Annotated in this window: 55 protein-coding genes (1 of these 55 running past the window's edge); 17 read left to right on the forward strand and 38 right to left on the reverse strand. The window is 60.3% G+C overall.

The window, feature by feature from the left end:
- Positions 1-541, reverse strand: a 541-nt coding sequence (locus tag ACR0LX_RS18710) for a PLP-dependent aminotransferase family protein (protein WP_480785022.1), incomplete at its 3' end; no start/stop codon positions are given.
- A 168-nt stretch (positions 542-709) separates the two neighbouring features.
- Between ACR0LX_RS18710 and ACR0LX_RS18715 the strand changes: the two genes are divergently transcribed.
- Complete coding sequence (locus tag ACR0LX_RS18715) at positions 710-1,471, forward strand: NAD kinase (protein WP_480785023.1); 762 nt, start codon at positions 710-712, stop codon at positions 1,469-1,471.
- 268 nt (positions 1,472-1,739) lie between these two features.
- Here ACR0LX_RS18715 and ACR0LX_RS18720 read toward each other — a convergent pair whose 3' ends face one another.
- The 4 genes from ACR0LX_RS18720 to ACR0LX_RS18735 form a co-directional block, all read right to left on the reverse strand.
- A complete protein-coding gene (locus tag ACR0LX_RS18720) occupies positions 1,740-3,179 on the reverse strand; it encodes an amidase family protein (RefSeq protein ID WP_480785024.1) in 1,440 nt (479 codons plus the stop codon).
- Positions 3,180-3,274: 95 nt separating this feature from the next.
- Positions 3,275-5,164 (reverse strand): propionate-CoA ligase PrpE, encoded by a 1,890-nt coding sequence (gene prpE, locus ACR0LX_RS18725; protein ID WP_480785025.1) that lies wholly within the window; start codon positions 5,162-5,164, stop codon positions 3,275-3,277.
- A gap of 231 nt (positions 5,165-5,395) precedes the next feature.
- The gene (locus ACR0LX_RS18730; RefSeq protein WP_480785026.1) at positions 5,396-5,812 is read right to left on the reverse strand and encodes a GFA family protein; all 417 of its coding nucleotides are present in this window, start codon (positions 5,810-5,812) and stop codon (positions 5,396-5,398) included.
- A gap of 17 nt (positions 5,813-5,829) precedes the next feature.
- Positions 5,830-8,103 (reverse strand): NADP-dependent malic enzyme, encoded by a 2,274-nt coding sequence (locus ACR0LX_RS18735; RefSeq protein ID WP_480785027.1) that lies wholly within the window; start codon positions 8,101-8,103, stop codon positions 5,830-5,832.
- A 178-nt stretch (positions 8,104-8,281) separates the two neighbouring features.
- Between ACR0LX_RS18735 and ACR0LX_RS18740 the strand changes: the two genes are divergently transcribed.
- The 7 genes from ACR0LX_RS18740 (at position 8,282) to upp (ending at position 14,671) form a co-directional block, all read left to right on the forward strand.
- Positions 8,282-8,977 carry a hypothetical protein gene (locus ACR0LX_RS18740; RefSeq protein WP_480785028.1) on the forward strand — a complete coding sequence of 232 codons (696 nt, stop codon included), beginning with the start codon at positions 8,282-8,284 and terminating at the stop codon, positions 8,975-8,977.
- Entirely contained in the window at positions 8,940-10,043 is a 1,104-nt protein-coding gene (locus ACR0LX_RS18745; protein WP_480785029.1) for a cupin domain-containing protein, read from the forward strand. Before ACR0LX_RS18740 ends, ACR0LX_RS18745 begins: the two co-directional genes overlap by 38 nt.
- A gap of 79 nt (positions 10,044-10,122) precedes the next feature.
- On the forward strand, positions 10,123-10,539 hold the full coding sequence (locus ACR0LX_RS18750) for a cytidine deaminase (protein ID WP_480785030.1): 417 nt from the start codon (positions 10,123-10,125) through the stop codon (positions 10,537-10,539).
- A gap of 4 nt (positions 10,540-10,543) precedes the next feature.
- Positions 10,544-11,851 carry a thymidine phosphorylase gene (locus ACR0LX_RS18755; RefSeq protein WP_480785031.1) on the forward strand — a complete coding sequence of 436 codons (1,308 nt, stop codon included), beginning with the start codon at positions 10,544-10,546 and terminating at the stop codon, positions 11,849-11,851.
- The gene (locus tag ACR0LX_RS18760) at positions 11,848-13,059 is read left to right on the forward strand and encodes a phosphopentomutase (RefSeq protein WP_480785032.1); all 1,212 of its coding nucleotides are present in this window, start codon (positions 11,848-11,850) and stop codon (positions 13,057-13,059) included. The genes ACR0LX_RS18755 and ACR0LX_RS18760 overlap by 4 nt, the downstream gene beginning before the upstream one ends.
- Entirely contained in the window at positions 13,056-14,042 is a 987-nt protein-coding gene (locus ACR0LX_RS18765; protein WP_480785033.1) for an adenosine deaminase, read from the forward strand. The genes ACR0LX_RS18760 and ACR0LX_RS18765 overlap by 4 nt, the downstream gene beginning before the upstream one ends.
- On the forward strand, positions 14,039-14,671 hold the full coding sequence (upp, locus tag ACR0LX_RS18770) for a uracil phosphoribosyltransferase (protein ID WP_480785034.1): 633 nt from the start codon (positions 14,039-14,041) through the stop codon (positions 14,669-14,671). Before ACR0LX_RS18765 ends, upp begins: the two co-directional genes overlap by 4 nt.
- A 2-nt stretch (positions 14,672-14,673) precedes the next feature.
- On the opposite strand, the gene ACR0LX_RS18775 is transcribed toward upp, so the two are convergent.
- Complete coding sequence (locus ACR0LX_RS18775; protein ID WP_480785035.1) at positions 14,674-15,687, reverse strand: hypothetical protein; 1,014 nt, start codon at positions 15,685-15,687, stop codon at positions 14,674-14,676.
- Positions 15,688-16,079: 392 nt separating this feature from the next.
- Here ACR0LX_RS18775 and ACR0LX_RS18780 point away from each other — a divergent pair, with 392 nt between their 5' ends.
- A complete protein-coding gene (locus ACR0LX_RS18780; RefSeq protein WP_480785036.1) occupies positions 16,080-16,868 on the forward strand; it encodes a Hint domain-containing protein in 789 nt (262 codons plus the stop codon).
- Positions 16,869-16,928: 60 nt separating this feature from the next.
- Here the strand turns inward: ACR0LX_RS18780 and ACR0LX_RS18785 are convergent, their stop codons facing one another.
- From ACR0LX_RS18785 to ACR0LX_RS18820, 8 genes are all read right to left on the reverse strand, one after another.
- Entirely contained in the window at positions 16,929-19,130 is a 2,202-nt protein-coding gene (locus ACR0LX_RS18785; RefSeq protein WP_480785037.1) for a 3-hydroxyacyl-CoA dehydrogenase NAD-binding domain-containing protein, read from the reverse strand.
- Positions 19,123-19,611, reverse strand: coding sequence for a cupin domain-containing protein (locus ACR0LX_RS18790; RefSeq protein WP_480785038.1), 489 nt, complete (start codon positions 19,609-19,611; stop codon positions 19,123-19,125). Before ACR0LX_RS18790 ends, ACR0LX_RS18785 begins: the two co-directional genes overlap by 8 nt.
- Positions 19,611-20,822, reverse strand: a complete 1,212-nt coding sequence (locus tag ACR0LX_RS18795; protein ID WP_480785039.1) for an acetyl-CoA C-acetyltransferase — start codon at positions 20,820-20,822, stop codon at positions 19,611-19,613. The genes ACR0LX_RS18790 and ACR0LX_RS18795 overlap by 1 nt, the downstream gene beginning before the upstream one ends.
- Positions 20,823-20,833: 11 nt before the next feature.
- The gene (locus ACR0LX_RS18800) at positions 20,834-21,472 is read right to left on the reverse strand and encodes a glutathione S-transferase family protein (protein ID WP_480785040.1); all 639 of its coding nucleotides are present in this window, start codon (positions 21,470-21,472) and stop codon (positions 20,834-20,836) included.
- Positions 21,473-21,749: 277 nt separating this feature from the next.
- Entirely contained in the window at positions 21,750-21,962 is a 213-nt protein-coding gene (locus ACR0LX_RS18805; RefSeq protein ID WP_480785041.1) for a hypothetical protein, read from the reverse strand.
- 52 nt (positions 21,963-22,014) lie between these two features.
- Positions 22,015-23,796: an acyl-CoA dehydrogenase C-terminal domain-containing protein gene (locus tag ACR0LX_RS18810; RefSeq protein WP_480785042.1), complete on the reverse strand. Its 1,782-nt coding sequence runs from the start codon at positions 23,794-23,796 to the stop codon at positions 22,015-22,017.
- Between the two features lie 42 nt (positions 23,797-23,838).
- A complete protein-coding gene (locus tag ACR0LX_RS18815; RefSeq protein ID WP_170713493.1) occupies positions 23,839-24,240 on the reverse strand; it encodes a MerR family transcriptional regulator in 402 nt (133 codons plus the stop codon).
- A gap of 222 nt (positions 24,241-24,462) precedes the next feature.
- A complete protein-coding gene (locus tag ACR0LX_RS18820; RefSeq protein ID WP_480568215.1) occupies positions 24,463-24,831 on the reverse strand; it encodes a MerR family transcriptional regulator in 369 nt (122 codons plus the stop codon).
- Positions 24,832-24,947: 116 nt separating this feature from the next.
- Between ACR0LX_RS18820 and ACR0LX_RS18825 the strand changes: the two genes are divergently transcribed.
- The 3 genes from ACR0LX_RS18825 to ACR0LX_RS18835 are packed head-to-tail and all read left to right on the forward strand — an operon-like array spanning position 24,948 to position 27,199.
- Positions 24,948-25,367 (forward strand): PaaI family thioesterase, encoded by a 420-nt coding sequence (locus ACR0LX_RS18825; RefSeq protein ID WP_480568218.1) that lies wholly within the window; start codon positions 24,948-24,950, stop codon positions 25,365-25,367.
- A complete protein-coding gene (locus tag ACR0LX_RS18830; protein WP_480785043.1) occupies positions 25,368-25,880 on the forward strand; it encodes a PaaI family thioesterase in 513 nt (170 codons plus the stop codon). It begins immediately after the preceding gene.
- A complete protein-coding gene (locus tag ACR0LX_RS18835) occupies positions 25,880-27,199 on the forward strand; it encodes an MATE family efflux transporter (RefSeq protein ID WP_480785044.1) in 1,320 nt (439 codons plus the stop codon). Before ACR0LX_RS18830 ends, ACR0LX_RS18835 begins: the two co-directional genes overlap by 1 nt.
- On the opposite strand, the gene arsC is transcribed toward ACR0LX_RS18835, so the two are convergent.
- Genes arsC through ACR0LX_RS18855 form a run of 4 tightly spaced genes read right to left on the reverse strand, consistent with a single transcriptional unit; the run spans position 27,196 to position 29,355 of the window.
- The gene (arsC, locus tag ACR0LX_RS18840) at positions 27,196-27,537 is read right to left on the reverse strand and encodes an arsenate reductase (glutaredoxin) (RefSeq protein WP_480785045.1); all 342 of its coding nucleotides are present in this window, start codon (positions 27,535-27,537) and stop codon (positions 27,196-27,198) included. The genes ACR0LX_RS18835 and arsC overlap by 4 nt on opposite strands.
- Positions 27,534-28,592 carry a quinone-dependent dihydroorotate dehydrogenase gene (locus tag ACR0LX_RS18845; protein ID WP_480785046.1) on the reverse strand — a complete coding sequence of 353 codons (1,059 nt, stop codon included), beginning with the start codon at positions 28,590-28,592 and terminating at the stop codon, positions 27,534-27,536. Before ACR0LX_RS18845 ends, arsC begins: the two co-directional genes overlap by 4 nt.
- Positions 28,589-29,020, reverse strand: coding sequence for a DUF1330 domain-containing protein (locus tag ACR0LX_RS18850; protein ID WP_480785047.1), 432 nt, complete (start codon positions 29,018-29,020; stop codon positions 28,589-28,591). The genes ACR0LX_RS18845 and ACR0LX_RS18850 overlap by 4 nt, the downstream gene beginning before the upstream one ends.
- Positions 29,017-29,355 carry a DUF952 domain-containing protein gene (locus ACR0LX_RS18855; RefSeq protein WP_480785048.1) on the reverse strand — a complete coding sequence of 113 codons (339 nt, stop codon included), beginning with the start codon at positions 29,353-29,355 and terminating at the stop codon, positions 29,017-29,019. The genes ACR0LX_RS18850 and ACR0LX_RS18855 overlap by 4 nt, the downstream gene beginning before the upstream one ends.
- A gap of 111 nt (positions 29,356-29,466) precedes the next feature.
- Here ACR0LX_RS18855 and ACR0LX_RS18860 point away from each other — a divergent pair, with 111 nt between their 5' ends.
- From ACR0LX_RS18860 to mnmH, 3 genes are all read left to right on the forward strand, one after another.
- Positions 29,467-31,050 (forward strand): bifunctional metallophosphatase/5'-nucleotidase, encoded by a 1,584-nt coding sequence (locus tag ACR0LX_RS18860; protein WP_480785049.1) that lies wholly within the window; start codon positions 29,467-29,469, stop codon positions 31,048-31,050.
- A gap of 144 nt (positions 31,051-31,194) precedes the next feature.
- Entirely contained in the window at positions 31,195-31,863 is a 669-nt protein-coding gene (locus tag ACR0LX_RS18865) for an SOS response-associated peptidase (protein ID WP_480785050.1), read from the forward strand.
- 42 nt (positions 31,864-31,905) lie between these two features.
- Positions 31,906-32,958, forward strand: a complete 1,053-nt coding sequence (gene mnmH, locus ACR0LX_RS18870) for a tRNA 2-selenouridine(34) synthase MnmH (RefSeq protein WP_480785051.1) — start codon at positions 31,906-31,908, stop codon at positions 32,956-32,958.
- Here the strand turns inward: mnmH and selD are convergent.
- Genes selD through ACR0LX_RS18905 form a run of 7 tightly spaced genes read right to left on the reverse strand, consistent with a single transcriptional unit; the run spans position 32,949 to position 41,041 of the window.
- The gene (gene selD, locus ACR0LX_RS18875) at positions 32,949-35,108 is read right to left on the reverse strand and encodes a selenide, water dikinase SelD (protein ID WP_480785052.1); all 2,160 of its coding nucleotides are present in this window, start codon (positions 35,106-35,108) and stop codon (positions 32,949-32,951) included. The genes mnmH and selD overlap by 10 nt on opposite strands.
- 5 nt (positions 35,109-35,113) lie before the next feature.
- Positions 35,114-35,500, reverse strand: a complete 387-nt coding sequence (locus tag ACR0LX_RS18880) for a Na+/H+ antiporter subunit G (protein ID WP_480568251.1) — start codon at positions 35,498-35,500, stop codon at positions 35,114-35,116.
- A 7-nt stretch (positions 35,501-35,507) separates the two neighbouring features.
- Positions 35,508-35,777 (reverse strand): K+/H+ antiporter subunit F, encoded by a 270-nt coding sequence (locus tag ACR0LX_RS18885; RefSeq protein WP_480568255.1) that lies wholly within the window; start codon positions 35,775-35,777, stop codon positions 35,508-35,510.
- Positions 35,774-36,271, reverse strand: a complete 498-nt coding sequence (locus tag ACR0LX_RS18890; RefSeq protein ID WP_480568258.1) for a Na+/H+ antiporter subunit E — start codon at positions 36,269-36,271, stop codon at positions 35,774-35,776. The genes ACR0LX_RS18885 and ACR0LX_RS18890 overlap by 4 nt, the downstream gene beginning before the upstream one ends.
- The gene (locus ACR0LX_RS18895) at positions 36,271-37,815 is read right to left on the reverse strand and encodes a monovalent cation/H+ antiporter subunit D (protein WP_480785053.1); all 1,545 of its coding nucleotides are present in this window, start codon (positions 37,813-37,815) and stop codon (positions 36,271-36,273) included. The genes ACR0LX_RS18890 and ACR0LX_RS18895 overlap by 1 nt, the downstream gene beginning before the upstream one ends.
- Entirely contained in the window at positions 37,812-38,171 is a 360-nt protein-coding gene (locus tag ACR0LX_RS18900; protein ID WP_480568264.1) for a Na+/H+ antiporter subunit C, read from the reverse strand. The genes ACR0LX_RS18895 and ACR0LX_RS18900 overlap by 4 nt, the downstream gene beginning before the upstream one ends.
- A complete protein-coding gene (locus ACR0LX_RS18905; protein ID WP_480785054.1) occupies positions 38,171-41,041 on the reverse strand; it encodes a monovalent cation/H+ antiporter subunit A in 2,871 nt (956 codons plus the stop codon). Before ACR0LX_RS18905 ends, ACR0LX_RS18900 begins: the two co-directional genes overlap by 1 nt.
- A 223-nt stretch (positions 41,042-41,264) precedes the next feature.
- Between ACR0LX_RS18905 and ACR0LX_RS18910 the strand changes: the two genes are divergently transcribed.
- Together ACR0LX_RS18910 and ACR0LX_RS18915 are read left to right on the forward strand one after the other, a co-directional pair.
- Positions 41,265-41,735 (forward strand): rhodanese-like domain-containing protein, encoded by a 471-nt coding sequence (locus ACR0LX_RS18910; protein WP_480568269.1) that lies wholly within the window; start codon positions 41,265-41,267, stop codon positions 41,733-41,735.
- Positions 41,735-42,550 (forward strand): CE1 family esterase, encoded by an 816-nt coding sequence (locus tag ACR0LX_RS18915; RefSeq protein ID WP_480785055.1) that lies wholly within the window; start codon positions 41,735-41,737, stop codon positions 42,548-42,550. Before ACR0LX_RS18910 ends, ACR0LX_RS18915 begins: the two co-directional genes overlap by 1 nt.
- Here ACR0LX_RS18915 and mdoH read toward each other — a convergent pair whose 3' ends face one another.
- From mdoH to cbiE, 13 genes are all read right to left on the reverse strand, one after another.
- The gene (mdoH, locus tag ACR0LX_RS18920) at positions 42,551-44,422 is read right to left on the reverse strand and encodes a glucans biosynthesis glucosyltransferase MdoH (RefSeq protein ID WP_480785056.1); all 1,872 of its coding nucleotides are present in this window, start codon (positions 44,420-44,422) and stop codon (positions 42,551-42,553) included. It abuts the gene before it with no gap.
- Positions 44,419-45,918: an OpgD/OpgG family glucan biosynthesis protein gene (locus ACR0LX_RS18925; protein WP_480785057.1), complete on the reverse strand. Its 1,500-nt coding sequence runs from the start codon at positions 45,916-45,918 to the stop codon at positions 44,419-44,421. The genes mdoH and ACR0LX_RS18925 overlap by 4 nt, the downstream gene beginning before the upstream one ends.
- The gene (locus ACR0LX_RS18930) at positions 45,915-47,132 is read right to left on the reverse strand and encodes an OpgC family protein (protein WP_480785058.1); all 1,218 of its coding nucleotides are present in this window, start codon (positions 47,130-47,132) and stop codon (positions 45,915-45,917) included. The genes ACR0LX_RS18925 and ACR0LX_RS18930 overlap by 4 nt, the downstream gene beginning before the upstream one ends.
- Before the next feature lie 34 nt (positions 47,133-47,166).
- Positions 47,167-48,537 carry a tetratricopeptide repeat protein gene (locus tag ACR0LX_RS18935; RefSeq protein WP_480785059.1) on the reverse strand — a complete coding sequence of 457 codons (1,371 nt, stop codon included), beginning with the start codon at positions 48,535-48,537 and terminating at the stop codon, positions 47,167-47,169.
- Positions 48,538-48,717: 180 nt separating this feature from the next.
- On the reverse strand, positions 48,718-49,902 hold the full coding sequence (locus ACR0LX_RS18940) for a CaiB/BaiF CoA transferase family protein (protein WP_480785060.1): 1,185 nt from the start codon (positions 49,900-49,902) through the stop codon (positions 48,718-48,720).
- Positions 49,889-51,508 (reverse strand): thiamine pyrophosphate-binding protein, encoded by a 1,620-nt coding sequence (locus ACR0LX_RS18945; protein ID WP_480785061.1) that lies wholly within the window; start codon positions 51,506-51,508, stop codon positions 49,889-49,891. The genes ACR0LX_RS18940 and ACR0LX_RS18945 overlap by 14 nt, the downstream gene beginning before the upstream one ends.
- Positions 51,509-51,588: 80 nt before the next feature.
- Positions 51,589-52,053, reverse strand: coding sequence for a DUF302 domain-containing protein (locus tag ACR0LX_RS18950; protein WP_480785062.1), 465 nt, complete (start codon positions 52,051-52,053; stop codon positions 51,589-51,591).
- A gap of 91 nt (positions 52,054-52,144) precedes the next feature.
- The gene (gene cobF, locus ACR0LX_RS18955; protein WP_480785063.1) at positions 52,145-52,888 is read right to left on the reverse strand and encodes a precorrin-6A synthase (deacetylating); all 744 of its coding nucleotides are present in this window, start codon (positions 52,886-52,888) and stop codon (positions 52,145-52,147) included.
- Complete coding sequence (gene cobA, locus ACR0LX_RS18960) at positions 52,881-53,609, reverse strand: uroporphyrinogen-III C-methyltransferase (RefSeq protein WP_480785064.1); 729 nt, start codon at positions 53,607-53,609, stop codon at positions 52,881-52,883. Before cobA ends, cobF begins: the two co-directional genes overlap by 8 nt.
- Complete coding sequence (locus ACR0LX_RS18965; RefSeq protein ID WP_480785065.1) at positions 53,606-54,934, reverse strand: cobyrinic acid a,c-diamide synthase CobB; 1,329 nt, start codon at positions 54,932-54,934, stop codon at positions 53,606-53,608. Before ACR0LX_RS18965 ends, cobA begins: the two co-directional genes overlap by 4 nt.
- Positions 54,927-55,721, reverse strand: coding sequence for a precorrin-4 C(11)-methyltransferase (gene cobM / locus ACR0LX_RS18970; protein WP_480785066.1), 795 nt, complete (start codon positions 55,719-55,721; stop codon positions 54,927-54,929). The genes ACR0LX_RS18965 and cobM overlap by 8 nt, the downstream gene beginning before the upstream one ends.
- Complete coding sequence (locus tag ACR0LX_RS18975; protein WP_480785089.1) at positions 55,718-56,086, reverse strand: cobalamin biosynthesis protein; 369 nt, start codon at positions 56,084-56,086, stop codon at positions 55,718-55,720. Before ACR0LX_RS18975 ends, cobM begins: the two co-directional genes overlap by 4 nt.
- Positions 56,083-56,285: the end of a precorrin-6y C5,15-methyltransferase (decarboxylating) subunit CbiE gene (gene cbiE, locus ACR0LX_RS18980; protein WP_480785067.1), read on the reverse strand. Its footprint extends 997 nt past the window's final position; only the last 203 of its 1,200 coding nucleotides appear in the window; its start codon lies beyond the right edge, outside the window — the gene reads right to left on this strand; the stop codon is at positions 56,083-56,085. The genes ACR0LX_RS18975 and cbiE overlap by 4 nt, the downstream gene beginning before the upstream one ends.

Below are 56,285 nucleotides of genomic sequence, written 5' to 3' on the forward strand. Positions count from 1 at the left end.
CTGCGATGATCAGCTTGGGGTTATGCTCTTTCGCCAGCGCCTCGACCTGATCATAGTCCAGCATGTTGTCCTGCTGGCGCACGCCGTATTGAACGGCGTTGAACCACTTGCCCGACTGGTTCGGGCGCGCACCGTGGGTCAAGTGACCACCGGCGTCCAGGCTCATACCCAGAATGGTGTCGCCGGGCTGGATCAGCGCCTGAAACACGCCCTGGTTGGCTTGGCTCCCTGAGTTCGGCTGCACGTTGGCGAATTCGCAGCCAAACAGCTGCTTGGCACGGTCGATGGCCAGGTTTTCGGCGATATCGACGAACTGGCAGCCGCCATAATAGCGTCGACCGGGATAGCCTTCGGCGTATTTATTGGTCATCACCGAGCCTTGCGCCTCCATCACGGCGGCAGAGACGATGTTCTCGGATGCGATCAGCTCGATCTCGTCGCGCTGACGGCCCAGCTCGGATGTGATCGAGCCATAAAGCTCGGGGTCGCGATCCGAAAGGGATTGGGTGAAAAAACCGGTGTCACGAAGATTGGCGTTCATGGATGGCTCCGCATGGCTGGGGAAAAACTTGCGGATTTCCTATAGGAAACGTTGGCGCTGCAAAAGGCTTAAAGCGACGATTTGGCTCGCTGCGGCGTCAAGTCTGGCCTATCGGGGAAAGGTATGTTTGTTTCGGAACCAAATGTGCAACACCGGAAACCGGACCAGATGACCAAAAGAATCGCATTTCTAGCCAGCGACGCCCGCGTTGCGCAATCCGCGCGCGAGGCTTTGGTCGCGCGCTATGGGCACGTCGCTCCGCGGGATGCGGATGTTGTGGTGGCGCTGGGTGGTGACGGGTTCATGTTGCACACGCTGCACGGAATTCGGCATCTGAACACGCCTGTCTACGGCATGAATCGCGGCACCATCGGGTTTTTGATGAACGAATATGCGGAAGCGGATCTGATCAGCCGACTGGCCGAGGCCGAAGAAGAGGTGATCAACCCGCTGATCATGACCGCCGTGGACCAGTCGGGACAAAAACACGAGGCTTTGGCCATCAACGAAGTGTCCTTGCTGCGCGCCGGTCCTCAGGCAGCGCGGCTGCGGATCAGTGTCGATGGCCGTGTGCGCATGGCCGAGCTTGTTTGCGATGGAGCGCTTTTGTCGACGCCAGCCGGATCAACGGCCTATAACTATTCGGCGCATGGTCCGATTGTGCCAATCGGCGCGGATGTGCTGGCCTTGACGCCGATTGCCGCGTTCCGGCCCCGGCGCTGGCGCGGCGCTTTGCTGCCCAAACACGCTCAGGTCAGGTTCGATGTCATTGAGGCCGACAAACGCCCGGTTATCGTATCCGCCGATTCGGTCGCGTTCCCCGATATCGACTGGGTCGAGATTCGCTCGGAGCCAAAAGTCGAGCATCGCATCCTGTTCGATCCCGGTCATGGGCTTGAAGAACGGCTAATTTCTGAACAATTTACATAAATTTTGCCGAAATTCGGGAAATTCATCGGGCTTGTGTGAACAAGTTCACAGGACTGGACACAACCCTTTGGTAATCTGATCATGCCCGGAGAACACGCCGGGGTGGAAGTGAGTGGCCACCCACTGGTGTTGTCCAATGATTGCGCAGTTTTAGCGCTGGCGAGGGTAGGTGGTGCTACGCTTGTTACCAGAAATCCGGGCATATTTTAGTATGCGGACCCCGGGCACAATAACCCGGGGTCAATTTTTTGCGCTCAACGGTCAAAGCCTACGCGGTGTCCGCCATACGCTGCCAAAGAACCGGGGCCATTGGGCCAACACGTTCCTCGATCGCTGCTGCGGCATCAACCGCCAAGTCTTCGCGCCAGCGCCGGGCGGCGATCTGAACGTTAATCGGTTGTGGGCCCTTGGGCAGATCGGCCAGCCGTGCAGGCACGCTGGCGGCGGGCAGGCCCAGGAAATTCATCGCGTAGGAGTAGACAGCGCAGCCCAGAACCTCATGTACGCCGTCTGCCCCTTCGGTATCCCGATCCGGTTTGAAAAAGGGCTGCGGCAGGAACGGAGAAAGGACCAGAGGGTAATCTTCCAGAAACAAAGACCATTCGCGCGCGTAATGGCTGCGCTTGGCCATCGTCTGGATCAACTCGGTTTCAACGATGGGCGGAAACTCCTGAAAATAGACGCCAAAGATATCCCGGATCGTTTGCGAGCCGACCGCCTCGATATCGCCTTTCATCAGGGTCAGAACCTCGCCCATTAGTGCGCGGTACCCTGTGCGTCCGCAGTCGAAAACATCCGGCGGGTCGATTTCGTGCACCTGATAACCTGCATCCGTCAAAGCGTCGCGCGCGGTGTCCAATGCCTTTTCGACCTCGGGGTGCAGCGCATAGCCAAAAGTGTTCTTGGTAAAGGCTACCTTGATCGGACCGCCCAGAGGTGCGCCGCGCCAGGGTAGGGGGACGTGAAACGGGTCGCGCGCGTCGGGCGCAATCAGGCTGGGCATGGACAGGTTCAGATCGGCGGTCGAGCGTGCGATTAGCCCCTGCACCGACATGGATTGCGCCAGCAGACCACGCTCGGCCTTTTGGCTGGGGTTCCAGGCTGGTACGCGCCCGAGACCGGGTTTGACCGTCACCGCGCCATTGGCCGCTGCGGGAAAGCGCAGGCTGCCGCCAATGTCATTGCCATGCCCCAAAGCGCCGATCCCTGCCATGACCGCCGCCCCGGCACCGCCAGAGGATCCGCCGGCCGAGATATGCTGACCCCAAGGGTTGTGGGTCCGCCCATAAAGCAGATTGTCGGTGTCGGCTCGGAAAGAAAACTCGGGCGTATTGGTGCGCCCGATCACGACGGCACCTGCTTTTTGCAAGTTGGTCACAACCGGTGCGTCATCCGGCGCAATCAAGGCTTTCAGGGCTGCCACACCATTTGTCGTGGCGTGGCCTTTCTGATCGACATTCACCTTAATGGTGACGGGTACGCCTTGCAACGGGCCGGGTTCCGCCCCTTTGGCGCGGGCACGGTCAAGGTCCCGCGCGCGCTCCAATGCCTCGTTCCCAAGGTCTTCGACCACGGCATTCAGGGCAGGGTTCGCCCGATGCATCCGGTCAATCGCTGATTTGACGGCAGTTTCTGCGCTAAGGTCTCCGCTACGGGTCAGCGCGGTCAGTTCGGTGGCACTCAGCCGCCAGATGTCGGAATCTGTCATGGGTCCTCACTGTCTTGGGGTGACAGTAGGAGGCCCTGTTGAAGTTGCAAGCAAAAGAGGTCAGGCGGGTGCGCCGCGGCCACCCGCCTAACGGGTCATTGCGCGTAGCCGAGCGTTTGCAGGGCCGAAGTGATCTCGTCCAGAATGGCGGGATCGTCGATCGTTGCTGGCATCTTGTAGTCCTTACCGTCGGCAATCGACACCATCGTGCCGCGCAAAATCTTGCCCGAGCGGGTCTTGGGCAGACGATCGACAACAACCGCCTGTTTGAAGGCCGCGACGGGACCGATCTTTTCTCGCACCAGCTTGACGACATCCTGCACCACATCATCGTGGTTGCGGTCCGTACCCGCGTTCAGACACAGGAATCCGACCGGCATTTGACCTTTCAACTGATCCGAGACACCAATCACCGCGCATTCCGCAACATCAGGGTGCGAGGCCAGAACCTCCTCCATCCCGCCCGTGGACAGGCGATGCCCGGCGACGTTGATCACGTCATCCGTGCGCGCCATGATGTAGAGGTAACCGTCCTCGTCGATCATCCCAGCGTCGCCAGTTTCGTAGTAACCGGGGAAATGCTCCAGATAGGATTTCTTGAACCTTTCTTCGGCGTTCCACAGGGTCGGCAGGGTGCCGGGTGGCAGCGGAAGCTTGACCGCGATCGCGCCCAGTTCGCCCGGTTTCATCGGGTGTCCGCCCTCGTCCAGAATCTGCACGTCGTAGCCGGGCATTGGCTTGGCGGGCGAGCCAAGCTTGGTGGGCAATTCCTCGATCCCGAGCGGGTTGCCTGCGATGGTCCAACCGGTTTCCGTCTGCCACCAGTGATCAATAACCGGAACTCTCAGCGCCTCCTGCGCCCAGGTGATGGTATCGGGGTCGGCACGCTCACCGGCAAGGAACAGCGCCCCGAGGCCAGAAAGGTCGTAGTTTGCCATCAATTCGGCCTGTGGGTCCTCGCGCTTGACGGCGCGAATGGCGGTGGGTGCGGTAAAGAAGCTTTTGACCTTGTGTTCCGCGATGACGCGCCAGAATGTTCCTGCATCCGGTGTGCCGACGGGTTTGCCCTCGAACACAATTGTGGTGTTGCCGTGGATCAGCGGCGCATAGCAGATATACGAGTGTCCGACGACCCAGCCCACATCCGAGGCTGCCCAGAAGACATCACCGGGATCGACATTGTAGATGTTCTTCATTGACCAGTTCAGCGCCACCAGATGCCCGGCAGTGGGACGCACCACGCCTTTCGGCGCGCCTGTGGTCCCCGAAGTGTACAGGATATAGGCCGGATCGTTGCCTGCCACGGGCACGCATTCGGCCGGTTCCACCCCGTATTGAAACCCGTGCCAGTTATGATCGCGTCCTTCGATCAGCTGTGCCACTTCCTGTTCGCGCTGGAAAATAACGCAGAAATCGGGCTTGTGGCTGGCCATCTCTATGGCGCCGTCCAGCAGGGGTTTATAGTGAACCACGCGTCCGGGTTCCATCCCGCACGAGGCCGCGATGATGGCTTTGGGCTTGGCATCGTCGATCCGCACCGCCAGTTCGTTGCTGGCAAAACCGCCAAACACGACCGAGTGTACCGCGCCCAAACGTGCGCAGGCCAGCATCGCCTCCAGCGCCTCGGGGATCATCGGCATGTAGATGATGACCCGATCCCCTTTTTCGATACCCTTGGCCCGCAACGCACCAGCCAGCGTCGCCACACGGTTGCGCAGCTCGACATACGAGATCTCGCGCTTGGTATGGGTGATCGGGCTGTCATAGATGATGGCAGTCTGCTCGCCCCGGCCGTTTTCAACGTGCCGGTCGACTGCGTTCCAGCAGGTGTTGACCTGTGCGTCACTGAACCATTCGTAAAGCGGTGCATTGTCGGCAAACAGGGCTTTGCTGGGAGGGCGAACCCAATCGATCCCGGTTGCAGCGTCCATCCAGAACGCCTCTGGGTCGGATTTCCAGCTCTCGTAAATCTCCTGATATGCCACGTCGTCATCCTCCTCAAATTCCTTGCTTGTGTGTTAGGCATCCGTCGCCTTTCGGACAAGCGGCTGGACTGGCAGCGCGTCAGTTTATCGCGAAATATTTGCAGATATCGCGCTCTTGGGCTGCAAAGTTTTGCAAACCTGTTTGCCAGCAGAGCAAAATTGAAAGCAGATTAACTTTTTTGCAAACTTGCAAACTTTTCGGCTGCAAAGAGAGATGGAATCACGCAGCGCTCAGGTTTTGGATTTGGCGTGGCGCGGCAGACTGTCCTGAGTTGCCAGCCAAGACAGGCGGTCTGAATCGAATACGTGAAACCGGGGAGGAACCGCTTCGGGGTCTTCCAGCGTCGCGGTATAGAGGTGGATGTTCACCGTGTCCCGGGCATTGCGATACGCCATCTGTGTTCCACAGGCCGCGCAAAACAACCGTTCGACATCCGGTGACGAACGGTAAACGGCAGGGTCCCGGCCTGTCCAAATCACCGCTTCATGAGGCAGGCCAAAAAATGCGGTAACGGGTGCCGCGCAGTTGCGGCGGCAGTCGGCGCAATGGCAATAGCAGCTCCACGCGACATCACCATCGCTTTCCCAACGGACGGCCCCGCAGTGACAATGCCCTTTCAATTCGCCTCTCCTGCTATTGGCGGCCAATTGTCAGGTCCACCGGATCAACCGTAATGCGCGACCGGAGTTCCGGCAATGGCTGCCATGTTCAGAAGTCCGCGCGCCGTGATGGACGGGGTGACGATATGCGCCTTGTTGCCCATTCCCATCAGGATCGGGCCAACCTCAAGCCCATCGGCTTTCATCTTGAGGATGTTGCGAACACCGCTGGCCGCATCTGCATGCGCAAAGATCAGCACGTTCGCTGCCCCTGTCAGACGCGAGTTCGGGAAGATGCGGCTGCGCAACTCCGGATCCAACGCCAGATCAAGGTTCATCTCACCCTCGTAGACAAAATCGCGGGGTTCGGAATCGAGAATATCCAATGCGGCGCGCAGGCGTTTGCCGGATCCCTCCGCCTGATTGCCGAACTGTGACTGCGAACAGAACGCGATTTTCGGTTCGATTCCGAACCGTCTGACATGGCGCGCTGCGCCGATAGTGCTTTCGGCCAGTTCCTCTGGGTTTGGCAATTGCCGCACATGTGTGTCTGCGATGAACAGCGGGCCATCCTCGAGGATCATCAGCGACATCGCTCCATGCGGATGCAGGTTCCCGTCGTCGAAAATCTGCTGCACATAGTTCAGGTGCCAGCGGTATTCGCCGAAAGTGCCGCAGATCATGCTGTCTGCCTCGCCCCGATGCACCATGATCGCACCAATGGCGGTCGTGTTTGTGCGCATGATTGCTTTGGCCAGATCAGGCGTGACGCCCCGGCGTTGCATGATTTGGTGATAGGAATTCCAGTAATCATAGTACCGTGGGTCGTTTTCAGGGTTCACGATCTGAAAATCTTCGCCAGGTTTGACAGTCAGTCCCAGGCGCTGGCAGCGGGCGTCGATCACGTCCGGCCTTCCGATCAGAATGGGCGTTTCCGTCGTTTCTTCCAAAACGGCTTGTGCGGCGCGCAGGACGCGCTCGTCCTCGCCCTCGGCAAAAACGATGCGGCGCGATGCAACGGCTGCGGCCTCGAACACCGGGCGCATCAGCAGGGCCGACTTGAACACCGTCTGGTTGAGGCGTTCCTTATACGCCTCCAGATCCTCGATCGGACGCTTGGCGACACCGCTTTCCATCGCGGCACGTGCCACGGCGGAAGAGACAACCCCAACCAGGCGAGGGTCAAAAGGTTTCGGGATCAGATAGTCGGGGCCAAAGGTCAGCTGTTCGCCCTTGTAGGCCGCGGCCGCCTCGGCGCTGGTGGTGGCGCGGGCCATCTCGGCGATGCCGTCGACGCAGGCGATCTGCATCTCGTCATTGATCTCGGTTGCGCCCACATCCAGCGCGCCCCGGAAGATGAACGGAAAACACAGAACATTGTTGACCTGATTGGGAAAGTCGCTGCGACCCGTGGCGATGATGGCGTCTGGCGCGACCTCGCGCGCGGCTTGCGGCAGGATTTCCGGCGTCGGGTTCGCCAGGGCAAAGATGATCGGACCCTTGGCCATCCGCTCGACCATTTCGGGCTTCAACACGTTGGGACCGCTGAGGCCAAGAAACAGGTCAGCCCCGTCGATGACATCATCCAGCGTTCGCAGATCCGACTTTTGCGCAAACTGATCCTTATGCGGATTCATATCCTCGGCCCGGCCTTCGTAAACCAGACCGTGAATGTCGCAAAGCCAGATATTCTCGCGCTTGACACCCAGTTTCACCAACATACTCAGGCAGGCAATGCCCGCTGCGCCACCGCCTGTCGAAACCACCTTGATGTCCTCGAAAGACTTGCCCGTCACGTGCAGCGCGTTTTTAGCCGCCGCGCCCACGACGATGGCGGTGCCGTGCTGGTCGTCGTGAAAGACTGGGATGTTCATCCGTTCGCGGCAGAGCTTTTCAACGACAAAGCAATCGGGGGCCTTGATATCTTCGAGGTTGATGGCGCCGAAGGTCGGTTCAAGCGCGCAGACGATATCAGCCAGTTTTTCCGGATCGGGCTGATCGACTTCGATATCGAAACAATCGATGCCTGCGAATTTCTTGAACAGGACGGCCTTGCCCTCCATCACCGGTTTGGAGGCCAGCGCACCAATATTGCCCAAACCCAGAACCGCGGTGCCATTTGAAACAACGGCCACCAGATTGCCCCGGGCCGTGTACTTCTCGGCATTGGTCGGGTCGGCTTTGATTTCGGTGCTGGCCTCGGCCACCCCCGGCGAATAGGCCCGTGCCAGATCCCGACCGTTGGCCATGGGTTTCGTGGCCTTGATCTCAAGCTTACCGGGCTTGGGATAAGCGTGATAGTCAAGTGCGGCCTGCCGCAGGCTGGGTGTGTCAGACATCGGCGATTCAGCTCCCTAAACATTTTGATTTATGGCTAAACTATTTCGCTGGAAATGGCTATGTCGGCTCATTTGTAACAGTTTCGCTTTGATCGGTCCCCGGCGGGTTGAAAGGTTTCGCAAAAGTTTTACATTCGCACAACTCCGAAACGCAGACACCGAGCAGCCGAGACCTACAATGAGCTTCAAGGACGACTTCCTGGCGGTCGAGCCAAGGGCGGCTCGCTCTGGCTATGGTTACTATGCGGCCGTTCTGGCGGCGTTGGCGGTTTGCGTATTGCTAATTGCCGTTTGGCTGTGGCCAACCCAGGCGATAAGCCTCAATGATGAAGGCGGACTGTTCGAGACAATCTCGGCCGCGGCTTTGCTGGCAGCCGGTCTGGCGGCGCTTTGGCGCTATCCCGGTTTTAGCCGACTGTATATCGGTGTGGTGTGCCTGTTGCTGGCCGAGCGCGAGCTTGAGGCGGATATCTATCAGACAGGCAGTCTGCCCCACTGGATCCTGAACGGGCTGGATATAGCGCTGGACATGACCGTCGTTCGCGTGGTGCTGGCGGTGATCGTGATTGGCGGTCTGATCTGGCATGGGGTTCCGAACGCATGGCGTGCGCTTAAGATCAAGGCCCCGTTTTTTATGATCTTTTTCCTCTCTGGATGCGCCGCGGTTGTCGCGCAGGGGATGGAAGAATTGCCGGGGATGATCGATGCGGATCTGTCCGTGACGATGATGATGCGCTTGTTTGTTCTGGAAGAAACGCTCGAGATGGTCTTTTCAATTGGCATTTTGGCCGCCGTTCTGATCGGATGGCCAAAATCCGCGACTGAAGAGACATTGAATGACATCGACCGGGAAAAGCGCACAGACGCACGCTGAATTTCGCCTGCCGACACAGGAATTGCGCGACGACATTCCATTTTACACCAAGGTTTTGGGGATGCGGATGGATATGATCTATCCGGCAGACGACCCCAGCGTTGCGGTGTTTTCCGGGCACGGGCTGCGATTGCGCATCGAAAAGGATGCACCCGAGCAGCCGGGGACGCTGCGCATCCTTACCGAAAACCCTGACGCCTTTGCGGATGGCCAACGCGTTCTGGTCGCTCCGAATGGTACGCGTGTCGAAATCGAGGAACGCAATCCACCGCTTGTGATGCCGGAAACGGTGCATTCCTTTGTGGTGCGGCGGCTCAAGGATCAGGCGCCGTGGATCATCGGGCGGGCAGGGATGCATTACCGCGATCTGGTCCCCGACCGGCTGGGCGGGTCGATCATTGCCAGTCACATCCGCATTCCGGACGGCGGCCCGGTGCCCGACATGGTGCATTTCCACAAAGTCGGATTTCAGCTGATCTTTTGCATTCATGGCTGGGTCGATGTGGTTTACGAGGATCAGGGCGACCGGATGCGCCTGACAGCGGGCGATTGCTTTATCCAGCCACCTGAAATTCGCCATAGGGTTCTGGAAGCCTCGGACAACGTTCAGGTCATCGAAATTGGTGTGCCTGCTGAGCATGTGACTGAGATTGACCACGACATGACGCTCCCCACCCCGCACTACCGCCCGGATCGGGAATGGCAGGGGCAACGGTTCGTATACAATCAGGCCAAGGACGCGGTCTGGCAGCCCTTCCGCCTGCCAGGATATATCTGCCGTGACACAACGATTGCCGAGAATACCAAAGGTGTTGCCGGGGTGCAGGTCGTGCGCCGCGGGCAGGGCGAACCTGTCTGGTCAAGCCACGATACGGATATCCACTTTAGCTTTGTCATGGCCGGAGAAGTGACGCTTGAGGGCGAGGGCCGCGAACCCTTCCGGTTGGAGCAAGGGGACGCGTTTGTCATCCCGCCCGGAATGCTGACTCGGTTGGCCGATCCATCGAATGATGTCGAACTGCTTGAGGTCACATTGCCCGGAACGTTCAATACCACGCTGAAATAGGCGCGAATCTGTTAGGAAATGATAGGTGGGGGCTTTAACTCCCATAGTGTTTTCCACTAGGTTGGATTTTTCTGACCAGATGATCAAAAAACGGGGAATCGCCATGTCGCTTAAAGAGGCCGCCTTGTCCGTCCGCGAAAACGCTTATGCGCCGTATTCGAATTTCAAAGTCGGTGCGGCTGTTCGGTCTGCATCGGGCACGGTCTATTCCGGCTGCAATGTCGAAAACGTGGCCTATCCCGAAGGCACCTGCGCCGAGGCTGGTGCGATCGCAGCGATGGTCGCGGCGGGCGAGCAGCAACTGACCGAGGTGTATGTCGTCGCCTCTAGCCCGCAACCGGTGCCGCCCTGTGGTGGATGCCGCCAGAAACTGGCCGAGTTTGGTGCACGCGATGTCAAGGTGACGCTGGCGACTGCCAGCGGGGACGAGCTTGAGACCACCATCGGGCAACTTCTGCCGGGCGCGTTTGACGCATCGCATATGGAGGACAGCTGACCCGATGGATGCACGTTCGATCATCGCAAAACTGCGCCGGAATGAGATGCCCAGCGGCGCGGAACTGAACTGGTTCGCACAAGGTCTGGCCGATGGCGGCATCAGCGACGCGCAGGCCGGTGCTTTTGCCATGGCTGTCTGCATGGGGGGCCTGGGCGCGCAGGGCCGCGCGGATCTGACGGTCGCGATGCGCGACAGTGGCGAGGTTTTGAACTGGGATGTCGACGGCCCGGTGATCGACAAACACTCGACCGGTGGGGTTGGCGACAGTGTCAGTCTGGTCTTGGCCCCGGCGCTTGCCGAATGCGGGGCCTATGTACCGATGATCTCGGGCCGGGGACTGGGCCATACGGGCGGTACGCTGGACAAACTGGAGGCAATTCCCGGGGTCAGCACGCAGATCAGTCAGGATCGTCTGGCGCAGATTCTGCAAGAAACCGGGGCGGCCATTGTGGGCGCAACCGGTCAGATCGCTCCTGCCGACAAACGTCTTTATGCGGTGCGCGATGTGACGGCAACTGTCGAAAGCCTCGATCTGATCACCGCGTCGATCCTGTCCAAGAAGCTGGCCGCCAGCCCGGATGCGCTGGTTCTTGACGTTAAGATGGGCAGCGGCGCGTTCATGAAGACCATAGATCAGGCACGCGGTCTGGCGCAGGCGCTGACCGAGACCGCCAATGCGGCTGGTTGCCGGACATCAGCGGTCATCACCGACATGTCGCAACCGCTGGCCCCGGCCTTGGGAAACGCGCTGGAAGTTGCCGAAGTGATGAAGGTTCTAACCGGGGACTACAACTCGCCGCTGGCCGAGATCTCGGCCGAGTTGGGCGGTGTGCTGCTCGTCGATGCTGGCATCTGCGAAACGGTCGAGGCTGGCCGCAGCAAGATTGCCGAAATCATCCGCGATGGCCGTGCGGCCGACCGCTTTGGCCGGATGATGGCATCGGTTGGTGGACCCGTGCAATTCGTCGATACCTGGGCGCGGTTCCTGCCGGAAGCCAACGTTATTCAAGAGGTTCCCGCGCCGCAGGACGGCTATGTCACGGCGATTGATGGCGAGGCCCTGGGCCTCGCCGTGGTGGCGCTGGGCGGTGGGCGTCAGGTTGAAAACGACGAAATTGACCCCGCCGTCGGCATTTCCGGTATCGTGCGATTGGGTCAGCGCGTCAGCAAAGGTGAGCCGCTGGCAGTGGTTCACGCCGGGCGCGAAGATGCGGCGCAGCGTGCGGGCGCAAGCATTCTGTCGGCGGTGACGATTTCCGAAACGTCGTCAGAGGTTCCAAATTTGGTGCATGAAAGGATCACGGCATGAGCCGCGCTTTTCTGGTGGTGATGGATTCAGTCGGGATTGGCGGTGCCGGGGATGCCGACCGGTTTTTCAACGGGGACATACCGGACACCGGTGCGAATACCGTGGCGCATATCGCACAAGCCTGCGCCGAAGGCCGGGCCGAAGAGGGGCGCAGCGGACCGCTGCGCCTGCCCAATCTTGACGCGCTCGGCCTGGGTGCTGCGACCCGTCTGGCGTCGGGTGATCAAACGCCGGGGCTTGAGGCCGAACCTACGGGGCTCTGGGGCTGCGCAAGCGAGCATTCGCCCGGTAAAGACACGCCCTCGGGCCATTGGGAACTGGCGGGGGTGCCAGTGCCGTGGGATTGGCACTATTTCCCGAACGCCGTCCCGGCCTTTCCCGCTGATCTCACCCGCGCCGCAGCCGAGGCAGCGGGAACGGACGGCATTCTGGGCGATTGCCACGCCTCGGGCACCGCCATCATCGCCGAACTGGGTGCGGAACACATGCGGACGGGTTTGCCTATCTGCTACACCTCGGCTGACAGCGTGTTCCAGATTGCCGCGCATGAGGACAGCTTTGGCCTCGACCGATTGCTTGAGTTGTGCCGAACGCTGGCTCCGCGCCTGCATGACATGAAAATTGGCCGAGTCATCGCGCGACCCTTTGTCGGCACTCCGGAAACCGGGTTTACGCGCACGACCAACCGCAAGGACTTTGCCATTCTGCCCCCTGCGCCGGTTCTGACCAATTGGGTGCAGGACGCCGGACGCCATGTCTATGCGGTCGGCAAAATCGGCGACATCTTCTCGATGCAAGGGATCGACACGCTGCGTAAAGGCGCGGATGCGGAGCTGATGAAGCATCTGTCCGATCTGGTCGACGAGGCCGAGGAGGGCAGCCTGACCTTCGCCAATTTCGTCGAGTTCGACAGCCTTTACGGCCACCGTCGCGATATCAGCGGTTATGCCCGCGCGTTGGAATGGTTTGACCGGGAAATCGGCCTGATCCTGAACAAGCTGCGTCCGGGCGATCTGATGCTGTTGACCGCCGATCATGGCAACGACCCAAGCTGGCCCGGAACCGACCACACGCGCGAACAGGCGCCGGTGTTGATCGCGGGGCAGGGTGCTGGCCAGATCGGTCAGGTTGAGTTCGCCGACGTCGCTGCCAGTATCGCCCATCACCTGAACATACCGGCACAAGGGCCGGGAAGGACTTTTCTATGACCGTTGCGGACTTGCCCAAGATCGAATTGCACCTGCACCACGAAGGTGCAGCACCTCCAGCCTTTATCCGGCAATTGGCGCATGAAAAACGCGTGGACCTCAGCGGGATATTCAAACCGGACGGGTCTTATGACTTCCGTGACTTTGCGCATTTCCTCAGCGTTTATGAAGCCGCCTGCGAAGTGCTGAAATCGCCCGAGGATTTCCGGCGGCTTACATTGGCCATTCTGGAGGAAAGTGCCGAGAATGGCGTGGTCTACACCGAAAGCTTCCTGAGCCCCGATTTTTGCGGCGGCGGCGATCTGGATGCATGGAAAGACTATTTGAACGCCATTCGGGACGCTGCGGATGAGGCGGAAAAAAAATTCGGCATCACCTTGCGCGGCGTCGCCACCTGTGTGCGCCACTTTGGCCCCGAACAGGCCAAACGCAGCGCCTATTGCGCGGCTGAGACCGCCGGAGACTGGATCACCGGGTTCGGCATGGGGGGCAATGAATCAGTGGGCGCGCAGGCGGACTACAAATGGGCCTTCGATTGTGCGCGCGAGGCTGGCCTTTGTTTGACGACCCATGCAGGGGAGTTTGGTGGCCCTGACAGCGTTCGGGATGCGGTCCGGCATTTGGGGGTCGAGCGTATCGGCCACGGCGTTCGCGCCATCGAAGACCCCGACTTGGTCCACGAATTGATCGACCGGGGCACAACGCTTGAGGTCTGCCCCGGCTCGAATGTTGTACTGGGCCTGTTTCCGGGCTTTGATGCCCATCCGATTGCGCACCTGCGGGATGCGGGCGTAAAAGTCACGGTGTCGACCGATGATCCGCCGTTCTTCCACACCACGATGCGCCGCGAATACGAGATGCTGCACAAGGCGTTCGGCTGGGATGCCGAAGACTTTGCCGCGCTGAACAAAACCGCGCTGGACGCGGCCTTTTGCGATGAAGACACCCGCGCCCGGGTGCAAAAGAGACTGGAGAGACCATGAGCGAACACCTGACCGTCGTCGATCACCCGCTGGTGCAGCACAAGCTGACGCTCATGCGGGACAAGGGAACCTCGACCGCAGTGTTCCGCCAGTTGCTGCGCGAGATCACCCTGCTGCTGGCCTATGAGGTCACGCGTGAGATGCCGCTGACCACCCGCCACATCGAAACGCCGATGGAAGAGATGGACGCGCCTATCCTGGCGGGCAAGAAGCTGGCGCTGGTGTCGATCCTGCGCGCTGGAAACGGGATGCTGGACGGGGTGCTGGAATTGGTCCCCTCAGCCCGCGTCGGTTTTGTCGGTCTGTACCGAGACGAAGAGACGCTGAAGCCGGTGCAATACTATTTCAAAGCGCCGGAAGGGTTGAAAGACCGCCTGGTCATTGCCGTTGATCCGATGCTGGCCACCGGCAACAGTTCGGCCGCTGCGATTGATCTGCTGAAAGAGGCGGCCGCGACGGACATCCGGTTCCTATGCCTGCTGGCCGCCCCCGAGGGTGTCGCACGCATGAAAGAGGCGCATCCGGACGTCAAGATCGTCACCGCCTCGCTGGACCGAGAGCTCAACTCAAAAGGCTATATCATGCCGGGTCTCGGCGATGCCGGAGACCGGATGTTCGGTACCAAATAAGCCTATTGCCCGCAGATATTTTGTAGCTGGACCCAATCGCGGTCCGGCAGCACCTGTTCCAATGTGCGACCTGCCATCGGGTCCGCTTCGATCAGGCCCAGTACGGTTTCCCCGGTGATGTCGCGAGCATAGGCGTAGGGTGTCGAGGGCAGGGCGGCCTGAGCAAAAACGGACAGCAGATCGTCATCCGAAATCTCAGCGTGCGGCCCGGACAGAACCTGTTCGGTATATCTGTCGATGATATCCGGCGTCAGCCCGCCCGTTGTCAGCAGGCGGAACGCGGCGGTTGGCCCGGTGCGGTCAAGCAGATCGTCAAGCGGGTCTTGCACCTGCGCACGCGCACGCGCCGCAACCACGTATCCGGCGGCAACCGCGGGGTCTTCGTGATCCTCGACCAGCGCCCTGTTCAGCAAAACCGCCCCGCCCGGCAAGGTCAGGCTGTCGGGGACGCCAGCCGGCAGGATGACGATCTGGCGTACGCCGGTCCGGCGCGCCAGACGCTCCAGCGGTGCCTTTGTGTCGCGCGAGGTGCAGGCTTGCCCCGAGACCCTCTCGATCCGCTCCAGAATGGCGGCGCCGATCTCCTGCCGCTTGATCTCGGGCACGACTGAGACGACATGGCTTTGCAGCGCGCCGGGCAACCACAGCAACAATACAGCCAGGACCGCCAGCACAACGCCCGCAACCGAAGCCCAACGCAGTCGACCGGGATGCGGGCGGGACCGGTCTATGGCCTTTTGCAGACGGTCGATCGCTTCAAGCATCGTGGTCTCGGACTTTGCCAGTTCCAGCGTTTCATCCGGGTCACCATCCGGATTGAATACCGCAGGAAAGTCGCCCGGGTTCTGCCGAACCAACGCCGCCAGCGACCAATGAGTCAGGGCCCGGTCGTTGAAATCCGAGATGGTCAAGGTCGCCTCGCCGATCGACACGACGACCTCGCGTCGCTGTTCTTCGGGCGAGGGACGCCACAGACCGGTGGCTTCGATCCGCTGATACTGTTTCAGTGCGGTCATAAGGTAATGCTGCTCGGTAGTATTTTTTCCAATCCTAGCATGTTGAAAACCGGCCGTGCAAACGTGTTGAGACGGGGCTGGCCACAATCTTTGCCCAGTTTGAGCCTCGGAAGTGGTTTCTCGCGGGCTCGAGCGGTGGCGGTCCGAGCAAGGGATAAAGGCGCGGCGAAACGGGCCGCAGCAGAATCACTTGTTAAGAATCCCCTGTGGACCGTCAAAGTTTCCGCAATGGCTCCAATGCCAAAGGAAAACCTTTTGTTGTTTTGACTTTGGGTGCGGAAGTGCCTGAATTTGGTCCGAATTAGACCTAAATGTGTCAAAACTAAGTCCCCGGGTCGGCTTCCGTGCTAGCACTAATTTGTTTTTGTTTGGTGCCAAAGGGGGTTCGGCACGTGTTGAAAGTAGTGAGTGTTTCGGGGTTCTCAGATCAGTCTGACCATGTTCAGCCTCAGGTTGGGGCATATGGATCAGCGGCGCGACAGGGTGGGTTCGTGCATGGTACCAGGATTGCAACGCCAAGTGGCTGGAAGCCGGTCGAGCGTATTGTGGTGGGCGATCTTGTCCGCACGTTGGATAACGGGTTCAAAAAGGTCCGAAGGATCGCGGCGGATCTGATCACGATACGTGAGGACGAGAGCAGGCCAAATGTCCTGCCTGTTCAGGTTCCGGCGCATATGTCGCTGAACGGACGCGCGATCTGGTTGATGCCGAACCAGGGTATCGCGCTGGACAACAGCAAGCTTGATCCAACTGTCCGAGGGCGTTCGGTCATGCCAGCGCGGCTGTTGGGCGGGGCTGGGCGGCTTAGGTCACGTGCGCCAAGCGGACCGCTTGGGGTCAGTACGCTGTTTTTCGATCATGACGAAGTGATCTTTGTCGAAGGCGGCTTGCAAGCCTTCTGCCCGGGTGGTCGTGCCGGCTGGTCGGCCACGCCTGGTCACAGCCGCTATCGAATCCTCAGTGATGGGGATGCGGCGGAGTGGGTCGAAAAGATCGCAGACATGACAGACGTCTCGGCACTTGCCAATCCGCTTGGTGCCTTGCCTGCGTTGGTTCCGGACAAGCCGATCTTGCCAGCGAGACCGGCAAAGGGCCAGCGGCGTCCGGGACGGCCTGGACGGCCGGCAATGCCGACCCTGTTTCTGCGGCCCGAATGGATGATGATCCGACATCAGCCATAGGTATCGATTAGGTGGGGGAAGACGGGCAGGCGCATGGGGGCATGCGCCTGCCGCTTTTTGTCAGGCCGCTTTGGCCTCGGGATCGAAACGACCGTAGAAGCTCTGACCCTTTTCGGCCATCTCGCGCAACAGCGGCGGGCAGGTGAACCGTTCGCCATAAGCCTCGGTCAACTGGTCACACCGCTCGGCCGCGTATGGCGAACCGATAATGTCCAGCCAGCTGAGCGGGCCACCGGACCACGGCGCAAAGCCCCAGCCGAGGATGGCACCGACGTCGCCTTCGCGGATATCTTCCAGCACACCCTCTTCCAGCGCGCGGACCGCTTCGAGAACCTGAGCGAACATCAGGCGTTCCTGAACCTCGATCAGGTCGGGCTGATCTTCGGCCAGCGGGTATTTTTCCTGCAGGCCCTTCCAGTATTCGGTGCGTTTGCCCTTTTCGTCATAGTCGAAGAAGCCCGCGTTCGCCTTGCGACCCAGACGGCCCTGTTCTTCCATCCAGAAAATCAGATCGTCAGACGGGCTTTCCGGATAGGCGTCACCCATCGCAGCCCTGGTGGCTCGCGCGATCTTTGCACCCAGATCAATCGAGGTTTCGTCGGTCAGCTGGATCGGTCCGACAGGGAAGCCCAACTGACGCGCGGCATTGTCGATCAGGACGGGGCTGACGCCCTCGGTGATCATGCGCGCACCTTCGTTGATGTAGGGGATGATGCAGCGGTTGGCGTAGAAGAACCGTGCATCGTTGACCACGATCGGCGTCTTGCGGATTTGGCGGACATAGTCCAGCGCCTTGGCGACCGCACGATCCGCGGTTTCCTTGCCCTTGATGATCTCGACCAGGAACATCTTTTCGACCGGTGAGAAGAAGTGGATGCCAATGAACTGATCCGCCCGCACCGAGGCCTTGGCCAGATCGGTGATCGGCAGGGTCGAGGTGTTCGAGGCAAAGATGCAATCCTCGGGGATGATCGCCTCGACCTTTTGGGTCATCTCAGCCTTGACGCCCACATCCTCGAACACGGCCTCGATGATCAGGTCACAGCCTTTGAGGTTGTCCAGATCGGGTGTCGCGGTGATACGGGCCAGCATGGCCTCTTTCTTCTCAGCCGTGACTTTGCCGCGCTTCATACCTTTGTCCAGATAGGTCTCGGTATACGCTTTGCCTTTGTCCGCGGCCTCCTGATCGCGGTCGACCAGAACCACTTCCATACCGGCCTGGGCCGACACCAGTGCAATACCAGCACCCATCATGCCTGCGCCCAGAACTCCGATCTTCTTGATCGACTGATCGGGAACACCAGCAGGACGCACCGCGCCTTTTTCCAACGCTTCCTTGTTCAGGAATAACGAACGGATCATGGCACCCGAGGACGGGTTCATCAGCACGGATGTGAACCAGCGCGCCTCGATCTTCAGCGCGGTGTCGAAATCGACCAAAGCGCCTTCGTAAACCGCGCTTAGCAGAGCCTTGGCCGCCGGGAATGCGCCTTGCGTCTTGCCGTTCACCATCGCCGAAGCCCCGACGAAGTTCATGAAGCCCGCAGGATGATAAGGCGCACCGCCGGGCATCTTGTAGCCCTTGGCGTCCCACGGCTTGACCAGATCGGTGTCTTTTGCGTTCAGCACCCATTCCTTGGCGGCAGCCATCGGGTCCGCTGCGATCTCGTCGATGTAACCCGCGCCTTTGGCTTTCTTGACGTCCAGCATCTTGCCTTCCAGCAACAGCGGAGCCGCCGCAATCGCGCCTACTTTGCGGACCATACGCGTTGTGCCGCCTGCTCCGGGGAAGATACCGACCATGATCTCGGGCAGGCCGAATTTCGCCTTGGGGTTTTCGGCGGCGAAGATACGGTGGGTGGACAGGGGCAGTTCCATGCCGATGCCTGCGGCGGTGCCCGGCAGGACGGTGGCAATCGGCTTGCCGCCCTTCTTGGTCTTGGGGTCCATGCCCGCCAGTTCGATCTTCCGCAGCAGCGCATGCATCTGCATGATGCCCTCGAACAGGCCTTTGGCAGGATTATCGCCAGCCTCTTCCTTCATCACCGCCAACAGGTTCAGGTCCATGCCACCGGCAAAGGACCCTTCCTTGCCCGATGTGATCACGATCCCTTTGACCTCATCATCAGCCAGAGCCTGATCAATGCAGTCACTTAGCTCAGCCAGCCCGTCAAAGGACATCACGTTCATGGTTTTGCCCGGAACGTCCCAGGTGATCGTGGCGACGCCGTCTGCGTCTTTGCTCAGAGTGAAGTCAGTCATTGTCATCTCCAATCTGGTCAGCCGTCAGCGGGCTGCCGTCCTTGCGGGTAAAGCGAAAGCCGTCGGCATCAAACTTCACCATCATGTCTAAGTCGCTGTAATAGCCGGTCTCGGTCGGGGTCCGCGTGCCCACCACCAGAAAACTCGCGGGCGCATCGGTCTTGTTCACAAGGTGATGGCCGTTGGCCTCACCGGCTGGCCATGCGGCGCAGTCGCCGGGCAGCATTTCATGCTCACCTTCATCGTCGATCAGCGTGCATTGGCCGCTGAGCATGATGGCAAACTCGTCCTGCTCCATATGGTAGTGGCGCAGCGAGGACAGACCGCCCGGCTCCAGCCGAACGATGTTGACGCCAAATTGCGTCAGGCCGTTTGCATCCCCCAAGGGTTGGACGTAACGGTCGTCGCCTGCTTTTGCCAGTTTGCCGGGATAGCCCGAACCGTTCCGAAACGGAATTTTGGAAAGATCGATCTTAGGCATCAGACACGCTCGATAATGGTTGCCGCACCCATACCGGACGCGATGCAGAGTGTGGCCAGACCGGTTTCCTTGTCCTGGCGCTCCAACTCGTCCAGAAGGGTGCCAATGATCATCGCACCGGTCGCGCCCAGCGGGTGACCCATCGCGATCGAGCCGCCATTGACGTTGACCAGTTCGGGATCAACGTCAAATGCCTGCTGGAACCGCAGCACGACCGAGGCAAAGGCCTCGTTGACTTCAAACAGGTCCAGATCGCTGATCTTCATGCCGTTGTCGGCCAGAATTTTTTCGGTCACCGGAACCGGGCCGGTCAGCATGATGGTCGGGTCAGTGCCGATCTTGGCGGTTGCCTTGATGCGCGCGCGCGGCTTGAGGCCATACTTCTCACCGAATTCCTTGTTGCCGATCAGCACAGCCGCCGCACCGTCCACGATGCCCGAGCTGTTGCCGGCGTGGTGGATATGGTTCACGCGCTCAAGATGGGGGTATTTCAGCATCGCAACCTTGTCGAAACCGGGCATCTGCTCGCCCATCATCTGGAAAGACGGATTCAGCGCGCCGAGGCTCTGCATGTCTGTGCCGGGGCGCATGTATTCGTCACGGTCCAGAATGGTCAGGCCGTTCTGGTCCTTAACCGTGATGACCGATTTTTCGAAACGATTGTCGGCCCATGCTTCCGCTGCGCGTCGCTGCGATTCGACCGCCAGCGCGTCAGCGTCGTCGCGGCTGAACCCATACTCGGTCGCAATGATGTCGGCCGAGATGCCCTGCGGAACGAAATAAGTATCCATCGCCAGCGAGGGATCAACGGCAATTGCAGCACCATCGCTGCCCATGGCCACGCGGCCCATCATTTCAACGCCACCGGCGATGTAAGCCTCACCCGCGCCGCCTTTGACCTGGTTCGCCGCGAGGTTCACAGCTTCCATGCCGGAGGCGCAAAAGCGGTTGATCGCCAGACCGGGGATCGACTGATCCAGGTCCGAGGCCAAAACGGCCGAGCGCGCCAGACAGCCGCCTTGCTCCATCACCTGGGTGACGTTGCCCCAGATCACGTCTTCTACAGCGTGACCTTCAAGGTTGTTGCGCTCTTTCATCGCATTCAGGGTCAGGGCGGACAGGCGCACCGAGGTTACTTCGTGCAGGCTGCCATCCTTGCGGCCCTTACCGCGCGGCGTGCGCAGCGCGTCATAGATATAGGCTTCGGTCATGGGTCTTCTCCTCAAGCTCGATCCGACGGGTTGCCGGGCATCAGGTCATAGGGGTGTTTCCAGCCGGGCTGTTCGCTGAGGCGCGTCAGCCAGCTGTCGATATGGGGCCAATCGGCGCGGTCAAAGCCGAATGGTTCGGGATAGTAGAGGTAGCTGCAGCAACTGATATCAGCGTTTGTTACGCCATCGCCGACGATCCAGTCGCGGCTTTCAAGATGTGCGTTCAGTGTCTGATACGCTGCTTTCAAGCGGCCTTGGTTAAAGGCAATGACGTCCGGGTTCCGGTGCTTTTCAGGCAGGAAATTTATCAAAAAGCGGGTCAGCCCGGCCATTGAACTCAGCTTGTGGTTATCCCACAGAACCCAGCGCAGAATCTCGTAGTTTTCGTCACGATCCTTGCCGCCAAACTTGCCGGATTTCTCAGTCACGTAGGCTTGGATCGCACCCGACTGGCTGGTGCGAAAGTCGCTGTCAATCATGACGGGGGCTTCGCCCATCTCATTCACCTCGGCGCGATATTCAGGTGTGCGTGTTGCGCCATTGAAAAAATCGACAAAAACCGGTTCCCACTCCAGCCCCGACATTTCAAGGGCCAGCGCGGCTTTGTAGCTGTTTCCACTTTCGCCGAAGCAGTGAAGTTTGATGGTCATACGAACGCCCCTCCCGTGGCGTGTGTGGTCAAGTCGAAATTGAGTATTTTTGAAAAGATGAAACTGGCTTCGTAACCTTCCATTAAAGGTCTTTTGCTTTTGTATCCCTGCGGTACGGGCTGGAGAGCCGATGACCGTAAAAGGTGAAGACGTCCCTGTCCTGATGGCGAGCGCGCCCGGTGGCAGGGGCGCATCGCCTCTTCATCTTTTCAAAAATACTCCCGCCGGAGGCATCTACCCTCAAAGCTTGCGATGCCGGTTGATCTGAGTACAGCTTTCACCGCTTGCGGGCCTCGAGCTCGGAATTGAAGATGCGCAGGCGGTGGATCAGGTTCTCCTCGTCGATCACGCTGTTGAAGTTTTCGAACAGAAAGGACAGCGCCTCACCTTCATCCAAGCCCGCCTCTCGAGAAAAGCTGCGGAGTTTGCGATAGCCGTCTTCTGTCATGGCGACGGGAAAGCGGCGTGTCAGGCGAAAGCGTTTTGGCATTGTGTTTCCTCTACGGTGGGCGCGGGCCGCGAGGCCCGAGCCCACACTGGGATCAGAAGTTTGCTGCGTCCAGTGCCATGACTGTGTCCGCGCCAGTCTGGATGCGGGCCAGATGCATGGCGGTCGCTGGCAGGCGGCGAGCCATGTAGAAACGGCCGGTATTGATCTTGGTCTCGTAGAACTCCGTGTCCGAGGCTCCGCCGTCCAACGCATCTTGCGCCGCTTTGGCCATCTGCGCCCACATCAGGCCAAGGCAAACATGGCCGAACATGTGCATGAAATCAAAGGACCCTGACAGCGCGTTGTTCGGGTTCTTCATGCCTTCCTGCATGAAGTACATCCCGGCGGCCTGCAGGTCCTTGGACGCTGCTTTCAACGGTTCGATGAAAGCCTTGTCATAGGCTTCGTCCTTGCCGCCGTTTTCTTTGCAGAAGGTTTTGACCATCTCGAAGAACGCCATGACGTGCTTGCCACCATCCTGCGCCAGTTTCCGGCCCACCAGGTCCAGCGCTTGCACGCCGTTTGCGCCCTCATAGATCATCGCGATCCGGGCGTCGCGGGTGTATTGCGACATGCCCCATTCTTCGATGTAGCCGTGGCCGCCATAAACCTGCTGGGCCTGAACGGTCATGTCGTAGCCTTCGTCGGTCAGAAAGCCCTTGATGACCGGCGTCAACAGCGAGATCAGCCCGTCCGCATCCTTGTCACCCGAGCGGTGCGCCTTGTCGATCATGGTCGCGCCCCACAGGATGAAAGCGCGCGCGCCTTCGGTGAAGCTTTTCTGGTCCATCAGGCTGCGGCGGATATCGGGATGCACGATCAGCGGATCGGCCGGGCCGTCTGGGTTTTTTACACCAGTCACATCCCGTCCCTGCAGGCGGTCCTTGGCGTACTCCAAAGCATTCTGATACGCGGCCTCTGCCTGCGACAGGCCCTGCATGCCGACACCCAGACGCGCCTCGTTCATCATGGTGAACATCGCGCGCATGCCCTTGTGTTCCTCACCCAGCAGCCAGCCGGTTGCCTCGTCATAGTTCATGACGCAGGTCGAGTTGCCGTGGATGCCCATTTTCTCTTCGATCTTGCCGACCGAGACACCGTTGCGCTCGCCCGGTGTGCCGTCTTCGTTCACGATGAACTTGGGCACGATGAACAGAGACACGCCCTTGATGCCCTCGGGGCCACCGGGGATTTTGGCTAGAACCAAGTGGATGATGTTGTCCGCCATGTCGTGATCGCCGGCCGAGATAAAGATCTTCTGACCGGAAATCTTGTAGCTGCCGTCGCCCTGCGGCTCTGCCTTTGTGCGCATCAGGCCCAGATCGGTGCCGCAATGCGGTTCGGTCAGGTTCATGGTGCCGGTCCATTCGCAGCTGACCATGTTGGGCAGGTAGGTGTTCTTCTGCTCGTCGGTGCCGTGTGCCAGAATGGCCGAGGCCGCGCCATGGGTCAGGCCCTGATACATCACAAACGCCTGGTTCGCGCCTGAGAACATCTCGCCCACCGCAGTACCCATGACATAGGGCATGTTCTGGCCGCCATACTCTTCCGGCATGTCGAGGCCCGTCCAGCCGCCTTCCTTCATCTGCTCGAAGGCATCTTTGAACCCGGTTGGGGTGTACACGATCCCGTTTTCCAACCGGCAGCCTTCTGTATCGCCCACCACGTTCAGCGGGTGCAGGACATTGCTGGCAACCTTGCCGGCTTCTTCCAGAACCGCGCCGGTAAATTCGGCTTCCAGTTCGTCATAGCCGGGAATATCCGACTGCGAGACATTCAGAACGTTGTGCAGGATGAACTGCGTGTCTTTGGTTGGCGCGTTGTAGACGGGCATGTGAAGCTCCCTTAATTCATATGTCCGGAGGGCAGGGCGAGGTTATTCGGCCGCCTTCTTTTCGTTTTTCATCGAGGCGATGACTTTTTCGCCCCAGCGCAGCTGCTCTTTCAGGTCGTCGATGGCTTGCGTCAGTTCTTCACGGCGCGCTTCCATGTCTTCCAGACGTTCGCACGCGATTTCATAAGTGCGCGAAATTTGCGTCAGTTGCTGGTCGCCCACGTGGTAGAGGTCCAGCAGTTGTCGGATTTCTTCGAGGCTGAACCCAAAGCGCTTGCCGCGCAGGATCAGTTTCAGGCGTGCGCGGTCGCTTTTGGTAAATAGCCGCTTCTGGCCCTCACGGATCGGAAACAAAAGTTCTTTGGCCTCGTAAAACCGCAATGTGCGCGGCGTGACATCGTATGTCTCGCACATTTCGCGGATGGTCATCAGATCTTCGGTCATTGTTCAAACTCTCATCACTGGCGTCTTGAGCATGATTTGCGCAGTTGATGGGTCTGTTACAACACGTAGATGACGTTTACGTAATGCGAACGCTACGTCACAATAAAGTTGACGTAACTTCCGTACGCGTAAATCCGTGTTTTGGTAATTTTGTTGCCGCTACGTCATGGAGAATCTGTGGGGTGGCAGGCTCAGATCGCCGGCGTTGAGAACGCGGCAGGGTCAGCCCAGCGACTTTGCCGTTTGGTCGCGCAATTGCTGCAGGGCATCCATTGCTTCGTCTAACTGTTGCCGCTGATTGCGCAGTTCTTCCATCTGGCGATCCGCCATTTCCACAAAGGTGGCCATCTGCGCTTGGTTGCCCTGATCTTCGTAGATCAAAAGCCACTGACGTATCTCTTCCAGCTGAAACCCGAATTTCCGACCGCGCATGATCAAAGTCATCCGCGCCCGCTCGCGCGAGCCATAGAAGCGTGACCGCCCTTCGCGATCCGGTTGCAGCAACTCGATATACTCGTAGTAACGCAATGTGCGTGGGGTCACATCGAACTCGGCGCACATCTCTTTGAATGACAAACGTTTGTCGGACATTCCCGGTCTCCTTGCCTGCAACCTAGGGCGTCGTGGCGGCAAGCGCAACAGTCGGGCTTGCCCTTTGCTTTGGCACCGGCTCATAAAGGGGCAGACAGTGGACAGGACCCAAAACCATGGTCGACAAGACTGAGCTAGCCCGCCAATTCATCGAGGCGATCCCACACGCGCGGGCGCTGGGGCTGCGCCTGACCCATATCGGAGCGGGCGAAGCCGAGATCTCGATGCCCTACAACCGGCAATTGATAGGCGACCCCAGAACCGGGGTGATCCATGGTGGTGCTCTTTCCGCCATGCTGGATACCTGCTGCGGTGCCGCGGTTATGAGCCATCCCGCAGCCCCGGGGGGAACAGCAACGATCGACCTGCGCATTGACTACATGCGTGCGGCCACACCCGGCCAGAACATCCGAACTCAGGCAACCTGCTATCACATCACCCGCAACGTGGCATTCGTTCGCGCGACCGCGACCGACGACGACACCGACCGGCCCGTTGCCACCGCCTCGGGCGCATTTACTGTGGAGGGTCGCTGAATGGCGCGTCCCCGTCCCGAACCCATGCAGGTGGTCAAGCAACGTCGCGACGCCGCGCTTAAGGCGCTGGTCGAGGGTGTACCCTATATCCAGTTTCTCAACATCGGCTTCGACCGGCGCGGTGACGAACTGACCGGAGTGCTGAATTTTGACGAAAAGCTGATCGGGAACCCGTTTCTGCCTGCAATCCATGGTGGCGTGACAGCGGCCTTTCTCGAAGTGACTGCGGTTATCACGTTGAGCTGGGAAAGCATGTTTCCAAAGATCGAATCGGGTGAGATCGACGCCGAAGGTATTCTGACGGATGAGAGCATCCGCTTTCCCAAGACCATCGACTTCACCGTTGACTATCTACGCTCAGGGCTACCGCGCGATGCCTATGCTCGTGCCTTTATCAACCGGTCCGGACGGCGCTATGCCTCGGTCCGGGTCGAGGCCTGGCAGGACAATCACGCCAAGCTGTTTGCGCAAGGCACGGGCCACTTCCTGATGCCGCAAGATCCCAAAACCTGATGAGCGAGGACGCCTCTGCGCCCATCACCCATCGCCGGGTGCTGAAGATCGCCGCGCCGATTGTGCTGTCGAACGCCACGGTGCCGATCCTTGGTGCGGTAGACACAGGTGTGGTTGGTCAAATGGGGCAGGCGGCACCTATCGGGGCTGTCGGTATGGGCGCGGTCATTCTGGCCACGATCTACTGGATTTTCGGCTTTCTGCGGATGGGTACGACCGGCCTGGCCGCGCAGGCGCGCGGGGCAGGGGACTGGGCTGAGACCGGCGCCCTGTTGATGCGCGGCCTGTTGCTGGGCGGTGCGGCGGGGCTGTTTTTTATCCTCGCTCAAGTCTGGGTTTTCTGGGGCGCATTTGCCCTGTCCCCCGCCAGCCCTGAAGTCGAGTCTTTGACGCGCAGTTACCTACAGATCCGCATCTGGGGAGCGCCAGCTACGATAGCACTATATGCCATCACCGGATGGCTGATCGCGGTTGAGCGGACGCGCGGCGTGTTTGTCCTGCAGGTCTGGATGAACGGGCTGAACATCTTGCTGGACCTGTGGTTTGTGCTTGGCCTTGGTTGGGGCGTCGAGGGGGTGGCAATTGCCACTTTGATCGCCGAATGGACCGGGCTGGCGCTGGGGCTTTGGCTGTGCCGCGATGCGTTCGGCGGCAACCAGTGGCGGGACTGGCCGCGCATCTTCGATGCAACGCGCTTGCGCCGCATGATGCAGGTCAACGGCGACATCATGGTGCGGTCGGTGCTGCTGACCGGGGCGTTTACGACATTTCTGTTTGTCGGCGCCGATCTGGGTGACGTCAATTTGGCAGCCAATCAGGTGCTGTTGCAGTTCCTTGAAATCACCGCCTTTGCGTTAGACGGCTTTGCCTTTTCCGCCGAAGCGTTGGTGGGCGGTGCTGTTGGCGCGGCGGATCGCGGGCGGGTTCGGCGCGCCGCCATTATCTCGTCGCAATGGGGCGTCGGTGGTGCCGTCTTACTCGGGCTCTTCTTCTTTCTTGCCGGTCCCGCGCTGATCGACCTTATGGCGACGTCGCCCGAAGTTCGGGCGGCCGGTCGCGAATACCTTGTCTGGGCCGCGTTGGCACCTGTAATCGGCGTCGCCAGCTGGATGTTCGACGGCATCTATATCGGGGCCACCTGGACACGCGAGATGCGCAACGCGATGATTCAGTCCGTCGCCATCTATGTTGTCACGCTGCTGGTGCTGGTTCCGATGTATGGAAACCACGGATTGTGGCTGGCGCTGATGGTGTTGAACATCGCTCGTGGTGCGACGCTGGGCTGGCGTTACCGCCGGCTTGAAGCGCAGATCAGCTAGAGCAGTTTCAACAGGTCTTCTGGCGGGCGTCCGATGGCGGCCGCGCTTTCCGAGATCGCCAAGGGGCGTTCGATCAGGATCGGGTTTTCGGCCATGGCCCGGATCAGCTCTGCATCCGGTGCGGTCTTGCTCAGGCCAAGTTCCTTGAACCGTTTCTCTCCGGTCCGCATCATCTGAATCGCTGTCAGGCCAAGCTTGGCGAGAACCGCCTGCAATTCGCCCTCGGATGGAGCGTCCTCCAGGTACTTTCTGACGCGAATCTCTGCGCATTTTTCCTCAAGAAGGGCGAGCCCGGCGCGGGATTTGGAACACCGCGGATTATGCCAATATTCGATCATAGCCAGTCCTCTCGTTTACTGCCCACGGCCTGCGCCACGGTTTCAAACCCATCTTTCGCCAGCAAATCGTCCAACCCTCGGGCGATCTTTGCAGCCAGCGACAACCCGCCATAAACCATCGCCGTATAGAACTGCACTGCCGACGCTCCGGCGCAAATCTTGTCATAAGCCTGTTGGGCCGAGCTGACGCCACCAACACCGATCAGCGGGATCTGCCCTTCGGTCAATTGGCTGAGGCGGGCCAGAACGCGCGTGGATCGGTCAAACAGCGGCGCGCCGGACAACCCGCCCGCCTGCTTCTTGTGGTTGCTGCGCAACCCGTCGCGCGACAGGGTTGTGTTGGTTGCGATCACCGCGTCGACACCGGTTTCGCGCGCGATGTCGGCGATGTCCTGCAACTCGGGTTCGGTCAGGTCGGGCGCTATTTTCAGAAAGATCGGAATCGGACGCGTCAATGCATCGCGCGTCTCGATCACACCGCCAAGCAAAGCCCCAAGCGCTGCTTTGCCCTGCAGGTCCCGCAGCTTTTCGGTGTTAGGTGAGGATACATTCACCGTCGCGAAATCAAGATGCGGGGCGCAATGGGCAAGCACTTTGGCAAAGTCTCCGGGCCGGTCGTCGCTGTCCTTGTTGGCGCCAAGGTTCAAGCCGATCACCGCGTCTTTCGGGCGGTTGGCCAGACGCTGCGCCATGACCACCATCCCTTCGTTGTTGAAACCAAAGCGGTTGATGGCAGCGGCGTCTTCGGTCAGGCGAAACAGGCGTGGCTTGGGATTGCCCGGCTGCGGGCGCGGTGTGACCGCACCGACTTCGATAAAACCGAACCCCGCGCGTGACAGAGGGCCCATCACCTCGCCATTCTTGTCAAATCCGGCGGCAAGACCGACAGGATTGGGCAGGTCGAGCCCAGCGACACGGGTTTTCAGCCGTGGCGACGTCACTGGCCCGCTCAGCGGGGCCAACCCCGCCTTCAGCGCCTTGATTGACACCCCGTGTGCAGTTTCCGGGTCCAGTTTGTGCAGGGCGGCCAAGCCCAGTTTCTCGGTCAGTTTCATCCGAAAGATGCCCCACTTTGACTAGGCGCACAGCGGATCAGGCGCGAGGTTTCAACAGCGGCCTGGCGATGTACGACCGCCTTTCGGTAGACCGGGTCCGTCACCATTTCCAGAAACGCATGAGCAGTAGGATAGCGGGCTATGAACATCGCGTCCCAGACCTCGTCCGAGGGGCCGATCAGACCGACCTGAAACGTGCCGCGCCACAAGATTGATGCCCCAAGGCGCGCAAGGATGGGCGCGGCCTCATCACCGTAGCGGCGGTAGGCCTGCTCTCCGGTCAGCGCGGCCTCGGCCAGTTCGTGCCCGGACGGATAGCTGGCGGCGGCCCGAAAGCGCACCAGGTTCAACATTTCGATCGGATGATCGCGGTCCAGCGATTTGAACGCCTCGAACTGATCGCGCTCGGGATCGATGAAGATGCTCATTCCATCTCCTCGGGAAAGGCGTGCTGATGGCCGTCAAAGGGCAGAGGGCGCGACCAGACCACATCCGACAGCAGAATCTGGCGGTATAGATGCGGAAACAGTGCGCCACCGCGTGAGACCTCCCATTTCAGGTCGTCCCCCAGGGCGTCGGCATTGCAGGCGCACAGGGTCAGGTCCCGGACACCGGCAAAATGCTTTGCCGCGGTTTCGGCAGCTTGCTGCGCAGTCGAGAAGTGAACAAACCCGTCGGTCACGTCGATCGGCGCCCCGTCGGACGCGCCGTCAGCCTGTAGGGTGGCCCACTCGGCGGCTCGGAAAATCTTGTAGATCAGCATGGGCACGTCATGCCTTGGCCCAAGGGGGGAATCAAGACGGATTTACCCCTTTGACTCTTCGCCATTCGCGGCGCACGATCCCATCCAAAGACAACACAGGGAGATTTCATCATGTTCACGCGTTTATTGGCGTCCGTTGCTGCGCTTGGCCTGACAGCAGGCATGGCAGCGGCCGACTTCAAGCTGACGATCCTTCACACCAACGATATTCACAGCCGTATCGAATCCATCAACAAGTACGATTCAACCTGTGACGCCGAAGGTGAGGCCGAAGGCAAGTGCTTTGGCGGTGTTGCGCGGATCAAGACCATGGTCGATACCAAACGCGATGAGTTGGCTGACGAAAACGTGCTGTTGCTGGATGCGGGTGATCCGTTCCAGGGGTCGCTGTTTTATACCACCTACAAAGGTGCCGCCGAGGCCGAGTTCATGGAGGCGATCGGCTATGACGTCATGGCCGTGGGCAACCACGAGTTCGACGACGGTCCCGAAGGGCTTGCAAGCTTTATCGATGCGGTCAGCTTTCCGGTAATCTCGGGTAACCTTGATCTGTCCTCGTCCAAGGAATTGAAGGACAAAGTTCAGAATCACGTTGTGCTTGAGGTGGGCGGCCAGAAGGTCGGCATCGTGTCGGCACTGGCCACAGATACCGTGGATACATCCAGCCCCGGCAAGGATGTCGTTTTTCAGGATGAGATCGAAGCCCTGAAAGCCGACGTTGCGGCATTGCAGGACGAAGGCGTGAACATCATCATCGCGCTGACCCATGTCGGGCTGCCCAAGGACCTGGAAATCGCAGAACAGGTGCCGGGCCTCGATCTGGTGATTGGCGGCCATTCGCACACCCTGTTGTCCAACACGCAGGAAGGCGCCGCGGGTGCCTATCCCACAATGGTTGGCGACGTACCGGTGGTACAGGCTTACGCCTATTCCAAGTATCTGGGCGAGGTCACTTTGACCTTTGACGACGACGGCAACCTGATCTCGGCCGAGGGTGAGCCGATCCTTCTGGATGCTTCGGTTACGCCAAACGCAGATATTGCCGCGCGTGTCGCCGAAATGGGTGCGCCGATCGAAGAGATGAAGAAACGCGTGGTGGCGAATTCTGCTGCTGCGATCGAAGGTGACCGCTCGATCTGTCGCGTTCAGGAATGCGAGATGGGCAACCTGGTGGCCGACGCCATGCTGGCACGGGTCGCGGATCAGGGCGCGCAACTGGCTATTGCCAACTCGGGCGGGCTGCGCGCCTCGATTGATCCGGGCGAGGTAACCATGGGCGAAGTTTTGACCGTTTTGCCGTTCCAGAACACGCTGTCGACCTTCGAGATCAGCGGCCAAGGCGTCATCGACGCGTTGGAAAATGGCGTCAGCCAAGTGGAAGAGGTCAAAGGTCGCTTTCCGCAGGTCGCGGGTATGACCTTCACCTGGGATCCCTCGGTCGCGCCGAATGAAGGTCGCATTGTCGAGGTTCTTGTTGCCAAGGACGGCGGCTTCGAACCGATCGACCCTGCAGCCACGTATCTGGTTGTCACCAACAACTACGTTCGCAACGGCGGCGATGGATACAAGATGTTCGAAGGCGACGACAAGAACGCCTATGACTTTGGCCCCGATCTTGCTGATGTCACCGCCGAATACTTGGCTGAAAACGCACCTTACCAGCCCTATCTGGATGGGCGGATCAAGCAGAAGTAACTCGCTTCGAAACACCTGAACGGGTCGCCCGCAACGGGCGGCCCTTTTCGTTTTGGGCGGGCTTGCAAGCGTTAGAGGCAATGCTTCGGGAAAGGGGCGACGAAAGCAACGCCCGACATCGATGAATGAGGAAAGCTGAGCGCCATGTGCGGACGGATCGCGAATACTCTTCCCAATGACGCGATGGCGCAGTTATTTGCGGCGCGGCCTGCAAACAATTTGCCCGAGGTTCCGAACTATAATGTTTGCCCGACCAATCAGGTTCAGGTGGTGCGTACGGCCGAGGGTGGACGAACGCTCGATGCCTTGCGCTGGGGGTTCCTGCCGCATTGGTACAAATCCGAAACGGACGGACCGTTGCTGATCAATGCGCGGGCCGAGACTCTGGCCGAAAAGCCCGCCTTTCGCGCGGCCTGCCGACAGCGGCGCTGCCTGATCGCGGCAACCGGCTTTTACGAATGGACAAAGACCGAAGATGGTCAGCGATTGCCGTGGTACATCCATCGTCGCGATGGGGCGGCCATCGCCTTTGCCGGTATCTGGCAGGATTGGGGACCCGAGGCGGCACGCCAGGGCACCTGCGCGATCATCACGACAGCCGCAAACCAGATACTCGGGACAATCCACCACCGGATGCCGTTGATTCTTGAACCTTCTGATTGGCCGCTGTGGTTGGGCGAAACCGGCAAGGGCGCAGCGACGCTGATGCAGCCGGGGGCCGAAGATGTGCTGGAGTTTCACCGGGTCGGGCGCGCAGTTAACTCCAACCGCGCCAGCGGTCCCGAACTGATCCTGCCCGACGCATCGCTCTGACATCTGCTTTCATTTCAAACCTCTGCACGGTAGAGGACGGCTATGGCCCTGAAATTCTCAAACCTGCCGCAGCTTTACGCCCACGGGTTCGATACGATCATCGATGTGCGCAGCCCGGCAGAGTTCGCCGAAGATCACCTGCCTGGGGCTATCAACCTGCCGGTTCTGACCAATGAAGAGCGCGCTGAGGTGGGCACCATTTACGTGCAGCAAAGCCCTTTTCTGGCACGCAAGCTTGGCGCTGCGCTGGTGTTTCGCAACGCGGCTAATCACATTGAACAGCACCTCAGCCACCACGAAGGGGGGTGGAAGCCTTTGGTCTATTGCTGGCGGGGCGGGCAGCGGTCGGGTTCATTCACATGGATGTTGCAGCAGATTGGCTGGCGGGCCGAAGTGGTCGATGGCGGGTATCGCACTTATCGGCGTCTGGTGAAGACTTATCTGTATGACGACCCGTTGCCGCACCGTCTGGTGGCGCTGGACGGCTATACCGGGACCGCCAAGACCGAGATCCTGATGCAATTGCAGGCGCGTGGTGTTCAGGTTCTGGATCTGGAAGGGCTGGCCAATCACCGGGGGTCACTGCTGGGCGAAAGGCCGGGTGGACAACCCAGCCAGAAGGCGTTTGAGTCCGCTGTCGCCGGGGCTTTGTGCAAGCTCGATCCTGCCATCCCGGTCGTCGTCGAGGCTGAATCGTCCAAAATCGGCAGTCTGATTCTGCCTCCAAGCCTCTGGACGGCGATGTGTGCCGCCCCGCGCATTCAGGTTTCAGCACCGATTGAGGCGCGGGTGACCTATCTGGTCGACGCCTATGACGACATACTCTCGGATCGGGACCGGCTGCGTGACCGTCTTTCGCCGTTGCGCTTTCATCGTGGGCACGTGGTCGTCGAGGAATGGTTGGCGCTGATTGATGCGGACGACAAACCGGCCCTGACCCGTGCCCTGATGGAGCAGCACTATGATCCCGCCTACGCCAAATCCCAGCGCGCCCAAGGGGCCGAGGTGGTGGCGCAGGTCACAGCCTCTGCTTTGGATCGCGAAGGCATTGCAGATGCCGCGATGCGGATCGAGAAACTGTTGGCTCAGCTTTGAAGACGTAGTCCCTTCGAGGCGGTCAGTTGGCCAATGATTGCCGCCGGGTAACCGGCATCTTGCAATTTCGTCAGCAACTTGGGGGCGTCGTCAGGGTCGACCGCAGCCAATAGCCCACCAGCGGTTTGCGGGTCGAAAAGCAGATCCGCCGTGCCTCCGCCAGGCAATTCCGGGCAAAGTTGACGGTTGTCGTCGAAAATTGTCGAACGCACTCCTCGCAGGCTCAGTTCCAACGCGCCAGCCATCAACGGTATGGCGTCAGGATCCAGGGTTGCCCCGCACTCTGACGCGGCGCATATGCCTTGCAAATGCCCGGCCAAGCCAAACCCGGTCACATCGGTCATCGCATGGGCTTTGGCCAATATACGTGAAGCTTCGCCCTGCGGTTGGATCATTTGCTGATAGGCTCGGGCCACCCAGGCCCCGTCGGCCTGACCAGCCATCTCGGCGGCCATCAGGATGCCACTGCCCAGCGGTTTGGTCAGGATCAGCACATCGCCCGGGCGTCCGCCGGACAGGGTGATCGGGTCGCTTTCACACAGGCCGGTCAGGGTAAAGCCGATCGTCATCTCGTCACCCATGGAACTGTGCCCGCCGACAATCTCGGCCCCGGCCTGCCGCATCACTTTACTGGCGGCGGTCATGATTTCGGACATCGTGCGGCGTTGCAATTCGGGCGACAGTCTGGGCAGAATGACTGTGGCAGTAGCTGCCTGCGGCCTTGCCCCCATCGCCCAGATATCACCCAGCGCATGAACGGCTGCGATCCGTGTCATTATGACCGGATCGGTCGTAACGCTGCGCAGGTGATCCGAAGTCATTACCTGCCGTACGCCCCCGGTCGTCAGCAGCGCCGCGTCGTCGCCGGGCAGGGGGGTGACGTCGTCTCGTTCGGGTAGGGGCAGGGTGCTCAGCGCATCCTGCAAGGCGCCGCGCCCGACCTTGGCACCGCAGCCCCCGCACATGGGCTTATGTCCCAAAGCCTCGGCCAGACCAGCGGCGTGTTCTTTGGGCAGCGCGGGGCTCTTCATCTGTGGCAGGTCGCGAAACTTGTCCATGAAGCTCTGGTCAATTCGATTCTTCCAGGCCCACATCATCCGTCCGCTGAACGACGTGCCCAATCGTTCGGCCAGGGCGGATTTACCGCCCAGCGAGATCAGTTTCAGGTAGTCCTTTTGCGGCACATAGCGCCGCATGCGTCCAGCGCCCAGCGCCGCGCGCAGGTTGTCGAACAGAACGGGGGCTTCGCGGACCGCGTAGACACCCGCCTTTGGGCGCGGGTTTTCGGTCAGGTGCGCGCAATCTCCGGCGGCGAATATCACCGGATCACTGGATTGCAGATGCCCGTTCACGCGGATGTAGCCATCCTCGAGCGCCAAACCCGTATTTGCGATCCAATCATAAGGTCGCGCTCCGGCGGCCCCGGTCACAAAATCAGCCGAGATTTCGCCACCATCAGAGAGCCTGACGCTGTCCGCTGAAATGCGGGTGATCGTGGCATGTTCGACAACATCTACACCTAGCTGCCGCATGGTATTGCGAATGGTTGTCGCCGCTTTGGGCACCAGTGTGGTCAGGATCTCTGCGCTATCGATCAATGTGATTTGGGCCTTGCGCCCCTTGGCGCGCAGGGCGTGGGCCATGGCCATCGCCAACTCGACCCCGGCGACACCGCCGCCAATGACCGCGACCGCAGCGGGGCTTTCACCGGCCAGATACGCAGCCCATCTGGCGGCAAATGCGCCGAGCGGTTTGGCGGATACCGCGTGTTCGGAAAACCCGGGCAGTGCAGGCATGTCCGATGTGATCCCCACGTTGACCGAGGCGACATCGAACGACACAGGCGGATATCCGGGAACGTGAACCTTACGGGCATCCGTGTTTATTCCCTGAACGGCGCCAAGCAGAACGCGGGCACCGGCAAAACGCGCAAGTTTGATCAGGTCGATATCCAACTCGGGTCGTTGATAATGCCCGGCAACATATCCTGGCAGCATCCCGGAATAGGGCGCAGTCGGACCGGGGTTGATGACCGTCACCCGTGCACCGGGCAATGGGTTCATCCCCCATTTGCGCAGAACCAGAGCGTGCGTGTGCCCCCCACCGATCAGAACCAGATCGCGGGTCAGGGGCAGCGGCGGAGTGTGCATTGTATTCAGTTCGTGCTGTGGTCTGGAACGTCCTCGACCTGTTCGACCGCGTGGGTAGCCCAAAGCTCGTCCTCGCCCGCGTCCGGCAGATCCTCTGGCTTTTCATGGCGATGAATGTGCCATTTGGCAATGAACAGAGCCGTGATCGGGGCCGTGAGGAACAGGAACAGCGTGATCAGCAACTCGTGCAGGGACGCATGATCTTCCAGCAGGATCGAGTGACAGATCGAGGCAAGCAGCACACCGCCCACGCCCAACGTCGTCGCCTTGGTCGGCGCGTGCAGTCGTGACATGGGGTCTTTCAGCTTGATCATGCCGAACGAGCCGACAAAGCCGAAGATGCCCGAGACGATCAGGAAGAACGCGATCAAAAATTCGAACAGGAAATCCATACCGCCCTCACTCGATGATATTACCGCGCAGCATAAAGCGCGCGTAAGCCACGGTTGAGACAAAACCCAGCATTGCGATGATCATGGCGGCCTCGAAGAAAATTTCGGTCCCCAGCCTCAGGCCGTAAAGGATCATCAAGGCAATGGTGTTGATCACCATCGTATCCAGCGCCAGAACGCGGGTGCCGACCCCTTCTGCGGTTATGATCCGCCACAGGCACATCATGATTGCCGCGCCAAAACAGCCAAAGGCAAAATAGGTCGCAAACATGATCATTCGAAAATCTCCATCAGGCGGCGCTCGTAGCGGCTTTTGATCTGATCCCGAACTGCGTCGGTGTCAGCGGCGTCAAGGCAATGGACCAGCAGGTTATGGCCTTGCGCAGACAGGTCGCAACTGACCGTGCCCGGCGTCATGGTGATCGTGCCCGCCAGAACCGTGATCGCCTCGGGCGTGCGCAGCTCGAGCGGGATGCACACCCAGTTGGGTTGCCGGTCTGCATCGCGTTTGAACAGGATGATGCGGGCAACCGTGATGTTGGCCATCACGATGTCCCACAGAACGACAAGGATATATTCGACCACCATCGGCCAGTTGCGCAGCTTGGGCCGGTCCGGCCAATAGGGTTGGGTGATGAACGGGATGATGATCCCCAGCATCAAGCCAAAGACAAGCGAGTTCAGCGATGGCGAATTCGCCAGCAGCATCCAGACCAGCGTCAGCAGAAATGTCAGATGCGGGTGGGGGAAAATTCTGTGCAGCAGCTTCATTACTCTTCCCTCCCCAAAACGGCCGAGATGTAATCATCAGGATTGAACAATTGCATGGCGGTCTTCTGAGTGTATTCGAGCGCAGGGCCCGCAAACAAGGTCAGTAACCCCAGGCCCAGAACCAGTGCAAAGACTGATGTAAAGGCCAGACCCGGTTGCGGCTCGGGCGCAACTTGCGGCTCTGCCTCGTCCGTGTCCTGCGGTTCGGGGCGGGGAATGACCTGCACATCGTGACTTTTCCAGAAGATCAGCGTGCCTGCGCGGGCCAGACCGACAATGGTCACGAATGAGCCGATCAGGATCACCGCCCAGACCGCATTGGCATCAGGCGCGTCGCGCGCAGCGTCCAGAACCAGAAGTTTGCCGATGAAGCCCGACAGTGGCGGCATCCCGGCCATCGCGATTGCGCCAACGAAGAACAGCGCCGAAATCAGACCACTCTGAGGGATCGGCTGAGCGGGGGTGATGACCCCGTTGCGCCGCTCCATAACCAGATCGGCAACCAGAAACAGCAGGGCCGTCGCCAGCGTCGAGTGGAAGACATAGTAAAGCGCTGCTGCGGTTGCCTGGGGGGTGAACAGAGAGATGGCGATCAGCAATGTCCCCATCGAGGCAATCGCGCAAAAGGCCACCATCCGGGCGATATGTTGCGAGCCAAGGATGCCAATGGCCCCAATGGCAAGTGTCAACAGCGCGGCGGGTTGCAACCATTCGCCCAGCAGCCCTTGGGTGACGACGACGTCGGGGCCAAAGATCATCGTATCAACCCGAATGATCGAATAGGCCCCCACCTTGGTCATGATTGCAAACAGGGCGGCGACCGGCAAAGGCGCGTTGGCATAGCTTGCAGGCAGCCAGAAATGCAGCGGCAAAACGGCGGCCTTGATGCAGAAAACCAGCAAGAGCAACACTGCGCCGACCCGCAGCAATGCGGTGTCCTCTGGCGGGATCTCGGCGACCTTGACGGCCAGATCGGCCATGTTCAGCGTTCCGGTTACCGCATAAAGCGTCCCCAGCGCGAACAGGAACAGGGTCGAGCCCAGCAGGTTATAGGCCACATATTGTACGCCCGCTTTCAGGCGCACCGCACCGCCGCCATGGGTCATCAATCCGTAGGACGCAATCAGCAGGACTTCGAAGAAAACAAACAGGTTGAAGGCGTCACCGGTCAGAAACGCGCCGCAGACGCCCATCAACTGGAAATGGAACAGGGCATGAAAGTGCTTTCCACGCCCGTCCCAGCCCGATGCAATGGCATAGAGAACGATCGGCAACGCCAGCAATGCGGTCAGCAGCACCATCATCGCCGACAATCTGTCCAGCACCAGAACGATACCAAACGGCGCGGGCCAGTCGCCCAGTTCATAGACCTGAATATCGCCGCCAGCGGCCTGCGCGGTGATCGTCAGCGCAATGCCCAACAGGCCGACAACACCCGCGACCGAAAAGATACGTTGCAGGTCCAGGTGATACCGCAAGACCATGATGATGAACGGGGCGAGGATCGCGGGCAGGACGATCGGCGCAACGATCCAGTGGTTCATGCGTCTTCTCCCGGCGCGTCTACGCTGTCCTGCGCGGTCATGTCGATATGGTCATCCTTCGCGGACAGGTAAGCGCTGAGCGAGATCATCACGATCACCGCCGTCATCCCGAAAGAGATCACGATGGCGGTGAGGACCAGCGCCTGTGGCAACGGATCGGTATAAGGCACCTCTTTATATTTGTTCAGCACAGCCGGCGCGTTCAGCGCCAACCGACCGGTTGCGAACAGGAAAACGTTCACCGCATAGGTAATCAGGGACAGCCCCAGAATGACCGGAAATGTGCGACGGCGCAGGATCAGGAAAATTCCGGCGGCTGTCATGACGCCCACGGCAGAGGCTAAGAGCGCTTCCATCAGGCCTGCTCCTTGTCTTGTTCTTCTTCCGGTGGATCGTCCCGCAGCGGGTTGATATCCATCGGGAATTCTTGTGCTATGCCCGGTTGCCATGCAAACCGTGACAGGCTGTCGAGCGCCAGCATGACCGCGCCCAGAACGGCCAGGAACACGCCTGTGTCAAACAGGATGGCGGTGGCCCATTCAAACTCTTCCAGCGGTGGCCAATGGATATAGCCGAAATCGCTGGTCAGGAAGGGCCGTTCGTTGAACCAGGCACCCAGCCCGGTCGCCGCAGCGATCAATACGCCCCAGCCGATGGTGCCGTGATAGTAGAACCTCTGCCGCTCGATCGCCCAGGTGTAGCCGCTGGCCATATATTGCATCAGGAACGCAATCGCCACGATCAGACCGGCGATAAAACCACCGCCCGGCTGATTGTGACCGCGGAAAAAGATGTAGGCCCCGACCATCAGCGCAATCGGCATCATCACCCGAGTTGCCACCACCATCATCAGCGGATGCGAGTCGCCGGATTGCGGCCAGTGCGGCTTGCGGTTCAGCAAATAGCTGCGCACGTTCGAATTCAGAACCGACTCGGTCAGGGCAAAGATGATCAGCGCAGCGATGCCCAGAACGATGATCTCGCCAAAGGTATCAAAGCCGCGGAAGTCCACGAGGATGACGTTGACGACATTGGTGCCGCCACCACCTTTGTACGAGTTCGCCAGATGGAAGTCCGAAATCGTCGGGAAGGCGAAGTCGCGCATCATCAGGGCGTAGATCAACCCTCCGGCGCCAATACCAGCCACGACCGAGATTGCCGCGTCCCGCCACCGGCGCCCGGCGGAGCTGTCCCACGGCGTTTCGGTTGGCAGGAAATTCAGCGACAACAGCAGCAGGATCATCGTCACCACCTCGACCGAAATCTGCGTCAGCGCCAGGTCGGGGGCCGACAGGTAGTTGAACGCCATCGACACGATCAGACCCACAACGCCGATCAGCACAAGCGACAGCAGGCGGTTGCGGTGGAACCACATGATCGCCAACGTCGCGCCGACAAGGCAAATCCAGCCGATGATCGGGATCACCTGCGCTGGCAGGGGAACCCGGGTCTCGACACCAATTGTGCCGGTTGAATAGGCGTAGTACCCAAGTCCGACGGTGAAGGCGACGAAGATAATCGCATAGCGGCTAAGAACGCCGTTGTGCAATTCGTCGGTGATCCAGCGGCTGAGCCGGGTAAAGGCGTGGATAATCGCTTCGAAGATTGTCTTGGCTTCGGGGCGCGGCAGGGCGTTCCACAGTTTCTCGCCATGTTTGTGCAGCGACAACAGGAACAAACCGCCCAGCGTCGCAACGGCGGACATGTAGAGCGCGGGGGTAAATCCGTGCCACAGCTTCAGCGAATAATAGGGCAGCTTCTCGCCCCCTATCACCGCGCTCGAGACGACCGCAACCAGCGGACCGACAATTGCCGCTGAATACAGGCCGATCAAGACGACAAGCACCACAAGGAAGGCCGGGGCAAGCCACAGGCCAACGGGCGGGTCGTGCGGGGCGTGCGGATAGTCATCGCGCTGCGGGCCGAGGAATACGTGGGCAATAAATCGGAAGGAGTAGGCAGCCGAAAACAGCGCCGCCAACAGCGCCAGTCCCGGGACCAGATAGTGAGAGTTCAGCCACGTCGTGTGGACCGTTTCCTCAAGCATCATTTCTTTCGACAGGAACCCATTCAACGGGGGCAGGCCAGCCATCGAAAGTGCTGCGACCGTACCTATCGTGAAGGAAATCGGCATCAGGTGGCGCAGGCCGCCCAGTTTTTTGATGTCGCGCGTTCCGGTCTCGTGGTCCACGATCCCGGCGGTCATGAAAAGGGCAGCCTTGAAAGTCGCGTGGTTGATGATGTGGAACACGGCGGCGACAGCGGCGAATTTGGTGCCAAAGCCCAGCAACATGGTCACCAGGCCCAGATGCGACACGGTCGAAAACGCCAACAGCGCCTTTAGATCATCCTTGAACAGCGCAATCACTGCGCCGATCAGCATGGTCACCAGACCCGTGGTGGCAACGATGTAGAACCACGCATCCGTTCCAGCCAGAACCGGCCACATCCGCGCCATCAGGAACAGCCCGGCCTTCACCATCGTAGCCGAATGCAGATAGGCCGAGACAGGCGTTGGTGCCGCCATGGCATGCGGCAGCCAGAAGTGGAACGGGAACTGCGCCGACTTGGTGAAGCAGCCCAGAAGGATCAGGATCAGTGCAGGCAGGTAATAGGGTGACGCCTGGATCAGGTCTTTGTTCTGCAAAATGACGCTCAGATCATAGGAGCCCACGATATTGCCCAGAATCAGCATGCCGGCGATCATCGCCAGCCCGCCCGACCCGGTAACGGCCAGTGCCATGCGCGCGCCTTGCCGTCCTTCGGGAAGGTGTTTCCAATAGCCGATCAGAAGGAATGAACTTAGTGAGGTAAGCTCCCAGAAAATAAGCAAAAGAAGGACGTTGTCCGACAGAACGATCCCCACCATCGCGCCCTGAAACAGCAGCAGGTAGGTATAGAACTGCCCCATCGGATCCTCGCGCGACAGGTAGAACCGCGCGTAGAGGATGATCAGCAGGCCAATCCCCAAGATCAGCAGCGCGAACAGGAACCCCAGCCCGTCCAGCATGAAGTTGGCGTTCAGGCCAAGCCCGGGTATCCAGTCGAACCGGGCGGTTACCACGTCGCCACGCATCACGCTCGGAATGTGAAGCAGTAGCCCCATCAACGCCAGAAACGAGGTCAAACCCGCCGCCGAAGCCGCCGCGTTCCGGCCTGCGCGGATCAGCAGGGCGGGAAAGACAGCTCCGAGAAAAGGAAGGGCCGCGATGAGGAATAGGGACAATTGCGATACTCCGGTCTTAGCGGTCAGGATGGACTGAATTAGTAAGGATAATTTTATGACTGTCCAGATATTGCAAGTCTTTCAGGGTGGCTGCGACGTTGTTTCCGGTCGCGCGGGGTGCCGCTCAAGTTGACAGGAACTTGATCTGGGCGCGCGATTTTCGGACGCGAAGATTGGTCTCTCATGTGCTAGAAACCCGGAAAGAGAAACAAGAGCGGGCTGCGTGGTGAAAACGGCGAAACAGACACGGCGATGGGTCCTTGCGGGGGCAGGGGCGGCCTTGGTCGGGGGCTTCGCCATTCGCCAGTACCGCCTGATCCCGCCTGACTACGCCGGTGGGCGTCTTGATGTGGTGCAGGCACACGCACAGGCCGTGTCGGGCGGCATCCTGCTGGTTGATATCCGAACCCCGGATGAATGGCAGGCCACCGGTATCGGCGAAGGTGCCCACCCGCTGGACATGCGGCGCGAGGATTTTGCGCAGGCTCTCTCTGATCTGGTATCGGGCGATATGGATCGGCCCGTGGCCTTGATTTGTGCGCGGGGTGTCCGTTCAGCCCGGCTTAGCAACCGATTGACCGAGGCCGGGTTCGCGCAGATCATAGATGTGCCCGAGGGCATGTTGGGTTCGGCTGCGGGGCCGGGTTGGGTTCGCGCCGGATTACCGGTTCGAGATTACGAGGGAAACGTTTGATGACCTGGAAACCCTGTCTGGCCGTCTGTCTGGCCCTGTCCGCACAATCCGCGCAGGCCGCATGCGGCCCGGATGAAGGTATGTGCGAAACCGAAAACGGCGGTTATCAGATCGAGCTGCCCAAAGCGGACAATCCCCCGCTTGTGGTGTTCCTGCACGGATATGGCGGAACCGGCAGTGGGACGATGAAGAACCGGGGAATGGTCGAGCCCCTGTTGGACCGTGGTTATGCGGTCATGGCCCCGGAAGGGGCGATGCGAAACGGGCGGCAAAGCTGGAATTTCTATCCCGGATGGGAAGGGCGCGACGAGACCGCATTTCTGACCGAAGTTGTACAGGACGCGGCAGACCGCTTCGGGATCGATTCCGATCGCGTCATGCTGGGCGGGTTTTCCGCCGGTGCCTTCATGGTCTACTACCTTGCCTGTGACGCGCCCGAGACGTTCTCGGCCTATGTGCCGGTCTCTGGCGGGTTCTGGCGCCCACATCCCGAAGACTGCGCAGGCCCGGTGCGGTTGTTTCACACTCATGGATGGACTGACAATGTGGTGCCCCTAGAGGGTCGAATTCTGGGCGGAGGCAGATTTCATCAGGGCGATATCTTTGCGGGTCTGGAAATCTGGCGCGAGGCGAATGAATGCGCCGACACCAAGCCCTCGGGGTTTGGTCAAACGGATCAGTTCATGCGTCGTAAGTGGACCGGATGCGCCGAAGGTGGAACGCTGGAGTTCGCGCTGTTTCCCGGAGGGCACAGTGTGCCAACCGGTTGGGCGGACATGATCGTGGACTGGTACGAGGGGTTGCCCGGCAGCTGATCACTCTGCCGGGGTCATCGTGCCCTTGCCTTCGACAAGCCGCTTCAACTCATCCCGATAATGACGCGCCGACCGCGTGATGGCGGGTTCTTTGACGTCTTCGCGCATGCCAAGCATCTGCCGTGCAGCCCCAGCCGAAACTCCGCTGAGCGCCGATAGCGGAATGGCGAGCGCCAGGCTTATGGCAATCGGGGCCAGCCACACGGAGACCAGACCGGCCAGAATACCTGCGGTCAGGGCCAAGCCGCTGACGGTTTCTAGTGCGTGACACAGGACCAGCGTGCGCAAGCCATAGGTGCCACCGTCGCGCGCCTGAGGCGACCAGCCGCGTTGAATGCCGAAAGCGGTGCGGAACACGGCGATCATCTGTTGCACCATCAGGATCGGGGCATAGAGGATCGACAAAACAACCTCGGCCAGGAACGAGGTGAAAAAGCGCTGCCCGCTGCCGAATTCGGAATACCGGACGCCGCTGAGCGGTAAGGCCAGAACACCAAGCACCTTGGGGGCCAGCAGCATCGCGTACATCACCAGAATGATCAGCACATGGCGCGTTTCAGACATCTCGGGCCATTGCGGAAACAGCGGATTGTCGGGGCTGAAATAGTGCAGAACCGATGCATCCTTACCCTGACCGATCAGGGCCCACATCACCAGCAGCGCAAACCAAAGCGGCGACATCAGATACCCGACCGCACCATGGAACATGTGGAAGCGCGAAACGGCCCGGAACCCGACTGAGCCCAGCAGTTTCAGATGTTGCAGGTTGCCCTGACACCAGCGACGATCCCGCAGAGCGTGGTCAATCAGCGTGGGCGGAGTTTCTTCGTACGAGCCGCGAATGCGGGGCAGGAACCGCACGCCCCAGCCAGCCCGGCGCAAAAGACCGGCCTCGACGAAATCGTGGCTCATGATCAGCTTGTCCTGCCCACCGAAGGACCGCAGCTTGGGCAGCCCTGCGCACGAGGCAAAGGCCCGAGTGCGGATGATCGCGTTGTGGCCCCAATAGTTGCCCTCTTGCCCGCACCAGCGGGCCAGACCTTCGGCAAATGCGATGCCGTAGACACCGTTTGCGAATTGCTGCATCCGGGCAAAGACCGACTGCGCGCCGATCAGTTGCGGATAGCTTTGGATCAGGCCCGCACCGGGATCGCGGGCCAGAGAATCCGTCAGCCGCAGGATGGCGCGACCGGTCATCAAGCTGTCAGCGTCCAGCACCAGCATCGCATCCCAATCGGCACCCCATCGGCTGACCCAATCCGCGATATTGCCGACTTTGCGATCGGTATTTTCGGCACGGCGGCGGTAGTAAAGCTCCAACCCCGGGGCGAGCGTTGTACGCAGAGCCTCGATACTGGCTTGCTCCTGTGCCGCAATCTCGGGGTCGCGGGTGTCGGACAGGATGAACATGGCATAGTAGTGCTGACCGCCACGCAGGCGCAGGTCTTCAAGCATGGTGCGTGCATTGCCCAGCACGTTCCACGGCACCTCGTTATAGACCGGCATCAACAGCGCCACCCGCAAAGGCTGCGCGCGACCCTGTCGTTTTGGCGGTTCCTGTCGAGACAGCGAGACCATCCCCAGCAGCACAGTGCAGACCGTGAAGGAAATCCAGAAGAAGTTGAACGAAATCAGCGTCAGCAGGATGCCTTCGATCAGGTTGATCCCTTCGGCCCCGAACCAGTCGCTCATGACCCACAGCAGTCCCAGCGTTGCCGCCATCGCGGGCGAGAACGCCAGCGCGCGCCAGAACCCTGCCGACCGGCGCGCGGGCCCTGATGGCACCTGCGCATCGCGGAACCCGGCGCTGAAATCCTGCGCGGGCATCGCCAGAGGGGCCTCGGGCGGCATTATGCGCAGATCATGGCTCATGTGGTCCACCGGTACAGCCAGACCTCGGATGCGGGTTGTTTACCGACCAGCAGTTGCGCGCGCAGTTCGACATGGTCGCGCTCACCCGGTTCGAACGAGAAGGCAAGGCGCACGCCGCCGGTGTCGGGGTTGCGCTGCAAAACGCCGTCCGATGTTTCTGCGTGGGGCGAGTTGGCAAAGATCGTAACCGCGTCCAGATCGTCGAACAGAGCGCTGGGTTCAAAATCAATCACGGCCAGGCGGCCCTCGCCAAAGGTGTTTTCACCCATTGCGGTGTTGATCACGCGCGGCATCGGGGTGCGCTGCGGCTCATCCCCCCAGATCAGGCGATAGGACAGATCGACCTGGCTGCCGGCGGCATAGGGCTCGGCCGGACGCCAATAAGCGACGATATTGTCGTAGATCTCCTGATCGGCGGGAATTTCGACCAGCGTGACGGCACCCTTGCCCCAATCTCCGTTCGGTTCGACCCACAGACCGGGGCGTTTGTGGTAATTCGCCTCAAGATCGGCGTAGTCCGAGAACGCGCGCTTGCGCTGCATCAGACCAAAGCCCGCAGGGTTGGTATCCACAAAGGACGAGAATTGCAGGCGAGTCGGGTTGGCCAGTGGCCGCCAGATCACCTCACCAGCGCCATTGCGGATCAGCAACCCATCGCTGTCGTGAACAGCGGGGCGGAAGTCGTCAAAACGGCTGTGGTTGGTCTGATCGAACAGGAACATCGACGTGCCCGGCGCGATTCCTACATGGGGCAGCTCCTCACGCGGGAACAGCGTTGCCTCGACATCCATGATGCAGTCTGCACCCGCCGTGACGTTGAACCTGTAAGCTCCGGCAACGCTGGGGCTGTCCATCAGCGCGTGTACGACCATATTGCGTTGACCGGGTTCGGGGCGTTCCAGCCAGAACCGGATGAATTCGGGAAATTCTTCGCCTTCGGGGTCACCGGTTTTCAGCGCCAGACCGCGCGCGGACAGGCCATAGACTTCGTGCAAACCAATGGCACGGAAATAGCTGGCCCCCTGCCAGACGCAGAACTCATCGGTTTTGCCGGGGCGATGCATCTCGGTCCTCAGACGCAGGCCCGAGAACCCCAGCGTGTCGTCGATGGGCAGTTCCGGCACATCTTCGGACTTGTCGAACATCGACAGGTCGAACGTGACGGGCTTGGTCATTCCGTCCTCGACCGTGGACACTTTCACCGTGCGCGGGAAATACAGGCCAGGAGTAAAGAAATCGACATTGAACGGCGTTTCGGTCTCGTACCACAGCGCACGGTCCAGCCGGAACCGGATCGAGCGGTACTGCTGATAGGTCAGGTCCTGCCATTCCTGCGGGACCATCTCGCGCTCGGCATAGGGGCGACTGGCCAGATCGCGGGCCATCGCGATCACGTCCTTGTGGTCAAAGGGCACCTCGCCGCCGGTAGCATAGGCCGAGGGAGCCAGGGCCAGGGCCGTTGAAGAAGCCAGGAATGCGCGCCGTGTAAAATTCATTTCTTCGTCTTCCAAGGTTGTGACTTGAACCAGGCGGCCAGATAAGCCACGCCGATGATCATCGCAAAGCCAATCATGTTGGCGACAAAAACACTGGCAACATCCCGCCCACTCAGGTCCAGTCCGACGCCGATAAGTCGCGCGGCTGCCATCGAAAAAACGAACACCGCCAGCGATTGCTGCCCGACTTTGGTGATGACGGTCAGCAGGAATTGCCAGACCTTTGCCGCAGCGCCCTGACCAGTTGCGATCAGACGATGGCCGTGCTCGCCCGCTGCGACCCAGCCCATATAGGCGAGTGACAGGAAGTGCAGATAGCGGAACAGGCCGAAATCGGTCTTGTCGCGGAACTCTTTGGTGATCGGCCAGACCTTGCGGATTTCTTCGGCCAGATCAGGGGCCGCGGCGTTGATCCAGGAAAAGACCTTCCACGAGCCGAAGGGCATCGAGATTATCAGGAACAGCGCGGCGGCCCAGATCAGTGTTTTTGACACCGGCGGAGCAGGTATCCAGCCGCGCATGAAGGCGAACCCGGTGAAGAACAACAACTGCCAACCGAACGGGTTGAAGAACCACTGACGATCCGACCATGGCTCGGCCGGCAGGTCCAACACGTCTGTTTGGGCCACGAGCCACAGCGAGACCGACGCCAAGGCAACCGCCCAGAACCCGACCCGCGACAGGCCCATGACCAGGGGCATCATCGCCAGCACCACCAGATACATCGGCAGGATGTCGAAATAATTCGGCACATATGTCAGCGTGAACAACCCGACCATCTGCGGCGCGGGGTCGTTGAAGAAATGCTGCAGGTTCAGCGACGAGATATAGTTTTTCTCGAACAGGCCGCTCTGGTTCAGCGCGGCCATTGTCATGGCGACAAAGAAGAACAGGCAGATATGCGCCCAGTAGACCTGCCAGATGCGGAAGGACACGCGGGCCGTGCCCATCCACCAGCCCTTGCGCGCAAAGGCACCGCCAAAGGCGATGGCCGAAGCCATGCCCGAGCAGAACACAAAAATCTCGGTCGCGTCCGAGAACCCGAACCGAGCTGGGATCCACTTGGCCCAGGGGTCGTTCGGGATGTGGGCGACGAGGATGATGAACATCGCGATACCGCGATAGAAATCCAGGCGTGGGTCGCGCGTGCGGGCAGGGGCGGCCGCCGGGGTCGCCACAGGTGCAAAATCAGAAGCGGGCGATAAAGTCGCCATACGGGTTCTGTCCTTCTTTGGTCTTTTTGTTTTGTTATTCAGCCGGAACGCTTTGTGCGTCGCCGTTGTCGCGGGCCGCGTCGATCAATGCGCGGCGCGCAAGTGCGTAATTGTCCTCGCCCCCGGCGCGCTTGGCGCGGCGGTCGTCCAGAATGCGCTCGACCGCATCCAGACGGCCCGCGCGCAGGCCGGAATCGATTGTGATGCGCTCGAATACATCACGTTGGGCGTGGCTGCCACCTGCCAGTTGCAAACCATCACGCGCAGTCGACAAAAAGTCGAACGCCGCGCCGTAAAGACCATCACCAAAGGCTTCCAGCCCCTTGGCGGCGGCAATGCCCGGATCGGACATGCGGATCGGAGTGTCGCCCTGGTTGCGCTGCGCATCCTTTTGGATTCGCTGCAATATCTTTCCGGTTGCGTCTGCACGCTTGTCGCCTGTCAGGGCCAGAAGATAGTGCAGGTCGGCAAAGATCAGACAGCCATCCTCGGTTCGGCTGGCGCTCAGATCCGCCAGTTCTTCCCAGCGGTTGCCGACGTCCACGCCTTCAAGCTCGAGCCGCGACAGCAGCGAGGTCGCGTTCGAGATATCGCGATAGTCGTCGGATTTGTCCTGACGGATGTGGGTGTCATAAAGCGCGATCACCTGATCGTCCTGACCGAGATCCAGATGCATCAACGCCTTGTGCCACCAGACGTGATAGCGAAAATTGTTGCAATGTGCCCAAGCGTCTTCGCGCCCGGCCAGCCAGTCAAGACCCAGTTGCGCATTGCCCTTCATCTCGTGCACATGGGCAACCGCGTGCAATCCCCAAGCGTCATCGGCGGCCAGCCACAATGCCTGCCGTCCGGTGATCTCGGCCATTTCATAGGCGCCGGTTTCCTCGAGCGCAAAGGCATGGCAGCCCAGCAGGTATCCGCGGCCCGGGTGGTCTGGCGCGTAAGCGGGCAGGACGCGCTCGATCGAGCGACGCATACCCCCGACATCACCCAAAACAAACCGAATTGCATGGCTGAGCTTCATCGCCAGCGTGTCGTCGGGATGCGCGCGCAGGATTTCCTCGAACTTCTGTACGGCTTGCGAGGGCAGGTCGGCCAGGTAAAGCTCCAACGCCTGGACATAGAGCCGTTCGCGGGCGGTGATCGGTTGCCGGTCCATTGCCATCTTTGCGGTTGTCAGCGCATCAACCGCTACCGGCATCAACTCGCGCCTGCCCAACAGGACCATGAACAATCCCTTGATCGTGTGACCCAGGGCAAAGTCGGGCTCAAGCTCCAGCACCTTGACAAGATGCTGTGGCGTGACGGCTGCATGCGCCACGAACCCAAGCAGAACACCATCCCACGCGTCGACACTTGCCGCATGCGTCAGGGTGTTCAGCTGTCCAAAAACGTCTTGTTTCATACTTGGGCCCAATCCGGTTGCGAAATTTGACACTGTTCGATGTAACAGAGTGTGCAGCGGCGTCGTAACAGTATCGACCCTGCTCTCGAATTGGTGAAAACGCGTGTGTGGAAAAAGTGAATAAATCCGCCGATTCAACGACATGTTTCAGCAACTTGCCGCTTAAATGGGCGGAGTGTTTCAATCTTCGAAGGGGGTATCCGACGCCAGAACGGCCTTGGTATCCGCCCCGCAGACCGGTGGTGCGCTGCGATATGTCACCGGTGTGCGCGACAGTTTGAGCGGATTCCCGATCAGTTCGACCTGTCCCGGATCGGCCTGCATCGAGATCTGCATCTGCCGCGCTGCCACCTGATCGCTGGCAAAGACCTGATCCAAGGTCCGTACCGGACCAACGGGCACCTTTCGCGCCTCGAGCCCTGTAATCACGTCGTCGGTGCTGCGCGTTTGAATTGCGGGCCGCAGAATGTCGTTTAGCGCGTCGCGGTGTTCCAGCCTTGACGGATTAGTCGCAAATCGCGGGTCTTCTGCAAGTTCCGGCATCTCAATGAATTCGCACATCCGTCCGAATTGGCCGTCATTTCCGACCGCCAGAATCACGTGGCCGTCGGATGTTTCATAGACCTCGTATGGCACGATATTGGGATGCCCGTTGCCGCGCCTTTGGGGCACATTGCCCGAGGTCAGGTAGTTCACCCCCTCGTTGATCAGCCAGGCGACCTGCGCGTCCACCAGCGCCAGATCGATCTGCTGACCTTCGCCGGTCTGGTCCCGGTGGCGCAGCGCGGCCAGAATGCCGACACAGGCATACATCCCGCACATGACATCCGCGATACCGACCCCGACCTTCATCGGCGACCCCTGCGGATCACCGGTCAGAGACATGATCCCGCCATAACCCTGCGCCATCAGGTCGTAACCCGGTTTCGATGCGTTTGGACCCGTTTGGCCGTAGCCCGAGATCGAGCAATAAACGAGGTCCGGAAACTCCTGGGACAGCGTGGCATAGTCCAGCCCGTATTTGGCCAGACCACCGGGTTTGAAATTCTCGATCAGAATATCGGCCTGCGCGGCAAGACGCCGGATTTCGGCCTGACCTTCGGTGGTGGCGATATCCAGCGCCACGGATTTCTTGTTCCGGTTCGACGACATGAAATAGGCACTCAGGTCGGACCGGTTGCCGTCCGCATCGGTGGCGTACGGAGGACCCCATTGCCGGGTATCATCGCCGCCCGTTGACGGGTTTTCGATTTTGATGACACTGGCCCCCAGATCGCCCAGCAATTGCGTGCAGGTCGGTCCGGCCAGAATTCGCGACAAGTCCAGAACCTTAACGCCCTGCAGCGGTCCCTTAGATTCGGCCATCATATCCCCCACGCTCGATCTCGGCGGCGATTACGGTGAAACGGTCAGCTTTGACAGCCTCCTTCAGCGCCGCCCGCAGTTCTGAGCGGTTGCGGACCGTATGTCCATAGCCACCGAATGCGCGCCCCAGCGCGGCAAAGTCATGGCGGTCGAAATCGACGCCCCGGTTGCCCATCTGCCGCTGCCTCTGTTTCAATTCGATCAGCGCGAGGCTGGCGTCGACAAAGACCAGAAAGATCGGGTTGCCCCCCATCTCGGCAGCGGTCGACAGCTCTCCCGCAACCATAAGGAACCCGGCATCGCCGGAAAAACTGATGACGGGTCGATCCGGTTCTGCCAGTTTCAAGCCGATGGCCATCGGTACTGCGCAGCCCATGGTGCAAAGGGCCGAGGACTGGATCAACCCACGTTCTTCTGAACAGGTCCACATCTGGCTCAGCAAGATGCGATGCGCGCCGCTGTCGGCGGTCGCCAGCGTCTCGCGTGGCAGAGCATCGCGGGTTTCGGCGATCACGGCTGCTGGTCCCCATTCCTCATCCGTCGGAAACGCCTGGGCCAGCGCCGCTTTGACAGCCTCCGGTTCATTGCCGGGCCAGGCTTCGCGCGCCGGATTGCCCTTTGCTATTGCTTCGAGCGTTGATCCGGTATCCGCGACCAGATGCAGTCCGGCCTGATGCATATAGTGGTCATTGACCACGGCCGAGATGTCGATGACGCGCTTGTCTTCAGGGTCCCAGATCTCGCGCCAGCCAGGGCGCATTTCGATCGGGTCGTAGCCCAGACACAACACCATGTCGGCTTGTTCGACCAAAGGCACCAGATGTTTGTCGGCTAACGGTGAAAGACCCGCGCCACCCAGACACAATGGATGGTCTTCGGGCACGATGCCCTTGGCCTTGTAGGTTGTGACAAAGGGTATGCCGAAATGCTCCAGAAACGCCTGAACGACGCTGCGCGAATCGTCATACATCACGTCGAGCCCGACAATTGCCAAAGGCCGCTCGGCCTCAGCCACCCAGCGCCGGGCCTTTTCAAGACACTCGCCCCCCGGTGAAACCGGCGCGACTTTCGCAAGGCGACGGCGTTTGACACCGGACACGCGCGTATCCGCAACCGAGATCGGAACGTCGATGTGAACCGGCCCTGGGCGCGGTTGATTTGCCAGCGACACCGCCTTGTCCGCGACGACATCGGCACCTTGAGCCGTCAACAGGAATGTCCCCTTGGTGATCGACTGGTAAACTTGGCTGTGGTCCATGACCTGATGGGTATAGGTCAGCGCCTCATCCGCATCGACGCAGCCGGTCAGCACGATCATTGGCACCCGGTCTTGCAACGCATTGGCGACCACATTGATTCCGTTCATTGCGCCCGGTCCAAGCGTTGCCACCAGAATGGCGGGCGCACCGTCGCGGTGATGCACGGCTTCGGCCATGAAACCAGCGGCGTTCTCATGCTTGGCCAGATGAAACGTAATACCGGCCTGTTCCAGCGCATCCACCAGCGTCAGAACTTCGCCGCCGGGCATTCCGAACGCGTGGCGGCACCCCGCTTCGTACAAGCGTTGGGCCAGTAGATCAGCGGCACGGGGCGCTAGGTCCTGCATCAGTCATGCTCCGAAGTTGTTCTTGTCGGAGCAGATTGCGGAGCCCGGTCCTGGACGCAAGCCAGATCACAGCAGTGTGACTATTTGACGGCCTGTTGCGCAATGGCGTGAAACGTTTTGTCCAGTTCTGCCGCAATATTGCGCAATTCATCCCCGCCATCGTCGGTATAAGGATCAAATACAAAGCTTGGCGTTTTGTAGGACAGGGTTGCAGATCCATCCGCGTTCTCGGTTACATAAAACCGGATCGGCGCTTCGATCATCGCTGCGGTCGAAGTCTCGAGAACACGCACCGCATAATCGTTGTTGAAGGCCCCGATCACCCGGTTGCCGGGTATTGTGATGCCACGCGCTGCCGCTGCTTTTGTCGGACCAGCCTGCGTGACCACGATCAACCCACCGTCTTTGATAGCCGATACCGTATCCGACACCAGTGCGTCATAGGGCTTGCCGGTCGACAAAACCTCCCATCCCGGTCGCGGTTGCAGATCTTCCGCCCAGGCGGGCGCTGCCAGCAAGGCCAATGTGGCCAGTTTCAGTTTCATGGCGTCGCCCCCAGTTTCTGGTGGGCGTTTTATGCCAGAAATTCAGCCATTTGCGCACTCACAATCTCGTGCGCAGCTCAAGGTGACGCCGTCAGGCCGGGCGCTTTGCAAGCAAGTAGATATCCATGATCCATCCGTGATCGGCCCGTGCCCTGGCGCGGGTCGCCAGGATCTCGTCCGAGACGTCAGCGAGCGGGCCGTGGATCAGGATTTCTTCATTCATGCCGACATAGGCGCCCCACCAAATGTCATAATCGGCCATCTCAAGGTTCTGGAAGGAACATTCGCCGTCCAGCATGACCGCAACCTTGTCAGCGGCTGCGGGCAAGCCTTCGTCGCGGATGCGCCGTCCGGTCGTAACCACGAACGGCGCGCCAATCTCGTTGATCGGTATCGCATGCGCTGCGGTCAATGCCTGTAAAGCAGTGATGCCGGGGATAACGCGCATTTCAGGGCGCGGTTTCAGGCGCGCGGCAATCCGCAACGCACTGTCATAGAGCGACGGGTCGCCCCAGATCAGCAATCCAACTTTCTTCGCCCCAGTGTGATCAGCAATCGCTGCCGTCCAGCGTTCGGCAATGGCGTCGTGCCATTCGTCCACACCGCGCAGATAACCGTCATCAGCCCGGCGCTTGGGAATGTCGAAATAGGCGACTTTAGGTTGCGCATCGGCAACCCGCGCTATGATGTCCTCGCGCAGCCCAGCCAGATCGGCTTTGTTCTCACCCTTTCGGGGGATCAGGATCAGGTCGGCATCTCGGATCGCCTGCGCGCCTTGAAAGGTCACATGGTCGGGGTTGCCGGTGCCGATGCCGATCAGGGTCAGTTCAAACATCGTCGAACTCCGCCAGAGGCCCAAATAGGATAAGGGCTGGGGCCTTGCCGACCGCGGCACCCAACTTGTCCGACAGCGCGCCAACCGTTGACCGGAGCAGCGATTGCTCGGGCGTCGAAACGGATTCGGCCATCAATGCCGGAGTATCCAGCGGCAGGCCGTGCCGATGCAGGGCCTCGGCCAGCAATGGGAATGTCCGCTTGCCCATGAACACCACGGTGGTTGCCTGAGGATCAGCAAGCGCAGGCAGATTCAGGTCGTCTGGAAGTTGCCCGCTGACGTCGTGGCCGGTGACGAATTGCACGCGACGTGCTGTCAGTCGTCGGGTCAGGGGAATGCCTGCCGCCGCTGCCGCCGCAACAGCGGACGGGATGCCCGGAATGATCTCATAATCGACACCGGCAGCCCGCAGCGCAAGAAGTTCCTCTTCCAGCCGTCCGAACAATCCGCCGTCGCCGGACTTCAGCCGCACAACGCGCGCGCCAGTCTTTGCGTAATCCACCAACAGTCGGCTCACGTGGTCTTGCTTGGGCGAGGGGCGGCCTGCCCGCTTGCCCACGCCAACCAAGTCGGCCTCCTCGCGCGCATGGGTCAGGATCGGGCCACTGCTCAGGTCGTCGAACAAAACCGCATCGGCCTTTTGCATCCGGTCCACCGCCTTGAGCGTCAGCAGTTCCGGATCACCGGGTCCCGACCCGATAAACGAGACGAACCCGCTCATGCCACGGCCTCGGCGATCAGGTGAAAAAACGTACCGGTCACATTGCCGCGCACCGATCCGGTTTGCGGCCCTTCCGCGCCTTCAGCGTCGAAAACCCGCGCCAGCGGAGCATCTGGTTGTTCGATGATCGAGGAATAGTGGAACTCATGCCCGCGCAACGCGGTTCCGGCAGCAAATCCGGGCATCGCCGTCAGCAGTTCCGCCCGGCGATACCCGAGGTTGAACTTTCGCTTTTCGTAGGACGTGACCAGCCCCAAAAGCCCGGCCATACGATGCCGGGTGCCGTCCTTGTCAATCAGACCTTCGCCCAAAGCCATGTAGCCACCGCATTCGCCATGAACAGGTTTGGATTCTGCGTGTTTGCGCAATCCAGTCAGGAAGTTATCTGCTCCGGCTAACGCGCCAGCGTGCAATTCGGGATACCCGCCGGGCAACCACACCAGATCGGCGTCTATAGCTGGTGCCTCATCCGAAAGTGGGGAAAAGGGCAGCACCTCGGCGCCCGCCGCGCGCCAGCCTTCCAGCAGGTGCGGATAGGTGAAGGAAAACGCCGCATCCCGGGCCAGCGCGATCCGTTGCGCCGGAGGCCGCGGCAGCGCGGCTGACGATGGCCCCGTCGGGCCTGAGGAAGCCGCCCGTTTGATCGCCTCAAGATCCACATGCTCGCGCAGGAACGCCGCATAGCCGACAATCGCGCTTTCCAGATCAGGATGTTCGACGGCCTGGATCAGCCCCAAATGCCGCTCGGGCAGGGTCAGATCGCCTCGGCGGGGCAACACGCCCAGAACCGGCAGGCCTGCGCGTTCCATGCCCAGCCGGGTCAAACGCTCGTGCCGTGGACTGGCGCAGCGGTTCAGAATGACACCGGCGAAGGGAAGATCGGGATTGTACATCTTGAACCCCAGCGCCGTAGCTGCCGCCGATTGCGCCTGTCCGCCCACATCGAGCACCAGTACCACCGGCCAGCCCATCCTTTGCGCAGTCTCGGCGCTTGATCCGTGGCCAAGCTCTCCGGGTTTGGCGACGCCGTCAAATAATCCCATCGAGCCTTCGGCCACGACGATATCAGCGCCTTCAGACTGCGCCGAAATCGCGTTCAGCAGCGGTTCGGCCATCGCCCAGCTGTCCAGATTGAACGAGGCGCGGCCCGCAGCGGCCCGGTGAAAGGCCGGGTCGATATAGTCCGGCCCGCTTTTGAACGGTTGCACCGTCAACCCATCCTCGGCCAATGCCCGCAACAGGCCCAGCATGACCGTTGTCTTGCCGGTGCCCGACGAGGGGGCCGAGATCAGTATGCCGGGCGGGTTGGTCGTTGCCTCACTCATCTTCGGGGCTCCAGCTTGACCAGGGGCTATCCGCGCTTTGAGGGCGATAGCGGCGGTCATAATCCTTTGAATACAGGCAACTTTCGTCGAACCCTTCACCCGCCAGCGCCGGGCCGACCATGATCAAGGCAGTGCGTGAGATGCTCTCGTCCAAGGCTTCTTTCAGCGTCTCCAAAGTGGCGCGGATGATCCGCTCATCCGGCCAGCTGGCGCGATATACCACAGCCACCGGGCAATCCGCGCCATAGGCAGGCGTCAGATCGGCAATCACCTTGTCCAGATTTCCGATCGACAGGTGAATGGCCAGGGTCGCACCGGTGCGGGCAAAATTTTCCAGCGTTTCGCCCTCGGGCATCGAGGATGCGCGCCCCGGCGTCCGGGTCAAAACCACAGATTGCGCCAGCCCGGGCAGGGTCAGTTCTGTGCCCAGAGAGGCTGCGGCAGCGGCAAAGGACGGCACGCCCGGGGTAACGCTTACTGGGATGCCCATCTGTTTCAGGCGGCGGATCTGCTCCCCCATCGCCGACCAGACCGACAGGTCGCCGGAATGCAGCCGTGCCACATCCTGACCCGCCTGATGCGCAGCCTCGATTTCCGCCATGATCTGATCCAGATCCATCGGTGCGGTGTTGATGATCTTCGCGCCCTCGGGGCAGTGGCCCAGTATCTCTTCCGGCACCAGCGATCCGGCATACAGGCACACGGGACAGGACGCGATGATATCGCGCCCGCGCAGGGTCAGCAGGTCGGCGGCGCCCGGTCCGGCACCAATGAAATGAACGGTCATGTCTGTCCTCCGATGGCTAGGGCGCAGGTGGCCAGCCGGTCGTCTGAGATAAATCTGGGCGATAAAAGCCGCGCACCGGTTCCGGCAGCGGCAAGCGCGGATGCTTCAGCCACGCTGCCAGTACCATAGGTCGCGCGGCTGCGGTTCGAGCATGTCAGGGTGCGTTGCCCCGCCAGATCGGCGGAGGGGATGAATTGAAGGGGCAATCCCTTGGCTGCGGCAAATTCGGCCAGCGCCGGGTGCCCTTCTTTGTCGGCAACCGTGGCCAGGGCATCGACAGGCTTACCGCTGGCGGCCAGATCGAACACTTGGCGCAGACTTTCAGCCGTCGCCGTCGACGAAAAACCGATGCCCGCAACGATCATAGCGTCACGCTCCACTGCACCACCGGGTAGGCGGATTTCCATCCGCGGCGTGACCCCAGGGCGGCTGACTGCGCTAGCTCAATTCTCAGCAGCTCGCCGCCCAGTTTCTCATGCCATTGCGCCAGCAAGGTTTCGCTTTCCAGCGTCACCGCATTGGCGACCAGCCGGACACCCGATTGAAGGTTGGTATGGAGCCAGT

The organism is Ruegeria sp. CH11 (assembly GCF_056537105.1).

Coding starts and splice junctions, on each gene's coding strand:
- ACR0LX_RS18915 (WP_480785055.1), top strand. CDS start 41,735: ATGACCTGGAAACCCTGTCTGGCCGTCTGTCTGGCCCTGTCCGCACAA.
- cobM (WP_480785066.1), bottom strand. CDS start 55,721: ATGACCGTTCATTTCATTGGTGCCGGACCGGGCGCCGCCGACCTGCTG.
- ACR0LX_RS18965 (WP_480785065.1), bottom strand. CDS start 54,934: ATGAGTGAGGCAACGACCAACCCGCCCGGCATACTGATCTCGGCCCCC.
- ACR0LX_RS18775 (WP_480785035.1), bottom strand. CDS start 15,687: ATGACCGCACTGAAACAGTATCAGCGGATCGAAGCCACCGGTCTGTGG.
- ACR0LX_RS18765 (WP_480785033.1), top strand. CDS start 13,056: ATGACCGTTGCGGACTTGCCCAAGATCGAATTGCACCTGCACCACGAA.
- ACR0LX_RS18805 (WP_480785041.1), bottom strand. CDS start 21,962: ATGCCAAAACGCTTTCGCCTGACACGCCGCTTTCCCGTCGCCATGACA.
- ACR0LX_RS18760 (WP_480785032.1), top strand. CDS start 11,848: ATGAGCCGCGCTTTTCTGGTGGTGATGGATTCAGTCGGGATTGGCGGT.
- ACR0LX_RS18890 (WP_480568258.1), bottom strand. CDS start 36,271: ATGAAGCTGCTGCACAGAATTTTCCCCCACCCGCATCTGACATTTCTG.
- ACR0LX_RS18755 (WP_480785031.1), top strand. CDS start 10,544: ATGGATGCACGTTCGATCATCGCAAAACTGCGCCGGAATGAGATGCCC.
- mnmH (WP_480785051.1), top strand. CDS start 31,906: ATGGCCCTGAAATTCTCAAACCTGCCGCAGCTTTACGCCCACGGGTTC.
- ACR0LX_RS18820 (WP_480568215.1), bottom strand. CDS start 24,831: ATGTCCGACAAACGTTTGTCATTCAAAGAGATGTGCGCCGAGTTCGAT.
- ACR0LX_RS18750 (WP_480785030.1), top strand. CDS start 10,123: ATGATCAAAAAACGGGGAATCGCCATGTCGCTTAAAGAGGCCGCCTTG.
- ACR0LX_RS18800 (WP_480785040.1), bottom strand. CDS start 21,472: ATGACCATCAAACTTCACTGCTTCGGCGAAAGTGGAAACAGCTACAAA.
- mdoH (WP_480785056.1), bottom strand. CDS start 44,422: ATGAGCCATGATCTGCGCATAATGCCGCCCGAGGCCCCTCTGGCGATG.
- ACR0LX_RS18860 (WP_480785049.1), top strand. CDS start 29,467: ATGTTCACGCGTTTATTGGCGTCCGTTGCTGCGCTTGGCCTGACAGCA.
- arsC (WP_480785045.1), bottom strand. CDS start 27,537: ATGATCGAATATTGGCATAATCCGCGGTGTTCCAAATCCCGCGCCGGG.
- ACR0LX_RS18935 (WP_480785059.1), bottom strand. CDS start 48,537: ATGAAACAAGACGTTTTTGGACAGCTGAACACCCTGACGCATGCGGCA.
- ACR0LX_RS18735 (WP_480785027.1), bottom strand. CDS start 8,103: ATGTCTGACACACCCAGCCTGCGGCAGGCCGCACTTGACTATCACGCT.
- ACR0LX_RS18880 (WP_480568251.1), bottom strand. CDS start 35,500: ATGGATTTCCTGTTCGAATTTTTGATCGCGTTCTTCCTGATCGTCTCG.
- ACR0LX_RS18745 (WP_480785029.1), top strand. CDS start 8,940: ATGACATCGACCGGGAAAAGCGCACAGACGCACGCTGAATTTCGCCTG.
- ACR0LX_RS18895 (WP_480785053.1), bottom strand. CDS start 37,815: ATGAACCACTGGATCGTTGCGCCGATCGTCCTGCCCGCGATCCTCGCC.
- ACR0LX_RS18785 (WP_480785037.1), bottom strand. CDS start 19,130: ATGACTGACTTCACTCTGAGCAAAGACGCAGACGGCGTCGCCACGATC.
- selD (WP_480785052.1), bottom strand. CDS start 35,108: ATGCACACTCCGCCGCTGCCCCTGACCCGCGATCTGGTTCTGATCGGT.
- ACR0LX_RS18810 (WP_480785042.1), bottom strand. CDS start 23,796: ATGCCCGTCTACAACGCGCCAACCAAAGACACGCAGTTCATCCTGCAC.
- ACR0LX_RS18950 (WP_480785062.1), bottom strand. CDS start 52,053: ATGAAACTGAAACTGGCCACATTGGCCTTGCTGGCAGCGCCCGCCTGG.
- ACR0LX_RS18855 (WP_480785048.1), bottom strand. CDS start 29,355: ATGCTGATCTACAAGATTTTCCGAGCCGCCGAGTGGGCCACCCTACAG.
- ACR0LX_RS18845 (WP_480785046.1), bottom strand. CDS start 28,592: ATGAAACTGACCGAGAAACTGGGCTTGGCCGCCCTGCACAAACTGGAC.
- ACR0LX_RS18885 (WP_480568255.1), bottom strand. CDS start 35,777: ATGATCATGTTTGCGACCTATTTTGCCTTTGGCTGTTTTGGCGCGGCA.
- ACR0LX_RS18945 (WP_480785061.1), bottom strand. CDS start 51,508: ATGCAGGACCTAGCGCCCCGTGCCGCTGATCTACTGGCCCAACGCTTG.
- ACR0LX_RS18930 (WP_480785058.1), bottom strand. CDS start 47,132: ATGGCGACTTTATCGCCCGCTTCTGATTTTGCACCTGTGGCGACCCCG.
- cobA (WP_480785064.1), bottom strand. CDS start 53,609: ATGAGCGGGTTCGTCTCGTTTATCGGGTCGGGACCCGGTGATCCGGAA.
- ACR0LX_RS18790 (WP_480785038.1), bottom strand. CDS start 19,611: ATGCCTAAGATCGATCTTTCCAAAATTCCGTTTCGGAACGGTTCGGGC.
- ACR0LX_RS18865 (WP_480785050.1), top strand. CDS start 31,195: ATGTGCGGACGGATCGCGAATACTCTTCCCAATGACGCGATGGCGCAG.
- ACR0LX_RS18925 (WP_480785057.1), bottom strand. CDS start 45,918: ATGAATTTTACACGGCGCGCATTCCTGGCTTCTTCAACGGCCCTGGCC.
- ACR0LX_RS18720 (WP_480785024.1), bottom strand. CDS start 3,179: ATGACAGATTCCGACATCTGGCGGCTGAGTGCCACCGAACTGACCGCG.
- cobF (WP_480785063.1), bottom strand. CDS start 52,888: ATGTTTGAACTGACCCTGATCGGCATCGGCACCGGCAACCCCGACCAT.
- ACR0LX_RS18740 (WP_480785028.1), top strand. CDS start 8,282: ATGAGCTTCAAGGACGACTTCCTGGCGGTCGAGCCAAGGGCGGCTCGC.
- ACR0LX_RS18940 (WP_480785060.1), bottom strand. CDS start 49,902: ATGGCCGAATCTAAGGGACCGCTGCAGGGCGTTAAGGTTCTGGACTTG.
- ACR0LX_RS18815 (WP_170713493.1), bottom strand. CDS start 24,240: ATGACCGAAGATCTGATGACCATCCGCGAAATGTGCGAGACATACGAT.
- ACR0LX_RS18900 (WP_480568264.1), bottom strand. CDS start 38,171: ATGGAAGCGCTCTTAGCCTCTGCCGTGGGCGTCATGACAGCCGCCGGA.
- ACR0LX_RS18715 (WP_480785023.1), top strand. CDS start 710: ATGACCAAAAGAATCGCATTTCTAGCCAGCGACGCCCGCGTTGCGCAA.
- ACR0LX_RS18850 (WP_480785047.1), bottom strand. CDS start 29,020: ATGAGCATCTTCATCGATCCCGAGCGCGATCAGTTCGAGGCGTTCAAA.
- ACR0LX_RS18795 (WP_480785039.1), bottom strand. CDS start 20,822: ATGACCGAAGCCTATATCTATGACGCGCTGCGCACGCCGCGCGGTAAG.
- ACR0LX_RS18975 (WP_480785089.1), bottom strand. CDS start 56,086: ATGATCGTTGCGGGCATCGGTTTTTCGTCGACGGCGACGGCTGAAAGT.
- ACR0LX_RS18830 (WP_480785043.1), top strand. CDS start 25,368: ATGGCGCGTCCCCGTCCCGAACCCATGCAGGTGGTCAAGCAACGTCGC.
- upp (WP_480785034.1), top strand. CDS start 14,039: ATGAGCGAACACCTGACCGTCGTCGATCACCCGCTGGTGCAGCACAAG.
- ACR0LX_RS18835 (WP_480785044.1), top strand. CDS start 25,880: ATGAGCGAGGACGCCTCTGCGCCCATCACCCATCGCCGGGTGCTGAAG.
- ACR0LX_RS18825 (WP_480568218.1), top strand. CDS start 24,948: ATGGTCGACAAGACTGAGCTAGCCCGCCAATTCATCGAGGCGATCCCA.